Consider the following 57,671-nt stretch of genomic DNA (forward strand, 5'->3'; position numbering starts at 1 on the left):
CTGTCGCGCGAGCTGTCTCGATTATCGCCCATCGCAAATATATGGCCCTCCGGAACCACGTAAACTTGGGTATTATCCATCTCCCCATTGTCACTGTACTCAAGTATCTGGTGTTGCACCCCGTTTGGAAGCGTTTCCTGATACTCATGATAGGTGCGCACGAAGCCGTTGCCGTCGCGTCCGGCGAATTCGCCAACCAGCGTTCGCTTCACCGCTACGCCGTTCAACTGCAGGATGCCGCCGACGACCTGAACCCGATCACCCGGCACACCGACAACTCGCTTGATGAAATCGACCTGGGTGTCAGAGGGGGAACGAAAAACGACGACGTCGCCAACAGTGGGCGGGCGAGAAANAATTCGGCCCGAAAATGGGATGATGGAGAAGGGAAAAGAATACCGGCTGAATCCATATGAGTACTTGGAAACAAATAAATAGTCACCAACCAGAAGCGTTGGCATCATCGAGCCAGACGGAATACTAAATGGCTCAAATAAAAATGACCGAATGACGGCAGCAATCACCAGCGCATAGACTATAGTCTTGATAAATTCGATTGTTCCGTGTCGCTTCTGTTTCGACTCTGTTCTCATTACCATGGTACTCTGATGCAATAATTAATCCGCCGGTGACTGCCCCGGACTCTCTCGCTCCGTCGCCCCGCTTTGGCGCGCCCCATCGGGGTCCGGCACGGCAGCGATTACCACAAACGCCTGACCATAGGGAAACTCATCGCTCAACGAGACCTCGATTGAGGAACGGTGATGCGCGGGAAGCAATGATTGCAACCGCACCGCAGCCTGGCCGTACAGGCGTAGCGTCGGCTTACCGGAGGGGAGCGGCACGACTTCGATATCGCGCCAGAATACACCCCAGCGAAATCCCGTTCCCAATGCCTTGGCGCAGGCTTCCTTAGCCGCGTAGCGTAAGGCGAACCCGTTGACCGGCTGTGCCCGTCGCTCGCAATCACTGCGCTCGCGCGGGGTAAAAATCCGGGTGCGAAAGCGGTCGCCGTGACGGTGCAAGACCGCCTCGACCCGGCGAATATCGATCAGGTCGACGCCCACACCGATAATCATCCGCCAGCGCCTTTNGGTGCGCCGGGCAGCCGCGATCAGCGTGCGCATCTGGGCAATCACGCGGTCAAGGCCGCTGAACACCGCTTCGCCGACGATAAAATGGCCGATGTTGAGTTCCTCCACCTGCGGCACTGCCGCGATCGGGCCGACGTTGGCGAAGGTCAGACCGTGGCCAGCGTGACAGGCGAGGCCTAGCTCTACCGTCCGCCGTGCCGCATCGACAATCCGTCGCAGTTCTACCGCCCGTGCTTCCCCGGAACTGTCGCTGTAACGACCGGTGTGGATCTCCACTGCGTTGGCGCCGATCTCGGCCGCCGCCGCAAGTTGCGCCGGATCGGCTTCGAGAAAGAGCGTGACCGCCACGCCGGCGCACCGCAATGCCTGCGCCGCCTCGCGGAGGAAGCTCAGATTGCGGCAGGCATCCAGGCCGCCTTCGGTTGTTCGTTCTTCGCGCCGTTCGGGGACGAAGCAGACCGATTGCGGCCGAAATTGCAGCGCCAGCTCCGTCATCGCCGGCGTTGCCCCGACCTCCAGGTTGATGGGAATCGCCGCCAACGCGTGCAACCGTTCCACGTCCTCATCGATGATGTGACGCCGGTCTTCCCGCAGATGCACCGTAATCAGATCGGCGCCGGCACGAACAGCCGCCTGCGCCGCGCGAACCGGATCGGGATGATGGCCGCCGCGGGCGTTCCTGAGTGTCGCCACGTGATCGATGTTGACACCGAGCCTGACGTAGTCATGCATGCGCCAAGACGCCTTTCTCGTCGAGCCTGAAGCTTCCCCCGCTTCTACCCGACGTTGCCGATCCCGCAAAGAGGCTGTGGGTTTTCCTTTCGTCCCTACCGCAGGAGCGCCGATGTTCGACGCAACCGATTTGGCCGAAGCAGAAGCAATCCTCGAACGTTGCCGACGCCAGCGGATCAAGCTCGCCACCGCCGAATCGTGCACCGGTGGGCTGATCGGCGCGCTGCTGACCGCGATCCCCGGCTCATCCGACGTGTTCGAGCGCGGCTTCATCACCTATTCGAACGAAGCGAAGACGGCGCTGCTCGACGTCTCAGCCGAGTTGCTGCGGCGTGAGGGTGCGGTGAACGAAGCCGTCGCCCGGGCGATGGCCGAGGGCGCGCTGGCCCGGTCGCAGGCGCAACTCGTCGTCGCGGTGACCGGAATCGCCGGCCCCGGCGGTGGCAGTGCGGCACGGCCGGTGGGACTGGTCTACATGGCGGCAACGATGCGCGGCATGGACACCGTGGCTGAGCGTCACCTCTTCGCCGGCGACAGGACCGGCGTCCGCATCGCAACCGTCCGTAGCGCCTGCAAGCTGCTGCTTACGATACTGGCTCGGTCGGCGGCTTGACCGCCGCGACGGAGTCGGTCGTCAGCGTGGGCGCATAGAGCTTCGTTGCCCGGTTCTCAAAGGCGTTGACCATGCGCTGCACTGCCTCGTTGAACAACGTGCCGATCACCTTCTGCAGCGTCTTCGATTTGAACTCGAAGTCGATGTAAAAATCGATGTCGCAGCCGCCGCCCTCGCTCTCCACGAAACTCCAGTGGTTGTTCAGATAGCGAAAGGGGCCGTCCTGATAGTTCACATCGATGCGATCGGGACGATACAGCGCCACCCGCGAGGTAAACCGCTCGCGAATCATCTTGAAGCCGATAATCAGATCGGCGGTGAACACGGTCGGTGACTCACGCCGCTTGATCCGGCACGCCAGACACCAGGGGAGAAACTCCGGATAACGTTCCACGTCCGCCACCAGGTCGAAAACCCGGTCGCGGCCATAGGGAAGCCGGCGCTTTTCTGCGTGGGTGGGCATCGACCGGCGATCGCGCCCCCTAACTGCGGTTGAGCTGCTGGGCGCGCGCCGCGCGCAGCGCCACGAAATCACGATCGGCGTGATAGGACGACCGGGTCAGCGGCGACGAGGCGACCACCAGAAATCCCTTGGCCAGGGCGATCCGCTTGAACTCGTCAAACTCCGCCGGTTCCACGTAGCGATCGACGGCCACATGCTTCGGTGTCGGCTGCAGGTATTGGCCGATGGTTAGAAAGTCGACGCCAGCGCAGCGCAGATCGTCCATCACTGCCAGAATCTCATCGCGGGTCTCACCGAGCCCGACCATGATCCCGGATTTGGTAAACTGTGCCGGGTTCTGCACCTTCGCCTGATCCAACAGCCTGAGCGAGTGGTAGTAGCGGGCGCCGGGGCGGATGGTTGGATAAAGCCGCGGCACCGTCTCCAGGTTGTGGTTGAACACGTCCGGCGCCGCTGTGACCACCGCGTCCGCTGCCCCCGCCTTGCCGCGGAAATCGGGGGTAAGCACCTCGATCGTCATCTCCGGCGCCGCCAAGCGCAGTGCCTCGATGCAGCGGACGAACTGCTGCGCGCCGCCATCGGGCAGATCATCGCGATCGACGGAGGTAATCACCACATGGCGCAGGCCGAGCGCCACCGCCGACTGCGCCAGCCGCTGCGGTTCCTGCGGATCAACCGCGCCCGGGCGTCCCGTGGCCACATTGCAGAAGGCGCACGCCCGGGTGCAGATGGCGCCCAGGATCATGTAGGTGGCGTGCTTGTGCGCCCAGCACTCGCCAACGTTGGGACAGGCCGCCTCCTCGCACACCGTATGCAAACCGTGCGAGCGCAGGACGCCGTGGGTTTCCTTGAAACCGCTGGTCGCCGCCACCCGCACCCGAATCCAGTCCGGTTTGCGTGGCGAGATCTGATCGCTGCGAAGCGCTTTTTCGGGATGTCTTACGACCTGGGGAGTATCCATGACCGTTAAGTGGCTTTCTTCAGCCGCAACATCAATGCCGTGTTCGCTGCTGACGGTCCTGCGGCAATCGTCTCCGAACCGCCAGCGTCTGGCATGATGCGCGTGATGTCTCAGACGGGCGCCGCCGCCGGCGAGCACTAACTCTCGCCGGCGTTGCTCCCGCCCGGGTTACCGGACTTGCCTCAGCCGCATCCTAGATGTGGATGGCGCGGCCGAGCGAACTCAGCACCGACTCGTGCATCATCTCCGAAAGCGTCGGATGGGGGAAGACGGTATGCACCAGGTCTTCCTCCGTCGTCTCCAGCGTCTTGGCGACCCCATAGCCCTGAATCAGTTCGGTCACCTCGGCGCCTATCATGTGCGCACCAAGCAGCTCGCCCGACTTTTTATCGAAGATGGTCTTGACCATGCCTTCCGGTTCGCCAAGGGCGATCGCCTTGCCGTTGCCGATGAAGGGGAAGCGGCCGACACGGATATCATAGCCCGCCGCCTTGGCCGCCTTCTCCGTCATGCCGACGCTCGCCACCTGCGGCCGGCTGTAGGTGCAGCCGGGGATGCGCGAGGTATCGAGAGGATGAACATGCGGTAGACCGGCGATCTTCTCGACGCAGATGACACCCTCGTGACTGGCCTTGTGAGCGAGCCAGGGCGCACCGCAGACGTCGCCAATGGCATAGACACCGGGTTCGTCGGTGCGGCACCATTCGTCGATGAGGATGTGGGTTCTGTCCACCTTCACCTTGGTGTTTTCCAGCCCCAGGTCCTCGACATTGCCGACGATGCCGACAGCCAGGATCACCCGCTCGGCGGTAACCTCCCAGGTCTTACCCCCACCCTCAAGGGTCGCCGTAACTGAGTCAGCGTTCCGTTTCAGTGCCTTGACCGTCGTTCCGGTATGGACGGTCATGCCCTGCTTTTTCGAACTGCTTGCGGGCGAACGCCGAAATCTCCTCGTCTTCCACCGGCAGGATGCGATCGATGATCTCGACCACCGTCACCTCCGCCCCCAGTGACCGGTAGAAGCTGGCGAACTCGATGCCGATGGCGCCGGAGCCAATCACCAGCAGCGATTTCGGCATCTTTTCCGGGACCATCGCCTCGAAGTAGGTCCACACCAGCTTGCCGTCCGGCTCCAACCCAGGCAACGCGCGCGGCCGGGCACCGGTGGCAAGAATGATGTGCTTGGCCGTCAGATCGGCGACCGGCTTGCCGTCCTTGGTCACTGCGACCTTGCCGGGTCCGTTCAGCCGACCGCGACCGTCGAACACCTGCACCTTGTTCTTCTTCAGCAGGTGGGCGACGCCACCGCTAAGCTGCTTGGCAACGCCACGCGACCGTTCAACCACTTTCTTGATGTCAAAGCTGAAGTGCTTGACCGTCAGGCCAAAAGACCCGGCATGGCGGATGTTCTCGACAATTTCGGCGGTACGCAGCAGTGCCTTGGTGGGGATACAGCCCCAGTTCAGGCAGATGCCGCCCAAGTGCTTGCCCTCGACGACGGCCGTCTTCATGCCGAGCTGTGCGGCGCGGATGGCGGCCACGTAGCCACCGGGTCCGCTGCCGATCACCACCACATCAAAAGATGTGTCTGCCATTTTCTGCAATCCCTACAGCATCATGCGTAATGGATCTTCCACCAGTTTCTTAAGAACCTGGAGGAACTCCGCGCCCTTGGCCCCATCGACGGAGCGATGATCGATCGACAAGGTGCAGCTCATCATCGTCGCGATGGCAAGTGCATTGTCCTTGACGATCGGCCGCTTTTCGGCGGCGCCGACGGCGAGCAGACAGGATTGCGGTGGGTTGATGACGGCAGCGAAATTGGTGATGCCGTACATCCCGAGGTTGGAGATGGTGAAGCCGCCGCCCTGGTATTCCTCCGGCGTCAGCTTGCCGTCGCGGGCCCGCTTCGCCAATTGCTTCACCTCGTTGGAGATGGCAGCGAGACCCTTCATGTCGGCATTTCTGACCACCGGGGTGATCAGGCCGCTCGGCGTTGAAACGGCAACCGACACATCGACCGTCTGGTAGTAGCGGATCGCGTCTTCGGTCCACGAACAGTTGACGTCGGGAAACGCCCGCATCGCCAGCGCCACCGCACGGACGACGAAATCATTCACCGAAATCTTGAACGCGCCGTCGCCCTCCGGGGTGCGGGCATTCAGCTGTTCGCGCATCGCCATCAGTGCGTCGATGTTGCAATCGATGCTGAGATAGAAATGCGGTGCCTCCCGCTTCGACTGCGCCAACCGTTGCGCGATGACCTTGCGCATCGTGCTGTTGGGCACTTCGATATAGTTGGCGGTGGCCGGCGGCGGTGCCGCTTTTGCCGGTGCCGCCTCCTTGGCGGCGGGCTTCGCGGCCTCGGGCGCCTTCGCCTTGCCGGTGCCGGCAGCGATCGCCGCCTCGATGTCGGCCTTGATAATGCGACCGCGCGGGCCGCTGCCACTGATCGCCGTAAGATCGAGACCGGCTTCCTTGGCAAGGCGTCGCGCCAGCGGACTGGCAAAGACACGGCCACCGCTGGCAGCGGCTGGACGATTGCCGGCCGGTGCAGGCGCGGCTGCCGGTGCCGGACTCGCCGCTGGGGCGGGAGCACTGGCTGCGGTTGCCGGCTTGGCTTCCGCAGCCTTGTCCAGCGCCGAAGCGTCTTCACCTTCCTCAAGCAGAATGGCGATCGGCGTGTTGACGGGGATGCCTTCACTTCCGGCGGCAACGAGGATCTTGCCGAGGGTACCCTCCTCCACGGCCTCCACCTCCATCGTCGCTTTGTCGGTTTCGATCTCGGCCAGGACGTCGCCCGAGTGCACCTCGTCGCCTTCCTGCTTCAACCATTTGGCCAGCTTGCCCTCGGTCATCGTCGGGGACAGCGCGGGCATCAGAATATTGATCGACATCTCTCGCGTGCTCCCCGTCTCAGCGGTAGCAGACGGACTTGGCGGCGGCGACCACCTGGGCGGCCGTCGGAATCGCCAGCTTCTCCAGGTTAGCCGCATACGGCATCGGCACGTCGGCACCGGTGACCCGGAAGACCGGCGCATCGAGGTGGTCGAAGGCCTGCTCCATAACCAGCGCGGCGATTTCCGACCCCATCCCGGCAACCGGCCAGCCCTCTTCGAGGCTGACGATGCGATTGGTCTTGGTCACCGAGCGGATGATGGCGTCGGTGTCAAGCGGCCGCAGCGAGCGGAGGTTGATCACCTCGGCGTCGATCCCCTCGGCTTCGAGCGTCTTCGCCGCTTCGAGGGCGACGCCGACCATGCGCGAGAAGGCGGTGATGGTCACGTCCTTGCCCTTCCGCTCGATCTTCGCCTTGCCGATCGGAATGACGAAGTCGGGATCGGTCGGCACCTCGAAGCTCTGGCCGTAAAGGATTTCGTTTTCGAGGAAGATCACCGGGTTGGGATCGCGGATCGCCGCCTTCATCAGCCCCTTGGCGTCTTCACCGGAATAGGGAGAAACCACCTTCAGACCGGGGCAGTGGGCGTACCACGAGGCGTAGCACTGGGAGTGCTGCGCACCGACACGCGCGGCGGCGCCGTTGGGACCGCGGAAAACGATCGGCGCCCCCATCTGACCGCCGGCCATGTAAAGGGTCTTGGCGGCAGAGTTGAGGATCTGGTCGATTGCCTGCATGGCGAAATTGAAGGTCATGAACTCGACGATCGGCCGCATGCCGGCAAAGGCCGCACCGACAGCGAGACCGGCAAAGCCCATCTCGGTGATCGGCGTATCGATCACCCGCTTGGCGCTGAATTCCTCCAGCAATCCCTGGCTGACCTTGTAGGCACCCTGGAACTGGGCGACTTCCTCACCCATCAGGAAGACTTCCGGATCGCGACGCATCTCTTCGGCCATCGCGTCGCGCAGTGCTTCCCGCACCGTCTGCTTCACGGTAGGACCGCTGTAGGACGGTTCCTCCGGTTCCGGTGCCGGCGATTGTTCCAGGCTTGAGGTCGCCTTGGCGGCAGGCGCCGGCGCTTCCGCGGCAACCGGGCTGGCATCGGCAGCCGGTGCTTTCGGTGCCTTGTTGACTGCGCTTTCCAGGTCGGCCTGGCTTTCGCCTTCCTGTAGCAGCAAGGCAATCGGCGTATTGACCGCGACGCCTTCGGTGCCGGCAGCGATCAGGATCTGCCGCCGACAACGCCCTCGTCAACAACTTCGACCTCCATCGTCGCCTTATCGGTTTCGATCTCGGCGATCACATCGCCGGAGCTGACAGTGTCACCCTCGTTCTTCAACCACTTCGCCAGCTTGCCTTCGGTCATCGTCGGCGACAGCGCCGGCATGAGAATCTCGATCGGCATTTTGTTCTCCTTCAGAAGTCCCGTCGCAAAAAGTCGCAGCAGCTATGCTTCGATCAGAATATCCGTATAAAGCTCTGACGGGTCTGGTTCCGGGCTCTGTTGGGAGAACTCAGCGGCTTCGTTGACGAGTCCTTTGATTTCGCGATCAATCTCCTTGAAGGTCGCTTCATCAGCGAGGCCCTGCTCAAGGATAGTCGCCCGCAAATTGTCGATCGGATCGCTCTCTTTGCGAACCGTCGTGACCTCTTCCTTGCTACGATACTTCGCCGGGTCGGACATGGAGTGGCCACGGTAGCGATAGGTCTTCAATTCCATCACGTACGGACCCCNGTCGCCGGCGCGCACATGCTCCAGCACCTCGGCACTCGCCCGCTTGACCTCGAGGACGTCCATGCCGTTGACCTGAACGCCAGGAATGCCGAAGACTTCCCCGCGGCGATAGAATTCGGTGGTCGCGGATGCGCGCTCGACCGATGTGCCCATGCCGTAGCGGTTGTTTTCGATGACGTAGATCACCGGCAGTTTCCACAAAGAAGCCATGTTGAAGGCTTCGTAGACCTGCCCCTGGTTGGCGGCGCCGTCGCCGAAGTAGCAAAAATTGACCCCGCCGTCGCCGCGATACTTGTGCGCGAAGGCAAGTCCGGTGCCGAGCGGCACCGACGCACCGACGATGCCATGGCCGCCATAGAACTTCTTCTCGCGGCTGAACATGTGCATCGAGCCACCCTTGCCTCGCGAGTAGCCGCCAATGCGTCCGGTCAGCTCGGCCATCACGCCTTTCGGGTCCATGCCTTTCGCCAGCATGTGGCCGTGGTCGCGGTAGGTGGTGATGACCGAATCCGCGTCCGTGGCATTGGCCTGAATACCGACGACGACAGCTTCCTGGCCGATGTAGAGGTGGCAGAAGCCAGCGATCAGGCCCATCCCGTAGAGCTGCCCGGCCTTCTCCTCAAACCGCCGGATGAGCAGCATTTCGCGGTAGTAGTGAAGGAGTTGCTCGGCGTCGTTCGCCGGCTTCTCCGCCACGGCGGCTGTGGCGCCTTGCCCCGAAGCAAGTGCGGCTTTTGCGTCCGTCAATTTAACGGCCTCCTCGTTGGATGTCGTGCGAGTTGCGGTCTGGCTGGATGAGCCTTAGTGGACGCCCCCGGCGGCGCCAATATTCAGCTCATGCTATTGCGAGCGTTTCTGAAAGACAAGCTTTGCTGCGAGGTAGGTGGGATGTGTTTCGGGCCAAAACAACCAGCCACGATCAGCTGAAAAAGTGCGGCACGAAGCGGCTGCTGTCGCGGGTAATGAGGGTGTCATCCTCGCGGATGCCGATGCCGGCCGCCTGGCTTGCCACCACCCAACCGCCGATGACGGGGTAGTTGCCATCGAAGGACGGCAGCGGCGCGCAGGCCTGGAACACCCATCCCTCGTCGCCGTAGTCACCGCCCACCTCGTCGATCACCCGTCCATCGACCAGACGCTGAATGTTGGCACCCTCACGGCCGAAGATCGGCTTGCGAATGACGTCCCCGCCGGCAATGGCGTCGGCAGTAAAGGCGGTGGGAAGCAGGTTGGGATGGCCGGGCGCCATCTCCCACAGCAGCGCCAGCGCTGCCTTGTTGGACAGCACCATCTTCCAGGCCGGCTCGATCACCCGACACGCTCCGGTCAGCAGGTGCGCACCGAAGGGCTCACCCACCAGCCATTCCCATGGGTAGAGCTTGAACAGCGCTTCGATCGGCGCCTCATCCAGATCAACGAACTGCTGACCGTTCCAGCCAATGTCCTCGATGGCGATCCGCTCGGTGGCGAGCCCGCTCTGGATCGCCGTATCGCGCAGATAATCGACCGTACCGGCGTCCTCGCCATGGCCCTTCACCGCCGCGAAGTAGATCGGGGTGTCACCAAGTCCGAACTGTCGCCAGGCTTCGATCAATCTCTCGTGCAGCGAATTGAACTGATCGCGCTGCGGCCAGCGCGACTGCAACCAGTCCCACTGCACCACCGACGCCTCGAACAGCGCGGTGGGCGTATCGGCGTTGTACTCGAGCAGCTTCGGCGGCCCCTGGCCATCATAACGCAGATCGAAACGGCCATAGAGGTTCTTCTCTCCCTCCGTCCAGCTGCGCTCGATCGCCGGCCAGGCGATGGCGGGAATCCGCAGGCGCTCGTACGCCGCCTCCCCGGCCAACACCACCCGGTTGACCAGTTCAAGCGCCAGCTGCTCCAGCTCGTCGATGGCGGCTTCCAACTCGTCCACCTCGACCGCCGTCAGCGCATAGCAGGCGGTCTCGTCCCAGTAGGGTTTGCCGTCGATGGTGTGAAAGGCAAATCCCAATTCCTGCTCCACGTGCGCCTGCCAGTCGGGGCGCGGCGTGAGCGACAGCCGCTGCACCGGCTCAGCCGCCGCTCGAGGTGCTGCGGTAGGTGTTTGCCGTCGCCCCGAACCCACCGCGCTGCACCGGCGTGACCCGCCCGGGCTCGAACCGTCCCATCGCGCCGCTGCCGGCAAAACTGCCCACCTTATAGATACTGCCGCCGCGGTTGATCAGTGCGCTGTTGCCGGGCCCGCGATAGACCGGCTGGCGGAAAGCACTCCCCAGCATGTAGCCCATCATCATCGGCATGAAGAAGCTGCCGATACCGCTGCCGCCACTGGCCGTCTCGCAATTGCCGCTGCCAAACTCCGCCTCACACTCCTCCTTGCGGGAGAACCTTGGCGCCTCGGCGGCGAACTGCGCCTTACTGTCAGCAAACGCCCTCTCGCAGGTCTGCTGATCACGGACCTGCGCACATTCGCCCACGTTGGCAAAGAACTTCGCATCCGCCGGCGGCGATTGATCGCAGCCGGCAAACGCGATCCCAGCGCCACCAAGCAGCACCAGCCGAACCGCCTTAGATTTCTTCATAAAAACGCCCTCGTACCCCCTGACCCGACCCTGAAGATAGGTTGTGTATTCAGTAGCAGCAAGGCGCCCCGCGTCTTGACAGGGCCATCAGGCTTCATTCGCCGCGCAGCTTTTCGAAGCCGCGGACGAGGACGTGGTGGTAGCCCGCACGGCACTTGAGCGTGTTGAAAGGATGCTCGGCCAAGCCTGAGCGGCGGCGCGCTGCATCCGTTGCCGATGCCGTTCGATGCTGTCCTCGTGCACCCACCGAACGATGTCGCGTGTCGGTCGTCGGTCAGTGACACAGCGCCCGTGCAAAGGACAGGCATCGCAAACAGACTTGCGGCTTCCATAACGGACCTCGAATCTCGCCCCGTTTTTCTTAAGTCTTCGTGTCCTCCGCAATAACTGGGCCGCCGATTAGCTCATGCGTCAGGGAGTAGCCCTGGCCCTGGTGGTGCACCGTGTGCTGCTTGGTTCCAAACCTCTCCCGTTCTCGACACTTGCGTTTACCGGACCTAGCAGCCTGTCGGACTTGCGTCTCGGGCGTCGCCGGACCTGCGTAGGGATCGGTGCGTCGGCGCCTCTGTCAGCGCCATTTTGGGCGGTGCGGTCGCGCTGGCGCGCCTGCGGAACTGGCCGCGCAGGCTAGACGGCGCGGCTGAGGGCGAACATCCGCTTCAGGTTCCATGCCATGGTTACAAGCCTCCACTCGCCACGGGCGGCATTGAGCCCGCGCAGCAGGAACTGCCGGAACCCCAGCACGGACTTGATGATGCCAAACACTGGCTCGGGCGTCTGCTTGCGCAGGGCGTAGAGCGCGCGGCCCTGCGGCGTGCGCAGCCGATACGCCATCGCCTGAACCGGGGTGGGGTCTTCGGGCGCCGGTGGCGCCGCAGCGAAGCGCTCTTGCAGGCTGAGATGATGCGCCTCGCGACCAAGTGCGATCAGCGGTTCGATCCCGCCGGCCACACAGGCCTGCACATTCGCCTCGCTGAAGTAGCCATTGTCCGCCAACAGCATGTCCGGCCTGCCGAGCACGTCCGGCAGAGTGCCGATCTTGTCCAGCATGGGTGTAAGCTGCTGCTTGTCGTTGGGCGCCTGCACCACGTCGGCGACCACCACCAGCAGACTGCCCGCCGCCACCGCCGCCTGCGCATTGTAGCACTGCTCAAAACCGCCGCCCGCCACCGCCATGATGCGGCTTTCCTCGTCGGTCAGATTGATCTGATCCGTGGGCAGCGGCGTCGCCACCGGCGGCTTCGGCTCACGGCCCGTGGGCTTCTTGCCGGTGGCCGCTGCCTTGGCGTCCCGTGCTGCGAGTTTCGCCTGATGGTCTGCCTGCTCCCGTTCGAAGCGTTCCTTCGCGCGGGCCTCGATCTTCGCCCGGGCCTCGGCGAGCCTGGACAACCGTTCCTCACGTCGCGCCAGTTCGTCGGGGATCGACATGCCGTCAGCGATGTCCACCTGGTCCGCCGCTTCTGCCTTGGCCATGAGATCGGCCACTTCGGCCTGCAGTTGGGCCTCCAGCTTGCCCGCATGGTCATAGGACAGCGCGCTGTGCCGGCTGGCATTGGCGTGGACCTTGGTCCCGTCGAGCCCGACCGTTCCCAGCTTCAGCACGCCCATCTCGCGCGCGAGCACCAGCACCTGGACGAACAGCTTCTCGATCTGCGGCAGAAAGCGTCGGCGGAACGCGGCGATGGTGTCATGGTCCGGATGATCGTTCGCCGCGATGAAGCGGAACGCCACGCTGTCATAGGTCGCCCGCTCCAGCTTGCGGCTGGAGAACACCCCGGTGGCGTAGCCGTAGATCAGAATGCCCAGCAGAAGGCTGGGGTGGTAGGACGCTTCCCCAGAGCCACGGTAGCTGCCGGTCATCGGCCGCAGATCCAGCCCCGCGATCACCTCCACCACGAACCGCGCCAAGTGCCGCTGCGGAAGCCACTCGTCCAGACGGCGGCATCAGAAATCCGCTGTCGCGGTCGATCGGGCGGAAGTTGCTCATGCCGAAGAGGTCCGGGCCGGGGGCGTGAATCCATGCCCGGATTCTATAACCCACAGCTCCGCCTCGCGTTAAGTCCGACAGGCTGCTAGCAAACAGCGTCACCGCCGCCCGCGCGCAAACATCGGGTGCTCCACCTTGGCACCGGCGCCGATCCCCAGTCGCTCCGCCGTCCCGGCCGCCAATTCCAGCACCGCCAGCACCGGCTCCGGGGCGGGAATGATCGCATCGGAATTCGGGACCGTCCGCGCGGCAACGGCAGCGACCGTGCCGTCGCTCCGGATAAACAGCATGTCGAGGGAAACGGGGGTGTCATGCATCCACATGGACACCGGCCGCGGCTGGCCGAAGTCGAACAGCATCCCCGTCTCCGGCGGGACTGTCGTGCGACCCATCAGGCCGTGATGCTGTTCTTCCGGCGTTGTCGCCACTTCGACCATGAAGAGGAATCGGCCATTGGCGGTGACGATGGCCAGCGGCTCACGCCGCAGCACCGCCGCGTAGACATCGTGGCCGAGCGAAAGTGCCAGCAGCAGCGTCACCAAGGCGCAGGCAAAGGCCTGCCGGCGCGTCACCGCTCCTCGAAGGTCGCCGGCCGGGACTCGCCGCATCGAATGCGCTCCTTGCGCCGCCCTGCCAGCATGTCGCCACGCCAGCAAACCACGTCGAGGCTCACCTATAGTCGTTTCGGCGCCGCCACCCAAGAAGTTCTGCACAGGCATGTTGATCCTGCATGGCCGGATATCAGTCCAACCCTATCGAGTTCATTGCACTTTTCTCAACCGGCTGTAGAATGCTGCGTTTGCGAAGGCGGGAGAACCGGGTATGCGAGATATCGTTGAGACACTTGAACAAAAGCGCTCGCAAGCGCGTCTCGGCGGCGGCCAGAGGCGTATTGATGCGCAGCACAAACGCGGCAAACTGACGGCTAGAGAACGGATCGAAGTGTTGTTCGACCCCGACTCCTTCGAGGAGTGGGACATGTTCGTCGAACATCGCTGCATCGACTTCGGCATGGAGGAGACGCAGGTCCCGGGCGACGGTGTGGTGACCGGCTATGGCACGGTCAACGGGCGCCCCGTCTTCGTGTTCAGTCAGGACTTTACGGTTTTCGGTGGCAGCCTCTCCGAGGCGCACGCCGAGAAGATCTCGAAGATCATGGATGCGGCCGTAAAGATTGGGGCGCCGGTCGTCGGCCTCAATGATTCCGGCGGTGCCCGCATTCAGGAGGGCGTGGCATCGCTCGCCGGCTATGCCGACGTGTTCGCGCGCAACGTCGACGCCTCGGGCGTGATCCCGCAGATTTCGGTGATCATGGGCCCCTGCGCCGGCGGCGCCGTCTATTCACCGGCGCTCACCGACTTCATCTTCATGGTGAAGGAAGAAGCGCACATGTTCGTCACCGGGCCGGAAGTGGTGAAGACGGTGACGCACGAAGAGATCGACCACGAGGGTCTCGGTGGTGCCAGCATCCACACCGCCAAGTCCGGCGTCGCCGATCTGGCGTTCGAGAACGATGTGGAGGCGATGCTCTATGTGCGACGGCTGATCAACTTCCTGCCGTCGTCGAATCGCGAGGCGCCGCCGATTCGACCGAATTTCGATCCAATCGATCGGATCGAACCATCGCTCGACACGCTGGTGCCGGAGAACTCCAACCTCCCCTACGACATGAAGGAACTGATCTACAAGGTCGTCGACGAGGGGATGTTCTTCGAGCTGAAGCCGGATTTCGCCGGCAACCTGCTCACGGGATTCGGCCGCATCAACGGCCAGACCGTCGGTATCGTCGCCAACCAGCCGATGGTGCTGGCCGGCTGCCTCGATATTGACGCCTCGATCAAGGGCGCTCGTTTCATCCGCTTCTGCGACTGCTTCAATATTCCGATCGTCACCTTCGTCGACGTTCCGGGTTTCCTGCCGGGCGTCAACCAGGAGCACAACGGCATCATCCGTCACGGTGCCAAATTGCTGTTCGCCTACACGGAAGCGTCCGTGCCGAAGGTCACCCTGATCACCCGCAAGGCTTACGGCGGCGCCTACGACGTCATGGGCTCCAAGCACATGCGCGCCGATATCAACTTCGCCTGGCCGACGGCTGAAATTGCGGTGATGGGGCCAAAGGGTGCGGTCGAAATCATCTTCCGCAGTGAATTGGGTGATAAGCAGAAGATCGGCGAGCGTGAGGCATCCTACCGCGCCAAGTTCGCCAATCCGTTTGCCGCCGGACGTCGCGGCTTCATCGATGACGTCATCAACCCTCATTCGACTCGCCGCCGCATCTGCAAGGCACTCACGATGCTGCGTAACAAGCAGGTCGAGTTGCCGAAAAGAAAACACCCAAATCCACCTCTGTGAGCGGGAGCGACGGGAAAAATGTTTAAGAAGATCCTCATTGCCAACCGAGGCGAGATCGCCTGTCGCGTCGCCCGAACGGCACGCAAGATGGGCATCGCCACCGTCGCCGTGTACTCGGATGCGGACAAATACGGACGCCATGTCCGGATGTGTGACGAGTCGGTCCATCTCGGTGGATCGCTGGCCTCCGAAAGCTACCTCGTCGTCGACAAGGTGGTGGAGGCCTGCCTGAAGACAGGCGCGNNCGATGCCGTGCATCCGGGTTATGGCTTCCTCTCCGAACGCTCCGGCTTCGCCCGGAAGCTGGCCGAACATGGCATCACCTTCATCGGCCCGAATCCCGATGTCATCACCCTTATGGGTGACAAGATTCTCGCCAACCGGGCGGCGAAGGAAGCCGGCGTGCCGACCGTCCCCGGCCACTGGGACAGCATCCCCGACTCGGATGCGGCGGTGCTGATCGCGCAAGAGATCGGCTTCCCGGTGATGCTGAAGGCGGCAGCAGGCGGCGGCGGCAAAGGTATCCGCATCGCCCGCGACGAAGCGGAACTGAAGGACGCCTTCCGTCTCGCCACCAGCGAGGCGCGCTCGGCCNNTGGCGACGACCGGGTGTTCATCGAAAAGTTCATCGAACAACCACGCCACATCGAGATTCAGATCCTCGGCGACAAGCACGGCAACGTCGTCCATCTCAATGAACGTGAATGCTCGATTCAGCGTCGCCACCAGAAGGTGATCGAGGAAGCTCCCTCACCCTTCCTCGATTCGGCGACGCGGCAGGAAATGGGGCGGCGCGCCGTCGACCTCGCCCGGCGTTGCGGTTACGATTCCGCCGGCACCTGCGAATTCATCGTCGATCAGCGGCGCAACTTCTTCTTCCTGGAAGTGAATACCCGCCTCCAGGTGGAACACTCGGTGACCGAGTTCACCCACAACGTCGATCTGGTGGAGTGGATGATCCGGATCGCCGCCGGCGAAGAGCTGACGCTCCGGCAGGAGGAACTCGTCCCGCACGGCTGGGCGATGGAATCCCGCATCTACGCCGAAGATCCAAACCGCAAGTTCATGCCCTCCACCGGCCGGCTCATCCGCTATCGTGAGCCGAAGGAAAGCGACGAAGTGCGGGTCGACACCGGCGTCTACGAGGGCGGCGAGATCAGCATGTTCTACGACCCGATGATCGCCAAGGTCACCACCTGGGGCCGGGATCGCGATTCGTCGGTGGCTTTGATGCGCCGCGCGCTCGACGAGTTCTACATCAAGGGCGTGCACCACAACATCGCCTTCCTCACCGCGCTGATGGCCAATCCCCGCTTCCTGCAGGGGCGCCTGACCACCAACTTCATTGCCGAGGAATACCCGGACGGTTTCGCGCCGGCAGCACTCGACAAGGAAGAACTGGACCACATCATCGCCGTCGCCATGCTGATGCACCTTCGCTACATGTACCGGGCGAAGAACGTCTCTGGTCAGATGCCGGGTTATGGGCGGAAGATCAACCAGGAGTGGGTGGCGGTCATCGAAGACAGTTACTTCCCGGTCGGGGTCGAAGCGCACTCCGGTCGTGGCTCGGAGGAAGGCTTCGATATCATCCGCGACGGTCGCACCCTGTCGATCCGCAGCGACTGGGAGATCGGCGAACCGGTGCTCCGCTGCACCGTCAATGCGGTGCCGCAATCGTTCAAGGTGGAGCGACTTGGCATTGGCTACCGCCTCTACCACCTGGGCGCGGAAGTGGACGTGGTTGTCTACACCACGCGGGTTGCCGAACTGGCAGCGATGATGCCGAAGCGGCTGCCGCCCGACATGTCGAAGTTCCTGCAATCGCCGATGCCGGGCCTGCTGCAGTCGGTGGCGGTGGAGCCGGGCGAAAAGGTCGATACCGGTGACGAACTGGCGATCGTCCAGGCGATGAAAATGGAAAACATCCTGCGCGCCGCTCAGTCGGGCAAGGTGTCGAAGATCCACGCCAAGGCGGGCGATACCCTCGCCGTCGGCCAAGTCATCCTCGAGTTCGAATAGTCACGCTGCTCTTATCAAAGAGGAGCGCCGGCCCCCGCCGGCGCTCCTTTTTGTGCGCGGACTTTTCCGCGCCGACCGCAGGCCAGCATTCCCCCGGCAAAAACGACTGCCTCAACGCGACTTGTCTCATAGCAGGTCCGGGCGCACGCCCGAAGTGCGCCCCCTTTACGCCAATCCGCTATGTCTCGACACGCATCGGCCGGGGGATGTCGAGGTCGCGCAGCAGATACGGCCACTTCTGCAGCCTCTCGACCTCGCCGTCGTGGGCGTTCGCTGCCGCTTCGGCCTTCCCGTTATCGGGATCGTCCTTCTCTCAGGTCGACCCAAGCTTATCGAACTGCCCGCCCGACGGGGGCCACCTCAGTCGGAGGTGACCTCCACTCGAACGCTCATTTCCTCGGTGCCGCCACCCTTGCGGACGCCACGAATCGGCGCCGCGCCGGCATAGTCGAAGGCAACCGCGAGGCGCACATAGGCGTCGGTAGCCGACTGACCGTTGGTGGGATCGAAGGAGACCCAGCCAAGTTCCTCCACATACGCCTCCGCCCAGGCATGGCTGGCGAGGCTGCCACGGCGGCTGTCCTCCTCATTGTAGAGATAGCCGCTGACGTAGCGTGCCGGAATGTTCAGCACCCGGCAGCAGGAGATGAACAGATGGGCATGGTCCTGACAAACACCGGAGCCTTGTTCCAGCGCCTCGGCAGCGGTGCTTTCCACCGTCGTCAGTCCGGGTTTGTACTCGACGGCGTTGTGAATCGCCCACATCAGCCCGTGCAGGCCGGCGATCACCCCCTCTTCGCGCACCCGCTCGGCGAAGGGTAACGCCAGAGACTCGANTGCCCCCTCCACCTTGGTGAAGCGGGTGCAATGCAGGAACATCAGCGGCGGCAGGCCGTCTTCGGAGCCGACGACACCAAAGGTATCGAAAGTCTCCACTTCGCCGCGCACGGTCACCGGCACCTCGTCGTGCAGGCCGTTCTGCACCGAGACGTGGGCGATGTTGCCGTAGCCATCGACCCAGCGCTTGATTTNTGCCGGGGTCGAGACCTGCCAGGAATGCACCAGCTGACAGGATTCGCCACGCGGCGTCAGCCGCAGGTACTGAATGCTGTGATGCGCTGGTGCGTCGAACCGGTAATGCGTTTCGTGCTCGATGGAGAGTCTCATAGGACCAACATGAATTCCTGGCCAATCATCCCGTGNCAACTCATTGTTGCGAGCGATAAAGCCGTTAAGAAAACGCGGAAGACCGGAGCGGAGAATGCCGTCGATGCGATTGCGCTGCAGCCGCTCGTGGATCTGGATCGCCAGCCGGGTGCAGGTCGCCTGACCGCGCAGCAGACGGAGGATTTCCATCACCTCGTGGGTGCACGCCAGCAGCGAGCGCGGCATGTCGCCGCGCAGGACGAGGAGTTCGGCGACCCGGCGCGGATCGATGATGCCGGAATACACCTCCCGATACGCCTTGAAGGCGCTGAACGCACGCAGCAACGCCCNCCAGCGATAGTAATCCTCGGCGCCAAGCGGTCGGCCGGATGGCGACAGCATCTCCCACTTGATCGCAAGGAAGCGGGCGGTGTTGTCGGCGCGCTCGATGAAGGTGCCGAGACGGGAAAAGGTAAAGGCGTCGCCCCGGCGCATGGTGCCGTAGATCGCCCCTCGGAACAGATGCGAGCGCTCCTTCACCCAGTCGAAGAACTCGCGATAGCCCCGGTCCGTCAGTTCACCGAGCGACATGCCTTCGAGTTCGATGAAGGTTTCGTTGATGCCTTCCCAGACTTCCGTCGTCAGTTCCGGCCGCGTCGCCCGCGCATTCTCACGCGCCAAGCGAATGCAGGAGCGGATGCTGGCAGCGTTATCCACGTCCAGCGCCATGTAGGTGAGAACGTTGGCGGGCGTGACGTCCTGGTAACGAGCGATAAAATCCTCGCGGTCACCGGCCAGTTGCAGGGGCGCCTCCCACTGCTGCACGTTGTTGCCACTGGCCGCCGGCATCAGCGACATGTGGTAGGTACTGGCGAGGAGGCGCGCCAGATTCTCCGCCCGCTCGACGTAGCGGGCCATCCAGTAGACGTTGTTCGCGGTGCGACCCAGCATCGGTCAGGCCTCCAACACCCAGGTATCCTTCGTTCCTCCCCCTTGGGAGGAATTCACGACGAGCGACCCCTTGCGCAGCGCAACGCGGGTCAGGCCACCCGGAACCACGGTGGTTGTTTCACCGGTGAGGACGTAGGGTCGCAAATCCACGTGGCGCGGTTCAAGGCTGCCATCCACAAGCGTCGGACAGGTGGACAGGCTCAGCGTTGGCTGGGCGATGAAATTGTCCGGGTTGGAGAGGATCTTGTGGCGGAAGGCGTAACGCTCCTCCGCGGTGCTGTTCGGTCCGATCAGCATGCCGTAGCCACCCGATCCACCGACCTCCTTGACGACCAGTTCTTCCATATGATCGATGACATAGGCGCGATCATCGTCGAGCGAGCAGCGATAGGTCGGCACATTCTTCAGGATCGGCTTCTCACCGAGATAGAACTCGATCATGTCGGGAACGAAGCAGTAGATCGCCTTATCATCGGCCACACCGGTGCCGATCGCGTTGGCGAGCGCGACCCGACCGCTGCGAACCACCGACAACAGGCCCGGAACGCCAAGCAGCGAGTTGGGATCGAAGGCGAGCGGGTCGAGATATTCGTCGTCGACGCGGCGGTAGATGACATCGACTCGCCGCGGCCCGCTGGTGGTGCGCATGAAGACCGTATCGTCTTCGACGAACAGGTCGAGGCCTTCCACCAGTTCGACGCCCATCTGCATCGCCAGAAAAGCATGCTCGAAATAGGCGCTGTTGAAATGTCCCGGGGTAAGGACGACGACGGTGGGATCGATGACGCCCGNGGGTGCCGCCGCCCGCAACGTCCGCAGCAACATCTCGGGATAGTGGTTGACCGGAGCAACCGGATGCATGGCGAACAGATCGGGGAACAACCGCATCATCGTCTCGCGGTTCTCCAGCATGTAGGAGACACCGGACGGCACGCGCGCATTGTCTTCGAGGACATAAAAATCGTTGGCGGAAACCCGCACCACGTCGACGCCGGCGATGTGCACATAGGTGCGCCGCGGCAGATCGAGCCCCAACACCTCCGGGCGGAAACCAGGATTGTTGAGGACCAAATTCGGCGGGATGCGTCCTGCCTTAAGAATGTGCTGCTCGTGGTAGACGTCGTCGAGAAACGCATTGATCGCCCGCACGCGCTGGCAGACGCCGGTGCCGACGGTGTTCCACTCTTCCGCATCAAGAATGCGGGGGACGATATCGAACGGGATCAGCCGCTCGACCCCTTCCTCGCTGCCGTACACCGAAAAGGTGATACCGAGCCGGCGGAAGATGAGATCAGCCTGCTGATGTTTTTCGGTCAGCTTCGCGGACGAGGTACCGGTCAGCCATTCCTGATAGGCACGGTAGGCATTACGAATCCCGTTTTCCAATCCGTGCATTTCGTCAAAGGCTTCACCGGCCTTCATGGGCGCCCGCATCCATGGGTTTTGCACCTGTTGTTGATGGTTACTCAATCCCGCGGCCGAAACGTTAGCAATTCAGATGCCACCGATAGCCACTGCTGCCCGTTCGCGCATCAGTGGCTATCCGCCTACGTCCGACCCCGGGAGTCACCTCCCCAGCCCGTGAACCATTGGCTGACGAAGTGGAGTTAACGCACAGTTACCAGCTTATTGCAAGAAATCGCCCGCCATTTGGGCAAACTGCGGCGACAGCACCGACGACGCGCCGACAACGCCACGAGATTAATCACCAATTCCGCCTGCACCACCTGCCGCTCGCCTGCGGGCAGCGCCGTGATGCCGACGAACGATGCCGACAAATGATGCCTAAATTAGCCCGGCCAACGGTGACGACGGATCGGCGTAGCGCTTTTTCGCCATCCGCCCAGCAAGGTAGGCCAGACGCCCCGCCTCCACCGCCAGACGCATGGCACGCGCCATCCGAATCGGGTCTTTGGCCTCGGCGATAGCGGTGTTCATCAAGACGCCATCGCAGCCCAATTCCATGGCAACCGCCGCGTCAGAGGCGGTGCCAACCCNCGCATCGACCAGCACCGGAACCTTGGCCTGCTCAATGATAAGGCGGATATGCACCGGGTTCTGGACGCCGAGGCCTGAGCCGATGGGAGCCGCAAGCGGCATGATGGCAACGCAGCCCATCTCCTCGAGCCGCTTGCAGAGGATCGGATCGTCGGAACAGTAGACCATCACCTTAAACCCTTCGCCGATAAGTTGCTCGGCGGCGGCGAGGGTCTCGATCATATTGGGAAACAACGTCTTCTGATCGCCAAGCACTTCCAGCTTGACCAGATCCCAGCCGCCCGCTTCGCGCGCCAGCCGCAGCGTCCGCACCGCGTCCTGCGCCGTATAGCAACCGGCGGTGTTGGGCAGATAGGTGTAGACCTTGGGATCTACATAATCCATCAGCATCGGCTGCTGCGGATCGCTGATATTGACCCGGCGCACCGCGACGGTGACGATTTCCGCCCCCGAGGCTTCGATCGCCTGCGCCGTCTGCTCGAAGTCCTTGTATTTACCGGTGCCGACGAGCAGGCGGGACTTGTAGCTGCGCCCGGCAATGGTCAGCGGATCACTTGCAGCCACCGTGCTGTCGGGGCTGCCGCCGCCGATGAAATGAACAATCTCGATGCGGTCACCGTCGTCCACCAGGATGTGGTCGTAGCCGGACCGGGGCACGATTTCCAGATTCCGCTCGACCGCCACTTTGCGTGGGTCCAGACCACAGGTGTTCAACAACTCGGTGACCGTAACCGATGCGTCGAGCGTCTTTGTTTCGCCGTTGATGATCACGTGCATGGAAAAGCCGTCGTCCCAACTTTGTTTGTGATGTTGCGAGCGCCCCGGCGCGACGTTGCCTTCCCCGCTAAGGTAGTCGTCGCTTCGGGTTACACAAGCGCGGCCGCGTGCTATAAGCCTCAGAGACGCTGGAGTTTGTCCACCTGCCCCTGCATGCGCATTTTCATCCTCAACGGCCCCAATCTCAATCTTCTTGGCGAACGCGAGCCCGCGGTTTATGGCCATACGACGCTGGCAGACATTGAGCACGCCTGCCGGCAGCGTGCCGAGGCACTGGGCGCTTCCACCGACTTTCGCCAAAGCAACGCCGAGGGCGACCTGATCGATTGGATTCACCAGGCCCGTCGCGACGCCGATGCCTTGATCATCAACGCAGGTGCCTATACCCACACGTCCATCGCGATCATGGATGCGCTGTTGGCCCTCACTATTCCGGTTATCGAAGTGCATCTGTCCAACATTTTCCGCCGCGAGTCTTTCCGCCACCACTCCTACATTTCGCAGGCCGCAACCGGCATGATCTGCGGTCTGGGAGCAAAGGGCTATGAACTCGCCATCGAGGCTGCGGTAAGCGCGCATGGCACAGGCCATTCCAGCCGTGGCCGCTGAGGAACCGCCGATGACCCCGCCACGTAAGCCGAAAAGTGCCAGCGCCGCCCTGGTGCGCGAATTGGCCCTCCTGCTCGATGAGACCAATCTCACCGAGATCGAACTCGTCGAGGGCGAGTTGCGCATCCGCGTTGCGCGCACCGCCTTCGCGCCGATGGCGCCGGCCTCCTACCCCCACGTCGGCGATACGGCAACGGCGACGCCGCGCGAGGACGCCGCGCCGGCACCCCATCCGGGCCTGATCACCTCGCCGATGGTCGGTGTCGTCTACACCTCACCCGAACCGAGCTTGCCCGCCTTCGTCAACGTCGGCGATACGGTGGCAGAAGGCACGACTCTGCTGCTGATCGAGGCGATGAAGGTCTTTAATCCGATCACCGCACCGCGCGCCGGACGGGTCGTCAGCGTCTTTGTCACCAACGGTTCGCCGGTGGAATATGGCGAACCGCTGCTGGTAATCGAGTAGCCGCCCTGATGTGCAGGTAATCAGACGTGTTCAATAAGGTCCTCATCGCCAATCGGGGAGAGATCGCGCTGCGCATCCTCCGCGCTTGTCGCGAGATGGGGATTCGCTCCGTCGCCGTCCATTCGACCGCAGATGCGGACGCGATGCACGTACGCCTTGCCGACGAATCGATCTGCATCGGTCCGCCACCGGCGGCGCTCAGCTACCTCAATCCGGTAGCGATTCTGACCGCAGCGACGATCAGCAACGCGGAAGCGATTCATCCAGGATACGGCTTCCTCTCCGAAAATGCCGACTTCGCGACCATGGTCGAGGAGCACGGGATCACCTTCATCGGTCCATCGCCGCATCACATCCGGGAAATGGGCGATAAGGTTGCCGCCAAGCGTGCCTGCATCGCCGCCGGGATTCCGGTTGTCCCAGGGTCGGACGGAGCGGCCGCCGACGAGGACGACGCCAGGGCGATTGCCGAGCGTCTCGGTTACCCGGTGCTATTCAAGGCCACCGCCGGCGGTGGCGGCCGGGGCATGAAGGTGGTTCACGAGCCACAGGATCTGGCGGCGGCAATGGAACTGGCACGTGCGGAATCGATGGCGGCCTTCGGCAACGGAGACCTCTACCTCGAAAAATATCTCACCCGTCCCCGTCATATCGAAGTCCAGATCCTCGCCGACGCCCACGGCAATGTCGTGCATCTGGGCGAGCGCGACTGCTCGTTGCAGCGCCGGCACCAAAAGGTGATCGAGGAAGCCCCCTCGCCGGCGATCAGCGCCGCCCAGCGGGCTGAGATCGGCGGCCGCGCCGCCAACGCTGCCCGGGTCCTGGGCTATCGCAGCGTCGGCACAATGGAATTTCTCTTCGAGGATGGGCAGTTCTATTTCATCGAAATGAATACCCGGCTGCAGGTGGAGCATCCGGTCACCGAGATGATCTGCGGCCTGGATCTGGTGCGGGAGATGATGCGGGTTGCCGCCGGCGCGCCGCTCGATTTCACCCAGGAGGAGGTTCGTTTCAGCGGTCACGCCATCGAGTGTCGCATTGCCGCCGAACACCCGGAAACCTTCGCTCCCAGCCCCGGCCGCGTCAACGAGTATCATGCGCCGGGCGGTCTCGGCATCCGGACCGATTCGGCACTGTTCTCCGGCTACGTCGTGCCACCCTATTACGACAGCATGGTCGCCAAGATCATCGCCCACGCTCCCGATCGCGACACCTGCATCCGCCGGTTACGCCGCGCACTTGATGAATGCGTCGTCGACGGGATCAACACGACGATNCCGCTGCACCGTCGTCTGCTCGAAGCCGAGCGTTTCGTCAATGGCGACTACGACATTCACTGGCTGGAGCGGTACGTTCGAGGTNNGACGATTAAACGGCGGTTCGATCGCGGCGGACAACTCACGCCCGAGGTGGTGCTTCGGGCATACAGCATCGGCATTTTCCCGATGGCTAGTCATCGCAACGACCCGACGGTGCACTGGGTGGCGCCGGCGATGCGAGGCATTCTGCCGCTCACCGATTTCCATATCCCCAGGCGGCTGCGACGAACGGTGCGCAGTGATGCTTTCGAAGTCCGCGTCAACACTGCCTTCGCCTCGGTGATCGACGCCTGCGCCGAACCACGGCCCGGCCATCCCGAAACCTGGATCAATGACAATATCGCCCACGTTTTCGGCGAATTGCATCAAATGGGCATGGCTCACAGCATCGAAACCTGGCAGGGCGGTCAACTGGTGGGCGGGCTCTACGGCCTCGCCCTTGGCGGCGCCTTTTTCGGCGAGAGCATGTTCTCGTTTACCACCGATGCGAGCAAGGTCGCCCTCGTTCATCTGGTCGCGCTGTTGCATTTGGGCGGCTTCGTTCTCCTCGATGTGCAGTTCGTCACCGAACACCTGCGCCGCTTCGGCGCCATCGAGATCCCGGCAGGGCAGTATCTCTACTTGTTGGAGGACGCGTTGCCAGTCAAGGCGTCGTTCGTCGTCCCGTCCGATTCCGCCGGCTGGGATGGGGCACTTTCGACCTTGTTGACGCAGTCGAGCACCCAGATGTCATAAACCGGATGCTGCATCGCCGACAGCCCGGGGCTGGAGGCGAACATCCAGCCGCGAAATACGATAACCGGCGGCCGCCCTTCCCGCTTCTCGACGATATCAAGATAGGACGCGGCCTCCGGGCTCTCTTCCGGCGGGCGCTTATCGCAGACGTGTGCGGTGATTTCGAGCGTTCGGAACGTAACGGGCGTATCGATCGGCACCTCGAGAGTCACGCTGCGCGCCGTCACCTTATCGAGGGCACGCAGCACAACCGTCTGATATGGATCCGCCCGCGCCACGCCAGGGCAACCAATGGCGGCGACCACGATTGCGGCCACAGCGATTGCCAACCGACGCAGGCCACCGCAGGGCGGTGGTGCGCTCCTTACCAATCTGGCCAATGCCGCCGTCAACGGGGCTGTTCAGGCTTGTTGGTGGCGAGGAAAATGATCTCGCCAACCTGGTCTTCAAGGGAGCGGTAATTGCGCGTATCGCGGATCAGGCCGCCAGGAGCGATAAACTCCTTCGNCCGTCCCGGGGTCAGCGCCAGATACTTGCCGCCAAGCGGTCCTTCGCTGGCAATCGCCGCGACCGTATCCTGCGGCAGTTTGACGTCGTTGTTGACCGTCATGTTGACGATGGCTTCAAAGGTGTTGGGATCGAGATGGCGGTCGCTGACGGTACCCACCTTGATGCCATTGATCCGCACGTCGCTGCCGGTGGCCAATCCGCCGACGGCAGTGAAGATGGCGCCAACGTCGTAACCGGGCGCGGTGCGAATTTCGGCAGCGGTATAGACAAAGTAGCCGAAGAGCAGGGCGACGCCGAGAACCATTGCCCCCAGCACGGTCTCCACCAGATTACGATTCAATCACTAGCCTCCCTTGGCTGTGGCGGCACGGTTGGCCCGGCCTTCGGCAATAATCAGATCAAGCAGTTCATTGATCACCACCGCATCCTGGGTGAAAGCGATCGTGCCGCCGTCCTGCAGAACGGCGGCATCACCCCNCGGCTCCAGCAACATGAATTTGCCGCCGAAGAGCCCGTCGGTGTGGATCGCGGCGGCAGTGTCGCGCGGCAGCTGGATGTGGTCATCGATCCGCATTTTCACCCGGGCGCGGTAATCCGGCGTCAGTTCGATCACCTCCACCGCCCCCACCGGAATACCGGCGATCTGCACCGGCATCCCGGGCGCGACGCCACCAGCCCGGTTGAAGACGGCCGAAAGCTCATAGCCGGATCCGGGAATGCGGGCGCTTTCCCGATGCGCCTTATAAGAGATAATCAGAATTGCAGCCAGCAGCAGCAGCGAAGTCGCACCCACCGCGAATTCGCGAGATCTCCTCGCGTCTCAACCGCCACTCCCTTTTGCTGGCGCCGACGACCTGCGGTACGCTGTTATCGCCAGGCTCAGCTCGGTGTCCACGGCTCGTAGTCGCCGGTGGAGGGTGCCCGCTGGCCACCGCGCAGGTCGTATCCCTGCGGCCAGTATGCGTAGGGCGTGCCAGACAGGTTGGGCATGTGCTGCTTCTGCCAGGGACGCGCTTGCTTAGCCTGCTCGACCAGCGGCGTTGCCGTCATGTGGTGCAGCCAAGCGTGCCATTCCGGCGGCACCTTGCTCGCCTCCACCCGGCCATTGAATATCACCCACCGCCGCTCGCGTCCGTAGCGCGGCGCGCGCCGGTTGCGATAGTAGCGGTTGCCGAAGGCGTCGTCGCCCACATGCTCGCCGAACAGTTTGGTGTAAAGCCAGGTTCCTACATCGATCATGTCTTGGACGTCCGCCTGCACTCGCCAGTTTGCCCGCCACCGCAAAGGCCCAGAACTTGCGCCCCGAAGCCGACACGGCGGCGGCACTATGGCACCGCCGATCGACTCCGTCCAGCCGCCTCGGTGGACGCTTGTGCCACCTGGGCGTCAACTTGCCCCTACCAGAACGATTAGTCCTGCGCGGCGCGTTCGGCCGGGATGGCGCGGGTCATCAACGTTGCCAGCCGCATGGTAAACGCCAGCGGGTCGGGTAGCCGTTCGCCCTCAAGGATGAGCGCCTGATCAAGCAGCAAGTGCGCATGGTCGCGCAACTGGCTCTCCGCGTCCACGGCTGTGGTCATGCCCGCCATCTGCCGGATCAACGGGTGGCCGGGGTTGATTTCAAGAATGCGCAGCGTCGGACCGGCGCCTTCGAGACGCCGATGCTGCCGCAGCAGCCGCTCCAGGTACATGTCCATGTCGCCCTCACCTGAGACCAGACAAACGGCACTGTCCGTCAGCCGCTGCGAGATGCGCACGTCCTTGACCGCACCCTTGAGCACGTCCTTGAGAATGACCACCAGACGATCGGTACCTTCGCCGGCGGGTGGCGGCGGCGAAGCCTCGCCCTCGGCAGCTGCTATCTTGCTCAGATCGACGTCGGCGCCGGCGGCCGACCGCAAGGGCTTGTCCTTGAAGGTGCGCACCGCCGGAATCCAGAACTCGTCGATAGGGTCGGTGAGCAGCAGCACCTCCACACCCTTCGCCTTGAATCCCTCCAGCTGCGGGCTGGCGGCGATGGCCGACGCTTCGTTGCCGGCGAGAGTGAAGATCGCGTCCTGCCCCGGCTTCATCCGCTCCACATAGGCCGGCAGCGAAGTCAGTTCGGATGACGCGGTGGAGTGAAAGCGGGCAAGGTTAAGCAGACGGTCGCGATTCTCGTAGTCCTCGTAAATCCCCTCCTTGAGCACGGCGCCAAAGGCGTCCCAGAAGGTTGCGAACTCGCCCGGTACGTCTTCCGCCTTTTTCGCCAGTTCATCCAGCACCCGCTTGACCAGCCCCGAACGGATCTTGGCGACGCGCGGATCGTGCTGAAACGACTCGCGGCTGATGTTGAGCGGCAGGTCCTGGGTATCGATCACCCCGCGGACGAAGCGCAAATACGGCGGCAGCAGGCCGGCACAGTCTTCGGTGATAAAGACCCGGTTGACGTAGAGGCGGACGCCGCCCTTACGCTCGGCGTCGAACAGATCAAAGGGGGCATTGGTCGGCACGAAAAGGAGACTGGTGTAGGAGACAACACCCTCGACGGTGTTGTGCAGCGTCAGCCACGGATCATCGAAGGCGTGCGCCACGTGGTGATAGAATTCCTTATACTGCTCCGGCGTGATGTCCTTGCGCGGCCGTGTCCACAGACTGGATGCGGCATTCAAGGTCTCCGACTTGTCTACGTCGTCGAGCAGAATAGGAAAGCCGATGTGGTCAGAGTAGGTCTTGACCACGCTGCGCAAACGCGACCCATCGAGGAATTCGCTGCTGGCCTCATTGAGGTGCAGGATGACCGTGGTGCCGCGGTTGTCGCGCTCGGCCGGCTCGATGGCGAAACTCCCGGTGCCATCAGATTCCCAGCGCCAGCTTTCGCTTTCCCCGGCCCGACGGGTGATCACCTCCACATGATCGGCGACCATGAACGCCGAATAGAAGCCAACACCGAACTGACCGATCAGCGTTACATCCTTCTTCGCATCGCCGGTGAGCTGCGACAGGAACGCCTGCGTGCCGGATCGGGCGATGGTACCGAGCGTGTCGATCAGATCCTGCCGGTTCATACCGATGCCATTGTCGGCAATGCTCAGCGNACGATTGTCCTTATCGACCACAAGACGAATACGGAACTCGTGATCGTCTTCGATGAGATGTGGATCAGTAATTGCCGCATAACGCAAACGATCGCAGGCATCTGATGCGTTGGAGATCAGCTCGCGCAGAAAAATTTCTTTATGCGAATAAAGGGAATGGGCGACGAGATCCAGCAAACGCCCGACTTCTGTTTGAAATGTAAACGTTTCCTTGGACATGGGCACCGTTCCTGCGACTCCGCTGGTTGGATTTCTGGCAGATTTGGCGGTGATATGTGTGACTATCGCCCAGAGATGCAAGGCCGGAATGCGCCGCCTTGCCGCTGCGACGCATTATCTGCGGCGACGCCCTGTCTCTGGCGCCGGTCAACGATGGCACCACGCCGGCGAATGTCTAAAGACGGCGGGCTCTGCAAGCGACGCATAAATTCACCCGCTTCCGCCGGCGCGGCGCTTGCGGCGCAAATGCTCACGCGTGCCAGTGTCAGAGACGAGTGTCAGACACGAGTGTCAACGCTATGGTTAGAACCGATTAATCTAGCAAGGCGTCACGCGCGCTTCGGGTTCGGAGATTCGAAAACCAGACAAACTCTACACTGTATTGTCGCGATTCATCTATGGCTTGGAAAGCAGGAGGAGACTTGATCGTGGCCGGCCGATCCCTATCTGATACTGAGGAGGACGACCTCCCTGGCGGGTGAGCATTATAGTCGGGACGACCCGAGCACGGAGGGTACCATGCCTTGGGTCTTTCTGATTATTGCCGGTTTCCTTGAAGTTATCTGGGCGGTTGCGATGAAAGCCTCGCAAGGCTTCACGCGCTGTACGCCTACGCTAATCATGATAGGCGCGATCATTGGGTCATTTGGCCTGCTTGCACTTGCGATGCGCAGTCTGCCACTTGGTACCGCCTATATGATATGGACCGGGATTGGAGCCGTTGGCGCATTCATGGCCGGTGTCTGGTTTCTTGGTGAAACGCTTACAATTCAGCGGGCGATTGCCGCAATTCTTATCGTTTCTGGGATGGTGACGATGAAACTCTCATAACGATACTTGCGGATCGCTATGTCAGCATCATCTATATTATCTCGGTCATTCGTCTCTTCGCCAAACTCAGCGTCTGGCTGTGCAGAGCGATATTGCTGCACCCGATGCGCCAATGCCTCGCTTTTCGGCCATCTGCATCGTAGCCGTCGTCATCATTCTGGCTCTGATCCAATGAGACCTGAGCCTTGCCTCAAGCGTCAATATTCTGGCATTGGGCAGAGGCGTTGGAAGCAGTAGCGTTCGCGACTGGAGCATTGGCGGCGCTGGCAGTCGAGGAGGTAGCCGAGCAGGTGGCGACGACCACATTATCTGCCTTGTCTGTCTTTGCCATCAACGCCTCGGTACGGCGGCGACGTTCGCAGCCGACAAACCTTTCGTCCGAACACTCGGGACGCTTGCACTCGAATTCGCAAGCCGCGATATCGTCCGGGACATCCGAAACCAGTTGCATCCCCATCCAGCCACGGAGACGACCGACCATTCGTTTGGTAATAGCCGCGACCATTGTAATCATCCCTTTGTCACAATCTCCCGTTCATTGCAGGAGACCAAACTTGCTTAATAAGAGCCGAAGCCATTATCTCAACATTACCCTTCGTTAATGTAGTATAGGGATTCGTATCAGCTTTGCAAACAGCATCAGTGGCGAGCGTGCCGCAATTACCGGCCTGTGGTATGTGGCTGATGGCTGTTTGACTCGGTCCGACGCGCTGCCACACCGTGGCAGCGCATAAGGCAAGGTAGCCCGCCAATGCCGCAAACCGACACCTTCAGCGCTGCGCGGGATGCACTCTTGCGGCAGATCGCCATGGATGCCGCGGAAACTGCCAACTGGACCAACCGGCCACAGCTCTCACCCGCGGTGATCGCGGCGATNGTGCGCTGTCCCCGCCACACCTTCGTCGCCGAACGCGACCTTCTCTTCGCCTACGACAATCGTCCGCTCGCCATCGGCTTCGGCCAGACCATTTCCCAGCCCTTCATCGTTGCGCTGATGACAGACCTGCTCGATCTGCGTCCCACCGACCGGGTGCTCGAAATTGGCACCGGCTGTGGCTACCAGACGGCGGTGCTGGCGCAGCTCAGCCACATTGTTCACTCGATCGAGGTTGTTCCGGCGCTGGCAAGCGCAGCACGGGCACGGCTCGCCGCATTGGACTATACCAACGTGCAGGTGCACGACGGTGACGGCTTTCAGGGATGGCCGGAAGCGGCACCCTTCGAGGCGATCATTGTTACCGCCGCACCAAAGGCCATTCCACCAGCCCTGGTTCAACAGTTGAGCATCGGCGGACGGCTGGTGATCCCGGTGGGTCCCGCCGGCCAGACACAGATGCTGTGTCGCTGTTACAAGCGCGCCGACGGCACTCTCGTCACAGAAGAGAAGCTCCCGGTGGCCTTCGTACCCATGGTCCCGCGCTAGCACCTGAGGGCGACGATCTGCAGGCAATCCGCCACAGCACCGCCGTCGCCACGGTGAGCAGCCTTGCTTTTCCCGTCCCAGCCGCCACTATCTCGCCCATGCGAACGGACGCTGCGGCAGCGCCCTGCCGGTCACGCATCCTGGCGGTTCTGGGGCCGACCAACACGGGCAAGACGCATCTGGCAATGGAACGCATGCTGGGCTACGCGTCCGGCATGATGGGTTTCCCGTTGCGCCTCCTCGCCCGCGAAAACTATGAACGCGCGGTCAAGGTGAAGGGGCCGAAACTGGTGGCGCTGATCACCGGCGAGGAGCGGATCCTACCCGCCGACGCGCGCTACTTCCTCTGCACCGTCGAATCAATGCCACTCACCCGCAGGGTAGATTTTCTCGGCCTTGACGAAATCCAGATGTGTGCCGATCCCGACCGCGGCCACATCTTCACCGACCGGCTGCTGCATGCCCGCGGCGAGCGGGAAACCATGTTCCTCGGCGCCGATACCATCCGCCCACTGCTGCGCCGTCTGGTGCCGCAGGCAGAGTTTGATTCCCGGCCGCGCTTCTCGCGGCTAACCTACAGCGGCGCCTGCAAACTCTCTCGGCTGCCGCCGCGCAGCGCGGTTGTCGCCTTCTCGGTTGCCGACGTCTACGCCCTCGCCGAGCTGGTGCGCCGCCAGCGTGGCGGCACGGCAATCGTCCTCGGTGCGCTCAGCCCCCGTACCCGCAACGCGCAGGTGGCTCTCTATCAAGCGGGCGAAGTCGATTACCTCGTCGCTACCGATGCCATCGGCATGGGACTGAACATGCACGTGGATCACGTGGCGTTCGCGGCGACGCGCAAGTTCGATGGTCGCCACGCGCGGATGCTGGCCCCGGCGGAACTGGCCCAGATCGCCGGCCGTGCCGGGCGCTTCACCAAGGATGGCTCCTTCGGCACCACCGCTGAGGTGGGCGCTCTCGATCCGGATCTGGTGGAACGGATCGAAAATCACGCCTTTGATCCGCTGCACAACCTTTATTGGCGTGCCACCGACCTCGCCTTCACCTCTGTCGCGGCGCTGCGCGCCAGCCTCGCCCGGCCGCCGAAGCGGCCCGGCCTGATCCGGGCGCGCGAAGCCGATGACGAACTGGCACTTGGCCATCTTGCCGCCGAGAACGACATCGCCGCTCTCGCCGCTTCGCCGGAGTCCGTGCGCCTGCTGTGGGAGGTCTGTCAGATCCCCGACTTCGGCAAAGTGCACAGCGACGGACACGCACGCCTGCAGGGCCGGGTCTTCCGCTATCTGGCCGGCAGCGGTGGTCAGCGTCGCCGCCTGCCCGAGGACTGGGTGGCAAAGCAGGTGGACCGGATTAACCGCATCGATGGCGACATCGAGGCACTGATGCAGCGGATCGCCGGTATCCGCACCTGGACCTATGTCTCCCATCGCGCCGACTGGCTCGACGACGCGCCAGCCTGGCAGGAGCGAACGCGTGCCATCGAAGACAAGCTTTCGGATGCGCTGCACGAACGGCTGATCCAGCGCTTCATCGACCGACGCACCGCCTCGCTGGTGGTGCGGATGCGCGAAAGCGGTGATCTGCTCACCACCATCGGCGCCAGCGGCGAAGTCACGGTGGAAGGCCATCGGATCGGCATGCTGAAGGGATTTCGCTTCATTGGTGAGTTGATGCCCGGCGGCGTCGGCACCGCCGTCGAGGAGGCAAGGCGCGCCGTCAACGCGGCTGCCGAGCGGGCATTGCGCAGCGATATGAGCGGACGGCTGGCCAGCTTTGAAGCCGACGCCGATGAGGCCTTCCGTCTGACCGACGACGCCCAACTGCTCTGGCGGGGCGCCGTGGTCGCCGCGCTGCGCAGGAGCGACCACGTCCTCACGCCAAGGATCGAACCGTTGGCGAGCGACCTGTTGCCAAGCGACGGCCGCACCCGCATGCGTCGTCGCCTGCAGCAGTGGCTGGACGCCCACCTGCGCCACATGCTACCGTCGCTGCATCTTGCCGGTGACGCCGTCCTCTCCGGCGCCGCCCGCGGCCTGGTCTTTCAACTGGGTGAGGCGCTCGGCGCCCTGCCGCGGCATCGGGTCGAGCCGCAGATCGCCGCACTTGAGGAGCGGGACCGTAAGACCCTGCGCAGCCTCGGTCTGCGCCTTGGCCGGGAGACCATCTGGTTTGCCGATCTGCTGAAGCCAGGGCCGATGCGACTGCGCTCGCTGCTATGGTCAGTCCACGCGGAGCAGCCGCCCTGCCTTCCNCCCGCCGCCGGCACTGTGTCGCTGCCGGTGATGCTGGGCGTCTCACCCGCTTACTACACGGCCTGTGGTTACAGCGTTGTCGGGCCACGGGCGATCCGCATCGACATGCTGGAGCGGCTGGCAGCGCGTGCGGCAGGACTGGCGCGCGAGGGGCCCTTCGTACCACCCGGCGATTTTCCCACCCTGGTCGGCTGCGCCCGCAGCGAACTGCCGGCGATTCTCGCCGCTCTCGGTTACCAGGCCGAACAGACCGAGGCCGGGATCCACTTCCGTCGCGCCTGCCGCCGCCGCAGGAACCCGGACGCGTCGCCAGGACGGCGGCCAAGGCAACCCAGGCACGATCCCCACTCCCCCTTCGCCTCCCTGCGGGTGCTGAAATCCTGAGCATGAGCGACGAAACGACGCGGCTCGACAAATGGCTTTGGTTTGCGCGCTTTTTCAAGACACGCACCCGATCCACTGCTGTCTGTGAGGATGGCCATGTGCGTGTCAATGGAACCCGCGTCCAAAAAGCCCACCACCTGGTTCGTCCGGGCGACGTGCTGACCTTTGCCCAGGAGCGGCAGATCCGCGTCGTCCGTATCCTCGCCCTTGCCAATCGCCGCGGACCGGCCGCGGAAGCGCAGCAACTCTACCAGGACCTGACACCGGTAACGGCCGATGCCGAATCCGACATTTCCTGCATGGCGGCAACCGTGGCGCGGCCGCCAGGCCATGGCCGACCGACGAAAGCCGACCGGCGGGCGATCGACCGCCTGCGTGAAGGACGGTAAAGGCGGCCTGCGATCACCGCACACCGGCGATGGCAAGGCGTCATACCGACCAGCAACAATCCCTCACACAGGTTACGGTTGAGAACCGAGCGCGAGTATGCTAGCGAACAGCATGCTGGAAAGATTACTCGCCTTCCTCGGCCCTGCGCCCGAGGCCGCTGAGTTGCACGGTGTTGACCCTGTGACCTTGTCGGCCGCGGTACTGATGCTTTACGCAGCGCAGCTTGACGGCGTACTTGATGCTGAGGAAAGCGCGACGGTCCTGACGCTGCTGCAGCAGCGATTTCATCTCACTGAGCCGGCAGCGGTCGCGCTCATGGAGGATGCGACGCGGCGAGCCAAGGAGGCAGTGGATCTCTACTCACTGACGCGTGATATCAAGGATGCGGTATCCCTTGAGGAGAGAATCAGCCTCATCGAGATGTTATGGGAAGTGGCCTACGCCGACGGCGTGGTCTGCGATTATGAATCGAGTCTCGTGCGCCGCGTATCGGGACTACTTTACGTTTCCGACGTGGAGAGCGGTGCCGCACGTAAGCGGGTCGCGGAACGACTGGGACTCGCTGTCCTGCCGCCCGAATGATAACGACACCTGGCGGTAGCCGACTATCTCTGAGGAGCAAGAACAAATGACCTACGTCGTCACCGAGAACTGCATCCGCTGCAAGTTCATGGACTGCGTCGAAGTCTGCCCCGTGGATTGCTTCTACGAGGGCGAGAATATGCTTGTCATTCATCCGGATGAATGCATCGACTGCGGCGTGTGCGAGCCTGAGTGTCCTGCGGAAGCGATCGTTCCCGATACCGAGGCGGGCCATGAAAAGTGGCTGACCCTCAATGCCGACTACGCCAAGCTCTGGCCCAATATCACCCGCAAGGGCGTTCAGCCGGCCGATGCCGAAGACTGGAACGGCAAGCCCGGCAAGGAGCAGTATCTCAGCAGCAATCCCGGCACCGGGAGCTGAAACGTGGCCGCGGTGCCGGTGCGCCGGCACCGCCGAGCGATAATGGGATTTGTGTGATAACGCCTCGTCGTGTTATAAAAGAACCTTGACGCGGCGTAGGAGACACAGTGACCCCTCACTAGCGGCGTGTGCGTTGTGCGAGCAGGTCGGGGGAGCTGATCCGTATAGGGTGCTCGTCCGTCCCATTTAAACAATCACCGGCAGTCAAAGTTATACCCAGTCGTGGACTTAACACGCGACAGAGTCCCTCATTGACGCTTGAGTGGAGTGAGAACAAGAAATGCGGGAAGACCTAGTGTTCGGAACCGGAGACTATGTTGTTTACCCAACCCATGGAGTTGGCAAAGTAATTGGGCTCGAAGTCCGTGAAATTGCCGGGCTGGAGCTAGAACTCTTCGTCATTTCGTTTGATCGTGATCGCATGACGTTACGGGTGCCGATCAACAAGGCAACCCAGGCCGGCCTGCGACGACTGAGCACGCGCAAGGTCATGGACAATGCGCTTAGCAAACTGCGTGGTCGTGCCCGCGTCAAGAAGACGAGNACGTGGAGCCGCCGCGCCCAGGAGTACGAGGCCAAGATCAACTCCGGCGACCCGGTGTCCATTGCCGAAGTGGTGCGCGACCTGCATCCCAACGTCGGGCAACCGGATCAATCCTTCAGCGAGCGGCAAATCTACGAAGCCGCTTTCGATCGCTTGGCATGTGAACTGGCAGCCCTGGAATGCATCGACAAGCTGACCGCAACCGAAAAGCTGGCGGAACTGCTGAACGCCGCGTAACCGCCTTGTGGAGAGCGGCGACGGCGTGAACGAGCAGCTTGGGCCGTCCCGGTCGCGACCCGCGGCCGGCAGGACGTCGGCATCCGACGTATTTGCAATCCTGCCGGCCGGGCGGTTCACCTGGGCGATTGGCGCTATCCACGGTGAGGTGGACCGACTGGTCATCCTGCATGACCGGCTGGCAACACGGATCACCCCGTACGACAACCTTGTCTACCTCGGCAACTTCTTCGGTCGTGGTGCCCGGGTGGCGGCGACAGTGCACGAAATGCTGCTGTTTCGCCGTGCGCTCCTCGCCCGCCAACTTGACGACGAAAGCGGCAAGATCGTCTTTCTGCGCGGCAGTCAGGAAGAGATGTGGCACAAACTGCTGCAACTGCAGTTCGCGCCGAGCCCGGCCGACGTCTTCCAATGGATGCTGGCGCACGGCGTCGGCCCCACCATCGAAGCCTATGGCGGCGACATCCAGACCGGGTATCGCGTCGTCCGCCGCGGTGCAGTTGTCGTCTCGCAATGGACGAACTCGTTGCGGGCGGGAATGCGCGCGCTCGATGGCCATGACCGGCTGTTCAGCGTTCTCCGTCGCGCCGCATATACCGCTGACCGGACCCTGCTACTGGTAAGCACCGGGATTGATCCAAGCCGGCCGCTGACCCAGCAGGGCGACGCCTTCTGGTGGGGCAGCCGCGGTTTCGAGGCCATGGACGCGCCCTACGAGGATTTCGCCCACATCGTCCGCGGCTTCGATCCGCAGCATCGCGGCCTGCGCATCGGCGCCCACATGGTGTCACTCGACGGCGGTGCCGGGTTCGGCGGATCGCTGGTCGCCGCCTCCTTCGACGAGAATGGCCGTCTCGTCGATACCATCGAGGCCTGAAGCTGTGACCTGCTGGGCAAACCCTGACGCCGCGCGACGTGAGGGCCTACTGAGTAACCGTCTTCACCGGCACGCCGCTGGTAAGCGTTGCGTTGGCGTCGAGGCCGTTGAGCAGGCGGAACATATCCGCGTCGTAGCCTTCGAAGGGCATCGCGTCCGCCAGCGACTGCACCGTATCGCCATCCGCCACCGTCACCACCTTGATCTGTAGCGGCTTTATTGCCGCCGCTTGCTCCGCCGTCAGGGTGTGAAAGCTATACGCGGTCTGTTTGAACGCCATGTCATACTGCTCGGTCACCGCCGGCGGTGTCATGAACAGGAAACGATAAATGTGATCGGGAGCGGTGCGGATCGCCACCAGGCGCACATCCATGCGTCCCTGCTGCTTCCCCGAAACCTGGGCAACACCGGATGCTGCCTCCATGTCCCGGATGCGGAAGCTCTCCACCGACCGCAAGCTGATCTTCGCCCNCCAGACCTGCTTCAGATACTCTTCCATCGAGCCGGCGCGAGCGGTTGCGGTCGGTGACGCCCCGTCGAAGGCGATGACTGCCTGATGCGGCCCGATCGCCTGCACCTGATCTTCCGAATTGCGCAAGATGAAGCCGGGCGGCACCTGAAAGCCGATCCGAAGCAGCGGGTGGACGAAATTGCGGCCGTTGCGAATGCCCTGCGCCGGCGTATCACCGTAGATCATGCCGTCGATTTCGCCGAGGTAAGTCGCCTGGTCGGTGCGGTTGGCGGTTGGCGGCGCGCTGGCAGCCAGCGTCTTCGCCTGTTGCAGCCGATCCGCCGTCCGCGGATGCGAGGCCATGATGTCGAAGCGGTCGGCGGCTCCCGGGTCACCCACCATCGCCGCCTGCAACCGCGCATCGCCATCGAGCTTGCGAAAGAAACTGACCAGCGCCTGCGGGTCGTAGCCGGCGCGCGTCATATAGCGCAGCGCAAGCCGGTCCGCCTCCAACTCCTGGTCGCGCGAGTAATCCTGCAGGTAGGCCTGCGCTCCGTAGCCTGCGAGATTGGCCGCCACCGGCGGTACACCGAAAAACAGGCCGAGGACGCTGAGCGCAGAGACGCCGAGGTTGGTCGCCACCGACTGACTGTACTGCTGCGCAGGGTGTCGGGCGACCACATGCCCAAGTTCGTGCGCGAGGACGCCCGCCATCTCCGCCTCGTTGCTGGCCAGCGCCAGCAGGCCGCGCGTCACATGGACATAGCCACCCGGTAGGGCGAAGGCGTTGATCGTCTCGTCATCGAGGACCGTGAATGTATAGCTGGCGTTCGGCGCTTCCGTCTGCCGGGCCAGGGACTGGCCGACCCGATCAACGTAGGCGTTCAAGTCCTTATAGGTGTACGTGCCGCCAAATTGCTGCACTAGCTTTGGNNGATGCTGCTCGGTGCCGACCCGCTTTTCCTCCTCGGGCGACATGAACGCGGTAAAGCTCGAGCCGCCGGTCGCCGGATTGGACGTACACGCTGCGATCGGACCGACGGCGATGATAAGGCAAAGAAGAGCGGTGAGGTGGCGCATAATCACCCCAATTAGAGCGCTCATGCCGGGCGCGCAAGATCTGCGCCGGCAACACGATGATGTCTGCGTTACGCTCCCTCTGCCGGCCCGCTGACCCCCGCCTCGGCAAAGGTTGCCATGCCCAGATGACAGCACACCGCCGCCTTGACCACAGCAACCGCAAGGACAGCACCACTTGCCTCGCCCAGCCGCATGCCGAAATCAAGCAGTGGCGCCATCTGCAGACACTGCAGCAGCAGCGTATGCCCGGGTTCTGCCGACCGATGCCCCACCTGGCAATGATCGAGGGCACCCGGTGCCTGGACGGCCAGAACCGCCGCCGCCGCTGTCGCCGCGTAGCCATCGAGGATGACCGGCACTCGGCGTAGGCGCGCACCCACCACGGCGCCGGCAATCGCCGCCAACTCACGCCCGCCTAGACGGCGCAACAGATCGAGCGCATCCGTTGCCGCCGGTCGGTGCAGCGCCACCGCCCGGCCGACAACCGCAGCCTTCATCGCTAGTCTTTCGGCATCAACGCCGGTGCCCGGACCGGCCCATGCCTGCGGCAGACCGTGGAACAGGCCGTGGGCAAGCGCCGCGGCAGCGGTGGAATTGCCGATTCCCATCTCGCCAAGGCAGAGCAGGTCCAGATCACGATCGGCCGCAAGGAAGCCGACGTTGAGCGCTGCGAGCAGTTCATCCTCGCGCATCGCCGGCGCCACAGTGAAATCAGCGGTGGGCTGCTCCGGCTGCAGCGGAATGACGTCAAGATCGACGCCCTGCGCCCGGCACAGCTGATTGATCGCCGCCCAGCCCTGTCGGAAGCTGGCGATCATCTCGTGGGTGACCGCGGGTGGATAGGCCGACACCCCTTGAGCGGCGACGCCGTGGCTGCCGGCGAACACCAGGGCGCCGATGCGATCGGCGGCCGGCGGCGAGCGACCCTGCCATGCTGCCAGCCAGGCACTGAGTTCCTCAAGCCGGCCAAGGGCGCCCGGCGGCTTGAGCAATGCCGCTTCGCGCGCCTGCACTGCGGTTATTGCCGCAGTGTCCGGACCGGGAAGGCTTGCGAGAAGGCTATGAAACGCCTGAAGTGAAGGCATGGGCGTCAGGGATGTCATCCTTTGTTCCTCTTTGTGCGTTGCGCGTTTGCTTTCGCCAAGGTTTCTCCTATAACCGCCAACAATGACGAAAGTCGCCTATCGCCTGGGAAGACGTGAGTGACCATGTACATGAAGCCTGCGGAGCTCGTCAGCCCGCCGTCAGTGATCGAGCGCCTTTGGCGGGATCTCTGCGTCGCCCTCGGCTTCCTGACGGTTTTGCCACTCACCTCGCTGGCGCAGGTGCAACCGTCCCTGGATGACGAAGACAACGCGACGATGAGACTGTCACATCCTTATCGGCCGCATCCGCCGTCGGACAGGGATTTCTCGCGTCGGCCAGCGCCTTGTTTCCGCTGGTGGGTATCGGCGTCGGCACGGCGGCAGCGCTGGCGCTGCTGGCGTCCTTCCACATTGGTCTGCATCCACTTGCGTGCGCCCTCCTCGCCCTGACCACCTCGATCATCCTCACCGGAGGGCTGCATGAGGATGGCCTAGCCGACTTCTTCGACGGCATCGGCGGCGGCCGTACGCTGGAGCGTCGGCTGGAGATCATGCACGACAGTCATCTCGGCAGTTTCGGTGCGTTGGCGTTGGTCTTCGGCGTCGGTCTTCGCGCCTCGATTCTTACCGGCGTATATTCCCCCGATACCGCCGCGCTCGTGGTCATCGCCGGCGCCACCCTGTCGCGCGCCGTCCTGCCGGGCCTGATGCGCTGGCTGCCGCCCGCCCGAGCCGACGGCCTTGCCGCCGCTGCCGGCAGACCGGAGCCGGCACACATCGCCGTTGCCACTCTGATCGCCATCGTCACCGCGCTCGCCACTCTCGGCTTCTGGGCGGCAATGAGTGCCATTGCCGCGGCGATCCTGGCGGCAGTCATCGTCGGCATCGTCGCTCGTCGCATGATCGGCGGCCAGACGGGAGACGTCCTCGGCGCCGCCCAGGTGATCGTCGAAATCGCCGTCCTCGCCACCGCGGCGGCGACCGTCGGCGGCAACGGGTAGCGCCTCGGTGACCGCGGCAACCACCACTTGGTGGTGGGTTCGCCACGCGCCGGTGCCGGGTCGTCCCGGTGTCATCTACGGTCAGATGGACGTTGACTGCGATACCGCCGATACCGGCTCACTGCAGGCGCTCGCCCATGCCTTGCCCGCGGATGCGTGCTGGCTGACCACACCGCTGAAGCGCACTCAGCAGACGTATGCCGCCATCGCCGCTGTTGCGTCAATGCCGCCACCCGTTCCCGAAATCGATGCCGGCCTGGTTGAACAAACTTCGGCGCCTGGCAGGGACTCGACTGGTCAGCGATGCAAGCGCGCGACCCTGCCGGCTACGCCGCTTTCTGGACCGACCCGACACGAAATGCCGCACCTGGCGGTGAGAGCTTCGCTCAGGTGATGCAGCGGGTAGCGGCGGCGATCGACCAGCGCTCGCACGCGCAGCCAGCGCGGACGATCGTTGCCATCGCCCACGGTGGCAGCATCCGCGCCGCGGTCGCGCACGCGCTTGGGCTCACGCCGGAAGCGGCGATGGCCATCGTCATCGACAACCTCTCGATCACCCGCCTGACCCTGCTGCCGGAAGCGCTCCTTCAGCGCAAGGGCGGTCAATGGCGGGTGGAGATGGTCAACGCACCCTGCCGCTGGATTCCCCCTGCCGGTTCGTGCTAACGACTAGCTATCGTGTTGGAACAGGGAAGCTGGTGCGCGCGACCTCGCGCCAATCCGGCGCTGCCCCCGCAACTGTGAGTGGTGAGACCGCGGTCGATGATCCCTTGGCGCTGAGGCGCCGGGACTACCACTGGCGCTGAGGCGCCGGGAAGGTGGCCGCGGTCGATGATCCCGAGCCAGGAGACCTCGCCCGCACGCTGTACGGCCAACGTCCTCGGGTGGAGGAGACGCGTTTCGTGTTGGATGCAAGTATTTCGCAGCTACCGGCGGTCACCCTCGTCCTCGGCGGTGCCCGTTCGGGCAAGAGCGCCTATGCCGAGGCGCTGATCGGTCATGCGGTCGAAGCCATCTATCTCGCCACGGCCACAGCTGACGACGACGAAATGCGCGAGCGCGTTCGTCTGCACCAGTCCCGCCGCGGCAGCGCTTGGACAACGATCGAGGAACCGCTCGATCTGGCATCGACCCTCGTCCGCGCCACCGCATCCGGCCGGCCGGTGCTGGTGGACTGTCTGACGCTCTGGCTCAGCAACCTGATGGGCGAAGATCGCGCCGTCGAAGCGGAGACGGAGCAATTGATCGCCACCCTGCCCCGCCTCGCCGCTCCCGTCGTCTTCGTCGCCAATGAAGTGGGCCTCGGCATCGTCCCGGCAACACCGCTCGGCCGCGCCTTCCGCGATGCTGCCGGTCGCCTCAACCAGGCCGTTGCCCGCGCCGCCGACCGGGTGGTGTTCGTCGCTGCCGGGCTGCCCCTCGTGCTCAAGGAGCTCCGCGCATGAAGATCCCCGCCACCGTCATCACCGGCTTTCTTGGTGCCGGCAAGACGACGCTGATCCGCCACCTGATGAGCCGGGCCAAGGGGGCCCGCATCGCCATCCTGATCAACGAGTTCGGCGATCGTGGCGTTGATCGCGAGATGCTGCTGGGCTGCGGTATCGACGGCTGCAGCGACGACAATATCGTCGAACTTGCCAACGGCTGCATCTGCTGCACCGTCGCCGACGAGTTCGTACCGACGATGGAAAAGCTGCTCGCCCGCGAGCCGCTACCCGACCACATCATCATCGAGACATCCGGTCTGGCGCTGCCGAAGCCGCTGGTCCAGGCCTTCAACTGGCCGGAGATCCGCACCCGGCTGACCGTCGATGGGGTGATCGCGCTGATCGATGCGCCGGCGCTGGCCGATGGCCGCTTCGCCGACGATCCCGAGCGGCTGCAGGCGCAACGCGCCGCCGATCCGGCGCTGGCTCATCCTTCCCCTCTGGTCGAACTATTCGAGGACCAACTGGCGTGTGCCGACCTCGTGGTGCTCAACAAGTCGGATCTGGTGGATTCTCCGACTCTGGCCAGCTTGCAGGATGATCTCGCCAGCCGCGTCGGCAACGGCACCAAGGTGATTGCCACCCGCCAGGGGGCACTCGACCCGCGCGTTGCCCTCGGCCTCGCCGCCGCCGCCGAGGCGTCGATCGAGCACCGTCACTGTCATCACGACGAGGACGGCGAAGACGACCACGATCACGACGAGTTTGCCAGTTTTGTTGCCACCTTTGGCGCGGTCGGCGATCCTGCCGAGGTGGAGCAACGCATCCGCATCGTCGCTCCTGCCCACGATGTGCTGCGGGTCAAGGGCTTCCTCCATGTCACCGACAAGGCACGACGGCACGTGGTGCAGGCGGTCGGTGGCCGGATCGACCGCTACTACGATCGCGCCTGGACCACAGGCGAAGAGCGGCGCAGCGAACTGGTGGTGATCGGCAAGAAGGGCCTCGATTGCGAAGCCGTCACCGCCGTGTTGACCGCCTGACCTGACCCGACTGATCCCCCGGCACCTCCATGCACCTCCTCGCCGCCATCCCCGGTGCCGTTCCCGACGGCGTTGCCGTTGATCTGGACCAGCCACCGGGCGACATCGTCGTCCTCTCTGCGGCCGACAGTGAGCTTGCCTGCCTTGCCGCCGCGCGCGGCAACCTGGGTGACAGCTTCCCGTCGGTCCGCCTCGCCAGCCTGCTGCAGCTCAACCATCCCATGTCGGTGGATCTGCACATCGAAAAGACGCTCGCTGCGGCCAAGCTGATCGTCATCCGCCTGCTGGGCGGCCGCGGTTACTGGGCCTACGGCGTCGACGAGGTTGTGCGGCTCGGCAGCGAGCGCGGCATCGCCATAGCCTTGCTGCCGGGGGACGACCAGCCCGATGCCGAACTCGCCCGACTGTCGTCGGTGGACGCCGCCGCCTGGCACCGGCTGTGGCAATATCTGGTGCACGGCGGCGTCGGCAACGCCGGCGATTTTCTCCGTTATGCGGCAACGCTGATCGGCGGCACGGCAACTTGGCAGGAACCGCGGCGGCTGCTGCGGGCGGGACTTTACTGGCCGGGGATGGCGACGCCCGGTTTGGCACAGCTCCGCGTCGCCTGGGGGCCGAANCGACCGGTGGCGGCGCTGCTGTTCTATCGGGCACTGGTGCAGGCGGGCAACCTTGCGGCAATCGATGCTCTGATCAACGCTCTCGATCGCGTCGGCTTGAACGCATTGCCGGTCTTCGTCGCCAGCCTGAAGGACCCGGTGGCCGCCGCCACGGTGGCGACCGCCTTTGCCGACGCCCCACCGGCGGTCATTCTCAATACCACCGGCTTTGCGCTGTCGGTGCCGGGCGAGGCGATGGTCGCCGGACCACTCGCCGGAACCGATTGCCCGGTGCTGCAGGTCATCTTCGCCGGTAGCGATGCCGCCAGCTGGCGCGACGGTACGCATGGGCTCACCGCCCGCGACATCGCCATGAACGTGGCGCTACCGGAGGTGGACGGCCGCATCGTCTCTCGCGCCGTCTCCTTTAAAGACGCCGCTGTCCGCGATCCGCTCACCTGCTGTCCGGTGACCGTCTATCGCCCGGAGCCGGACCGTATCGCCTTCGTTGCCGACCTTGCCGCCCACTGGGTGCGGCTACGCCAGACACCGGCCGCCGAACGGCGGGTCGCCCTGGTGCTGGCCAACTACCCCAACCGCGATGGCCGCCTCGGCAACGGTGTCGGCCTCGATACCCCGGCGAGCGTGGTCACCATTCTCGAGACCCTCGCCGCTGCCGGCTATCGGGTAGAGGACACTCCCGGCGATGGCAACGCCCTGATCGCCCGTTTGGCTGAAGGGCCCACCAATGACCTCAAGGCGCTGCCGACGCGCATCGAGCGGGAGTGGGTCTCCTTTGCCGATTACTCGCTGTTCTATTCCACCCTGCCGGCTGCGCTGCGGCAACGCATCGAAGCCCAATGGGGCTCCGCCGAAAAAGACCCCAACTTTCGCCCCGGTCGCCTCGACTGCGGCCGCATCCTCGTTGCCGCCTTCTGCTGCGGCAACGTCGCTATCGGTCTGCAGCCAGCGCGCGGTTACCACATCGATCCGACGTCGAGCTACCACAGTCCCGACCTGCCGCCGCCGCACGCTTATCTCGCCTTCTATCTCTGGCTGCGGCAGACATTCAGGGCGCAGGCAATCGTCCACGTTGGCAAGCACGGCAACCTCGAATGGCTGCCCGGTAAGGCGTTGGCCCTATCGGCCGACTGTTTCCCCGAAGCCGCGCTCGGTCCCCTGCCCCACCTCTACCCCTTCATTGTCAATGATCCAGGCGAAGGCACCCAGGCGAAGCGCCGGGCGCAGGCGGTCATCATCGATCACCTGACGCCACCTCTGACTCGCGCCGAAAGCTACGGCCCGCTGGCCGACCTTGAGCGGCTGGTGGACGAATACTACGAAGCCGCCGGCGTCGATCCCCGCCGCCTCAAGATGCTGGGAGATGAGATCCTGTCGCTCTGCCGGGTCGGCGGCTTCGACGTCGATTGTGGCATCGCCGTCGATGACGGTCGCGAGGACGCACTCACCAAGCTCGATCGCTATCTGTGCGAACTGAAGGAACTGCAGATCCGCGATGGTCTGCACGTATTCGGCCATGCACCGACCGGAGTGCAGTTGCGCGACCTGCTGCTGGCACTGGTGCGGACGCCACGGGGAAGTGCCGCCGGCGAGGCCTCACTGCTGCGGACGCTGGCAAAGGATCTTGCCCTCGACGTCGACCCGCTCACCGCCGATCCGGCGATGCCTTGGAAGGGACCACGGCCGCCGGTGCTGGCGGAAGGACCACCCTGGCGCACCACCGGCGATACCGTCGAGCGGCTGGAGGGTCTGGCTGCGGCTCTGGTCGGCGGCGAACAGCTGCCGGCACCGGCATGGACGGCGACCGCAGCCGTGCTTAGGTCGATCGAGGATCGGCTTCGCCCCGCCGTCACCGCCTGTGGTGAGTGCGAACGAGCGGCGCTGCTGACCGGCCTCGATGGCCGGTTTGTCGCGCCGGGGCCATCCGGTGCCCCGACCCGCGGCCGGCCGGACGTCCTGCCCACCGGGCGTAACTTCTACTCTGTTGACACCCGCACCGTTCCGACGCCAGCGGCGTGGACACTTGGCTGGAAGTCGGCGGCACTGTTGCTCGAGCGCTATGCCCAGGACCATGGCGACTGGCCGCAACACCTTGCCGTCACCGCCTGGGGAACCAGCAATATGCGCACCGGCGGCGACGACATTGCCCAGGCCTTGGCGCTTATCGGNCTGCCGCCCACCTGGGACGAAGCGTCGCGGCGGGTCACCGGCTTCGAGGTGCTGCCAGCGGGCGTCCTCGGCCGGCCGCGCGTCGATGTCACCTTGCGCATTTCTGGCTTCTTTCGCGACGCTTTCCCCAACCTGATCGATCTGTTCGATGCGGCGGTGCGCGCCGTCGCCGATCTTGACGAGCCGCCGGCCGACAACCCCCTCGCCGCCCGGGTGGGCGCGGAACGACGGCGGCTGGCCGGAGACGGCATAGACGAGGCCGAAGCCGAACGGCTGGCCGGCGCGCGGGTGTTCGGCTCCAAGCCGGGCGCCTACGGGGCCGGTTTGCAGGCGCTGATCGACGAGCGCGGCTGGCAAACCGACGCCGATCTCGCCCGCGCCTATGTCGCCTGGGGCGGCTATGCCTACGGCGGCCGGCTCGCCGGGCAAGCGGCGCATGCCACCTTCGAAAGCCGGCTCAAGGACATCGAACTGGTGGTGCAGAACCAGGACAATCGCGAACACGACCTGCTCGACTCCGACGACTACTACCAGTTCGAAGGCGGAATGACGGCGGCAGTGCGAGTCCTTTCCGGCACACAGCCGGTGGTCTTCCACGCCGACCATGCGCGACCCGAGCAACCGGTGATCCGCACCCTTGAAGAAGAGGTTGCCCGCATCGTCCGCGCCCGGGTGGTCAACCCGAAGTGGATCAACGGCGTCATGCGCCATGGCTACAAGGGCGCCTTCGAGATGGCCGCAACGGTGGATTACCTGTTCGCCTTTGCCGCCACTGCCCATTGCGTCAAGGATCACCACTTCGATGCGGTCTATCGTGCCTACATCGATGACGATGCGGTGCGCGATTTCCTCGCCGCCAACAATCCCGCGGCGCTGATGGAGATGAGCGAGCGGTTGCTCGAAGCCCAGACGCGCGACCTGTGGCGGCCGAGCAGTAACGGCGCCGCCGGCGTACTGCAGCAACTGGCAAAGGGTGTGGTTGCGCCATCCGTCTGAGCCTGCGGTTTGGCCTGGAGATGCATCGAGGCAAGAGGCGCCCACGCACAGGCACTGCAGACATCTGCAGCACAGTGCTCGATCTCTGATCGGCTCCCCACCATCTCTACAGGACAACAATCGTCGGCAGGCGCCGCATCGCTAAGGAGCCGCGTCGATCGCGCGACTAGGGCTTAGCGTCGGCTACGGATCAACAGGGATGCAAGGAGAGCTCTGATGGTGCATGCGTCAACGGCCGGACAGTTCGCCGACAAGACCGTGGTGATCACCGGCGGCACAACCGGTATCGGCTTCGCTACCGCCCAACGCTTCCTGGCCGAGGGCGCCAACGTGCTCATCACCGGACAAAGCGATGCGCGCGTCGAGGCGGCGGTGCAGGAACTCGCCAACGGTGTCGTCGGCTTCCGTGCCGATGTGCGGTCGCTGCACGACCTCGATTTGCTGGCGACCTCCACCAAGGAAACGTTCGGCAGCGTCGACGTGCTGTTTGCCAACGCCGGCGTCGGCACCTTCCCNACGACGATTGATTGCGTCGATGAGGCCGATTTCGATTTTCAATTTGATATCAATGTTAAGGGACTGTTCTTCACCGTTCAGAAGCTGCTCCCGCTAATGGGAGCCGGCGGCAGCATCATCCTCAACTGCTCCGCCGTGCACAGCAAGGGACTGGCTACGGCGAGCGTTTACGCCGCAACCAAAGCCGCCGTCCGCTCGCTCTGCCGCAGTCTAGCTATGGAACTGGGACCGCAGGGGATCAGAGTCAACACCGTCAGTCCGGGACTGATCCCGACCGCTTTTCAGGCGAAGATGGGGATGACGCCCGAGGCGTTCAGCGGCTTCGAGGGCTTCGTCAAACAAGCGGCGCCGCTGGGCCGCGTCGGCACGGCCGAGGAGATTGCCGCAGCCGTCCTCTATCTTGCCGGCAGCGAGTCGAGCTACGTCACCGCCGCCGACCTCCTGGTGGACGGCGGCTACATGAGCGTCTGAGCCCAGCACCACCGCTTGCGAACACGATCAGCGAGCGCATTCATCTGTGCCGTCGCGTACTGACGAATGCCTCGCTCGAAGCGAGGAAACGGTTCAGCTGACATCGCGGCTGGTGGGCCGCTCATTCGTTGCGGTCGCGTTTACGCAGTTCGATCTCCCAATTCGCTAGACCGTTGGCCAGCACCGGGATCATTTCCGCCGTCAACCACACCAACAGGATCAAGACATTCAGCTCTGCCAACATTTCCATTCACCAATCCCCGTCGAGCCGCTGCTACGGCGTCGGATTGCATGCCCGCGTCTCACGTTGAGTTCCATGGCCGCCGACACACTTCCGATGCGCGCCCGCTGACTATGCGGAAAGAAGGGTTGCGTTTTGGTAAGCAGCCCCTCCAATCGTGGCACTGCAGCGACGGTGTTGATCGCACCTGACCGGCAAATCCTGCCGGTGGTGGTGGCGAGTCTTGCCCACCACTCCCGCCCTCTTCGATTTTTAACCTTTACAATTCAGCAAGTTAGCTCCGGTCGCGGCTGGCACGGAACTGGCACTGTCATGCCCGAGGCAGCGATCCGAGAGACAAGGCGATCTGAGAGACAGGGCAATCCGCATGGGCAAAGCACAGATGATCGGCAAGGCAGCGATGGCAGAGGAGAACGAGCGCCGCCTCACCCTGGTGATCTTCGCCCAGCGGCGGGTGATGGCGGCCATCTCCGAGGCGGTGATCAGCGCCAGTAGCGGCGCGGTAACCTACGGCAGGATCGGCGGAATGAACCGCGGCTGCAGCGGTGCCGCGCCGATGGCAGTGTCGCTCAACGGTGCGTTCTGACGGCGCGTCAGCTTGAATAGTCGTTGGTGCAGATGGCGTCGGCACGGCGCGCCATCTCGGCGCCGTAGTCGGTCCAGATGCCCTGGCCCCAGTAGCGGTAGCAGCTCGTTTCGGCCGAAAGCAGGTGGTACAACGCGTTGCGGTAGCGCGTCTCGTCAGTCTTCAGGTTAGGCCGCTTCAGCACCCGCTCGTAGAAGTCGGAACTGGCCTTGTCCATCGGCGCGAGTACGTTCTCGTAGCCCTGCACCCAGGAGATGTTGTTGGTCCAGCTGCCGCCATCCATGTTGAAGCGGCCATCCTCCTTCTTGCACGTCTCGATCACCGTGGCGAGCTTCTGCGGCCCGTCGCCCGGCTGCATCTTGTCCCAGATCCGCTTCTGGAAGATCGGCTGCACCACCGGCAGATCGGCCGGGGTAATCCCGGCGGCGAACAGGTGTTCGAGGTATTCGGTACCGTTCATCAGCGGCGTTTGCGAGTGCGAAGCCTCGCGCACGCAGTCCATGAACTTGCCCGGGAACTCGTTCATCATCACCCCACCGTTCTCGCCGTCGGCGATCTGGCTCACCAGCGGCGGCACGCTCTTGCCCGCCAACTGCCAGCGATCAAGGCTCTTCGCCTCGTAGTAGGGCTGCATCTGCGCCACCAACTTGGTGTCGGAGCCCTGCGTCTTGATCAGAGCGATGATTTCCGCCGTCTCGCCGGTCGAGCTGTGGACGACGAGGCGGTGCGGCAGGTGCTTCTGCTCCGGCCCATGGCCGTTCTCCGGCTGCTCCACCGTGTGCTCCTGCACCAGCATCCAGGTGAAGCCGCAGTCCACCAGCGTCTTGATGTAGGCGTAGGCAACGTCCGGATGGTTCGGCATCGCCATCTCTGACGGCGAGAACCCGCGGATCCGCTCCATCGCTTCCATGCCGAAGATGGCGGCGAAATGGTGCTGGAAGGCGCGGACGTGCAGGCGGAAGTCCTGGATCGGCGTCGATGGTGCCACCGCATGCCCCCAGGGGCAGCCGAGCCATTCAACGCAACGACGGTAGTCGGGGTTCATGGTGACCCCCTTCAGCGCATCGATGACGTGGTGTTCGCCCATATCGCGCAGTCCGTGCAGCAGGGTGCCCGAGTATTCGAGCATCACCCGGGGCTCCTTGCCTTCGTGCACCAGTTGCGGGACGAACTCGCCGATTCGCTTGTAGCACCAGACGAAAGGACCGGCGTTGTAGTTGTCGCCGATGCCCTGGTTGTCCATCATGTACTTGAGATTGCTGATGATCCGTGCGGTGCGAAGATCGCCGCCACCGGCCGGAATCAGCGGCTGATGCATATGCAGCGCAATGGTCGCCGCCGATTTGATCGACGCAAAATCGATCCGACTTTCCGGGCGAAAGACCTCACGATCCGCCGCTGCGGCGATTGCCGCGGCGATGTCCTCTTCGTGACCCGCCAGATTGGGAAGGCCGTCGACGTATTCCGGGAGTGCAATCATCGGGCGTTAGTCCCTGCATGGCGACTGACTTAATCAAAACGTGATTGACGAGGCGGATGAGTCGCTTTCTCCGCCCCCAATTTTGCCGACATAGAAGCAAGCCGGCAGTCTGCCATCAAGGAGATAAACGGCGATGCGCCCAGATCGCCATCCGGCGCTAGCGGGGCGCCAGCGAAACAGGGGAACCGCGCAGCCGGTCCGCCAGTGCCTGGCAAAACCGGCTGCGCGGGGCAAGAACAGCCCTATCCCCTACTGAACAACGACGAACTCGATCCGCCGGTTCTTGAATCGCCCGTCCGGCGTATCGTTGCTGGCCACTGGATGCGTGTCACCAAAGCCGTGGGTGACAATCATCGCCTCCGGCACGCCATTCTCGATCAGGATCGCCCGTACCGACTGGGCACGCTGTTCGGACAACAGCTGATTCGCCGCCGGATCGCCAGTGGAGTCGGTGTGGCCATCGATCTCGATCACCGTCGTCGGCGGCGCCGCCTTGATCGACGCAGCGATCTTCTCAAGCAGAGCCCGACCATCGGTAGCCACCGTCGCGCTGTCGGTCTCGAAGTTGATAATTGCCAGATTGAGCGCTTTCACCAGGTCGGCACCGGTGAAGCCAGCCTTCAATTGTCCCAGCGCCGCCAATGTTGCGTCACGCGCGCTGGCGATCGCCGCCATTGCCCGGTCCCCCAGGGAGCCGAAGATAAAATCCTCACCGAANNAAATTGCCCGCAGGCGGCCCTGCAATCCCGTGATCTGCCCGTCCGGCAGCCCACCGAGGAAGACTCCCTTGCCGTCGAACACCGCTTCGACGCCCGGGATCTTCAATTCGTGCAGTGCCGCCTTCAGCTTGTCGAACCACACCGCCGGGGCGAAATTCGGATCGACGGAGATGAGGCCGGAGATGTTACCCTCGCCGAACACCTCCTTCAGCGTCGCCACGATCGAATCCCGCGTCGCTTCACTGTTCACCGTTCCGCCGTAGCGGATTTGGTTGTTGGCGTTGGTGATCGACAGCTTTGCCGGAAGCTGCGCCACTGGCGACGGCGTCACGGTCGATGTCCCGGCCGTGGTCACCTTGCCGGTTGGCGTGTACCAACTGAAGTAACCGGCGATCCCGAGCAGCGCGAGCAGCCCGACGATCCACCACAGCTTATTGGAACTACCTTTTGCCGCCACCGCCGTCGCCGGCTCGGCGGTGAGCATGGCGCGCGCTTCGGCCGGCAACGCTGCCGGTACCTCGCCCTTCGGCGTCAGCAAATCCACAAGGCGGGGAATGAGAAAAGCCACCGGCGCCGCCAACGCCGACGCACTCAGGCCGATGCGGCGGCCGATCTGTTCGAGAAAGCCCGTACCGAGCACACGGTCCAATTGGCCCGGCTGCAGCGGCAGGTTCTCTCCTGTGCCGAGCCACGAAGTGACCAGGCCCCCGAGACCCGCCGCCTTGAAGCGATCGAGAAAGCCGCCGAGGCCGCCCGGCGACTCTGTAATGATCCGCAGGGTTTCACGGATCAGCGGTGCTGCCCGGCCCTCCAGGTTGAACCGCTTGCCGAGTTCGGCAATCAGCGCGTCGAACAACGCCATCTCTCTGCCTCCTCCAACGATCGACTATCTGAATGTCGGGAACGCCTGGTATCGCCGGCGTTCCAAGGTTGGCCCGTTCCGTGCTTTTTTTCTTTTTCGCTACTTTTGCGCGCACATAGGAAGACGCTTTTAGCCTTGCCGTCCGCCCATGTCAAAAGACGGATGATGCAAAGAGAACAAATTCTTTCGGTCATCGCCCTAGTATCGGCATCTGCGCGGATTTGGGATCGCTGCCCTTGCCTGCGGCGCCTCTCCCAATCTAAGCTTGGCGTGTGCAAGGTAAGGTGGCGAAATGGGCGAAGCGGGGGCGCCAGCACACGAGCGGGAGATCGATGTCTTCGTCAGTCGGGCGGGAGCGGATGCCGAGTTCGCCGCGCTGAGCGCCGCCGGCAATCCCACCTTTCGCTGGCTCAACGCCTGCTTGGCAACCTCAAGCCAGCCTGCGCGGCACCTTCCACGCCATCGCCTAAGCGAAGTGTCCTGCGTAATCAGGTGACGACTTTTTCGGGCCGTTTTTCACCTGTTCCATTTAATTTCACGGCCCTCCGGTTGTTGCCGGTAGTCGCCAGGCGCAGTGGGCAGCCGACGAGACGGACGTCACGCTTCAGGGGTTGGGCGACGCCGGTGCTGGGGCGGCTATGGCCGCGGCGCTACCGTTGTAGCCGGCTGATCGCTGTCGGTGGCGAAGCCAGCGGCGAGCTCTGCCGCCCGGACCAAGGCGCGTGCCTTGTTGACACACTCCTGGTACTCGAACGCCGGATCGCTATCGGCGACGACACCACCTCCGGCCTGAGCATAAAGCACGCCGTCCTTGATCACCGCCGTGCGCAGGGCAATGCAGGTGTCCAGTTCACCGTTGGCGCCCAGATAGCCGATACAGCCGCCGTAGATGCCGCGACGCTCCGGTTCGAGGTCGTCGATGACCTCCATCGCCCGCACCTTCGGTGCTCCGGAGACGGTTCCGGCGGGAAAGCCGGCAAACAGCGCATCGAGGGCATCGTAGCGCGGGTCCAGGTCGCCTTCCACATTGGAGACGATATGCATGACGTGCGAATAGCGCTCGATGATCATCTTCTCAGTCACCCGCACGGTCCCGAGCTGAGCGACGCGGCCCACGTCGTTACGGCCAAGGTCGAGCAGCATCAGATGCTCTGCCAGTTCCTTCGGATCGGCGATCAGGTCTTCCGCCAACCGACGATCCTCTTCGGGGGTAAGGCCGCGCGGCCGGGTACCGGCAATCGGCCGGATAGTCACCTTGCCGGCACGCACCCGAACCATGATTTCCGGACTCGAACCGACAACGCAGAAGCCAGCGAAGCGCAGGAAGAACAGAAAGGGAGAGGGGTTCAGACGTCGCAGCGCGCGATAGAAGGCAAACGCGTCGCCTGGCACCGGCATGCGGAAACGCTGCGAAGGCACCACCTGGAAGATGTCGCCGGCGAAGATGAGTTCCTTGGCGGCGGCGACAGCCCGATAATAGTCGTCCCTGGCAAAGTTGGATTGCGGCGAAAGCGTCGGCGTCGCCGGCAAGTCAATCGTCCGCCGGCCCGGCACCTGTCCTTCGAGGCGAGCGGCAACAGCGTTGAGGCGACCGGTCGCCTTTGCAAAGGCCGCATCTGCCGATGTCGCCTGCTCTGCCCAAACGGGCGTAACGATGATGATCTTGTCTTCCACGTTGTCGAAGACGGCGATCACCGTCGGCCGGAGAAACATCGCGTCAGGGACCGCGAGCACGTCAGGCTTCGTCGTCGGCAGGTTTTCGATCAGGCGGACAACTTCATATCCCAGGTAACCGAACAACCCCGCCGCCATCGGCGGCAGTTGCTGCGGCAAATCGATGCGCGAGGCGCGGAAAAGTGCCCGCAGCGACTGGATAGCGCCCGCACGTTCGCCGATCGGACAAGGATTATAGGCGTCCGCATCGATTGACGGTGACCAATTGATCTCGGCACGGTTGCCGAAGCAGCGCCAGACCACGTCCGGGTCAATGCCGATAAAGGAGTACCGGCCGCGGACAGCACCGCCCTCCACCGACTCCAGCAGGAAGCAGTTCACACCATCGCCAGCGATCTTCAGCATCGCCGAAACAGGTGTTTCAAGATCGGCAACCAGTTCCGCCCACACCACCTGCGGACGTCCAGCCGTGAGCGCCGCATCAAAGTCGGGCCGGTCAGGAAAAAAGCGCATGGTCAGGGCGCCTGATTATTGATCTCGTCGAGAACCGCTTGATTGATCCGAACCGGATGTCGAGCGCGCAGCGCTTCGAGGTATTGTGCCACCACGTCATCACGCAGTTGATCGAGGCCCTTGCTGCGCTCTTCATCGAGAACTGCCGCTGAGGCATCTCCGCTCGTGGCCGCGTTCCGCCGTGAAACGACGACGTAAATGGCCTCGTCGCTGGGAATCGACAACACGTGACCGGCCGGTGCCTCCATCGCCTGCCGGATCACCGGCACCGGCAACGTATCGGCAGGTGGAGTGCCCAGACGGCTGAAGGGCCCGGCTTTTGCCGGCTTCAGGCCAAAACTGGCGGCGGCATCGGCAAGACTGCCACTGCCGCTGCGATCGACAAGCTGTTGCGCCATCTCGCGCGCCTTTTGCATCCTTTGATCGCGCAGCCAAGCCGCCTGAACGGCATCGCGCACATCGGCGAAGGGCCGCAGCACCGATGGCTGCACGTCATCAACCCGGATCAGGAACAAGGTTTCCCGGTCTGCCTCGACGAGCGAACTCGGGATCCCCTTCGGGGAGCTGAAGACCGTCTGCACCAGCTTCGGCGGCAGCCCCCNCAGCATCTTGCCGTCGGCATCGTTGCCGAGCGAGTCGATCGCATCCAGGGTGCGCGGCTTCAATCCCAGTTCTTCCGCTGCCGCCTCCAGCGACTTACCGCGGCCGACTGCCTCTTCCAGCCGGTTGCCCAGATCGATCATCTGGTCGTTGGCCTTTTCCTCGGCCAGTTGCCGCGAAAGCTGCTCGGAGACCTCAGCCAAGGGGGCGGTGGTCCCCGGCTCAATCGTGACAACCTCGATCAGATGCCAGCCGAGGGAACTTTTGACCGGGTCGCCAGCGACCCCGCGGCGCGCCCGAANAACGGCGGCGCGCAGTTCCTCCGGCAGGCCGCTGCCACTGATCGGCCCCAGCGTCGCCAGTGCGGGTGACCCTGCCTCGGGCGATTTGGCGACCTCATCCCAATTGTGACCCGCCTTCAGTCGTTCTGCCGCCCAACGCGCCTTTGCCTCGTCGGCGAACAGCATCTGGCGGAAGGTGCGCCGTTCGGGCCGCACGAACTCGTTGATCCGCTCGTCGTAGGCCGTCTTGAGGTCTGCCGGGTCGATCTTGACCTCTTTAGCCAGATCGGCTGCAGCGATGATGATCGCCGTCGCCTTGCGAAACTCCGGTCGCCGATAATCCTCGCCGTGCGCCTCATAAAACGCCTGCAGTGCAGCATCATCAGCCGCTGCGTCAACCTTCATCGCCTCGAACTTCACCACCACGTAGTCCAGGTCGCGTTGTTCGGCGAAGTAGGACTCCAGCGTATGCACAAGTGCCTGCGGCAACACCACACCGGCTTCGACGGAAGTGACCAGGGCACGGGCCGATACTTCGGTACGCAGGTCGTTGAAGAACCCTGCCTGGGTTCGCCCAGNCCGTTGGATGAAGGCCTGCAACGCAGCGTTGTCGAACTCCCCGGTAGCAGTGCGAAAACGCCGGTCGGCCAGCAACGTCTGGCGCAGAACATCGTCGCCGGTGCGAATACCGAGCGCGTCTGCTTCTGCCTGCACCAGCGCCCGGCTGACCAACTGGTTCAGCACCGAGCGGGAGATGCCAAGCGAGCGGATCGCTGCCGCGTCCAGGCTTTCGCCAAAGGACTGCTGCAGCTGGCGCACGGTCGCACGCATTTCATTATCGAATTCCGTTCGGCCAATCTCCCGTTCACCCACCTTCGCAACCCAGCCGCCGGACGAGTGCGGACGGAACACGTCGGCGACGCCCCAGATAACAAAGCTGAGCATCAGCAGGGCGAACAGGATCTTGACGACGATTGAGTCGGCGTACTTACGAATGTCAGCGAGCATGATCTCGGAGAAAATGCGGGTTACGCTGGATCGGCGCGCCATTAATCTCAGTGGCGACCCTGGCAGCAGGATGAGCGCCGACGATGTTCTACTCGTGTAGCATGCCGCTTGGAAACCGCCAAGACCGGCGGCAGCCGGTGCATGCGGACGGCCCACCTAGCACGCTCGGTCAGCCGCCGCAATGTCGTGGGGAAAGCGGTCGATCCGGACGTATCACTGCCGTCGACCGCCGCGCCACCCCACCTGCCGCTTTGGCTACTAAGTGAACAGGAAGTCCGAGGCGTCAAGTCCAGCCAAGCTGACGCCCGCAAGGACGATCACGCCCGCACCCGCCACGTCGGCACCGAGATCGATCCATACATCACTGCCGTGCTGGGTAATGTTCAAGTCGGCGAAGGAGTTGATCGCGACGCCATAGCCATGGATTTCGATCGTATCAACGCCGTGTTCGAAGTCAAAGATCGTATCTTGGCCATTGTTGCCGCTGAAGACAAAGCGGTCGCTGCCATCACTGCCGGATAAACTGTCGTCACCGGTACCACCGAACAGCGTATCGTTGCCGCTTTACGCCATCCAGCTGATCGTTTCCGGCGCCACCATCCAGTGAGTCATTGCCGTCGAAGCCATAGAGGATATCGTCGCCATCGTTGCCGGCGAGCGTATCGTTGCCGGTCCAGCCGTCGAGATAGTCCATGCCACTGCCACCGGCGAGGCTGTCGTTGCCGGTATCACCGCTAACAACATCGTCGCCGGCGCCACCCTGCAGCGTATCGTTGCCACTCCCACCGAACAAGGCGTCGTCGCCGCTCCCACCGTCGAGCGAGTCGTTGCCGTTGTCGCCGTTCAGTTCGTCGTCATCGTTGCCTCCGGCGAGGGAATCGGCGCTGTCATTGCCGTATAAGGTGTCGCTGCCATCGCCGCCGAAGAGGGAGTCCGCACCAATCCCGCCGTCGAGAAAATCAAGGCCGGCGCCACCGTCCAACGTATCGTTGCCTACTTGGCCATAGAGGTTGTCATTACCGACGTTGCCATAGAGGCTGTCGTTACCGTCACCGCCTTGCAGCAGGTCGTTGCCGCTACCGCCATCAAGGGTGTCGTCACCGGTTGCACCAAAGAGACTGTCCTTGCCGCTGTCGCCCTGGATCAGATTATCCGCGCTGCTGCCCGTCAGGTAGTCATTGAAGGTAGAACCGATCAGGTTCTCGACGTTAAGAAACGTATCGGTGCCCGCACCCACGGTGTTCTGCGCCCCGGTGATGGCAAGCGAGACGGTAACGCCACTGCTCGCTGAGAGATAGCTGACGGCATCGCTGCCGGCACCGCCATCGAGGGTGTCATTGCCGGCGCCGCCATCGAGAATGTTGGCGCCGTCATCGCCGATGAGCCAATCGTTGAACGCCGAACCCAGCAGGTTTTCCATACCGAGGAGCAGATCGATACCGCCGCCGCCGGTATTCTGCGCGTCAGCGAGGGCGAGCGAAACGTTGACCGCTGCCGTTGCACTGGCGAAGCTTGCGGTATCACTGCCGCTGCCGCCATCGAGGGTGTCATTGCCGCCGCCGCCATCGAGAACGTCATCGCCGGTGCCACCGAACAGCGAATTCGCCCCACCGTCGCCTGTGAGGTTATCGGCGAAATCCGAGCCGATCAGGTGTTCGAAGCCGGCGATCTGCATGATGCCGGCACCGTGGGTATCCTGCAGATCGGT

48 protein-coding genes, 5 pseudogenes and 1 riboswitch (2 of these 54 cut by a window edge) are annotated in these 57,671 nt (G+C 63.5%); of the genes and pseudogenes, 23 read left to right on the forward strand and 30 right to left on the reverse strand.

From position 1 onward, the window contains the following. Both lepB and HQ394_RS21420 read right to left on the reverse strand, forming a co-directional pair. Positions 1-599 carry the 5' portion of a signal peptidase I gene (lepB, locus tag HQ394_RS01325; protein ID WP_317628978.1) on the reverse strand. It extends 151 nt beyond the left edge of the window, so 599 of the gene's 750 nt are visible here — the first part of the coding sequence; its start codon is at positions 597-599; the stop codon falls past the left edge of the window. Positions 600-617: 18 nt separating this feature from the next. Next, entirely contained in the window at positions 618-1,826 is a 1,209-nt protein-coding gene (locus HQ394_RS21420) for a pyridoxine 5'-phosphate synthase (protein WP_190261697.1), read from the reverse strand. Between the two features lie 112 nt (positions 1,827-1,938). On the opposite strand from HQ394_RS21420, the gene HQ394_RS01335 reads away from it, so the two are divergent. Beyond that, positions 1,939-2,439: a CinA family protein gene (locus tag HQ394_RS01335; RefSeq protein ID WP_190261698.1), complete on the forward strand. Its 501-nt coding sequence runs from the start codon at positions 1,939-1,941 to the stop codon at positions 2,437-2,439. Here HQ394_RS01335 and HQ394_RS01340 read toward each other — a convergent pair. The 10 genes and pseudogenes from HQ394_RS01340 to HQ394_RS01385 form a co-directional block, all read right to left on the reverse strand. Then, positions 2,411-2,902, reverse strand: a complete 492-nt coding sequence (locus HQ394_RS01340; protein ID WP_190261699.1) for a type II toxin-antitoxin system RatA family toxin — start codon at positions 2,900-2,902, stop codon at positions 2,411-2,413. The genes HQ394_RS01335 and HQ394_RS01340 overlap by 29 nt on opposite strands. A gap of 19 nt (positions 2,903-2,921) precedes the next feature. Next, on the reverse strand, positions 2,922-3,863 hold the full coding sequence (gene lipA, locus HQ394_RS01345; protein WP_190261700.1) for a lipoyl synthase: 942 nt from the start codon (positions 3,861-3,863) through the stop codon (positions 2,922-2,924). Positions 3,864-4,056: 193 nt separating this feature from the next. Then, positions 4,057-5,458, reverse strand: a pseudogene (lpdA, locus tag HQ394_RS01350) (dihydrolipoyl dehydrogenase). A gap of 12 nt (positions 5,459-5,470) precedes the next feature. Continuing rightward, positions 5,471-6,760 (reverse strand): pyruvate dehydrogenase complex dihydrolipoamide acetyltransferase, encoded by a 1,290-nt coding sequence (locus tag HQ394_RS01355; protein WP_190261701.1) that lies wholly within the window; start codon positions 6,758-6,760, stop codon positions 5,471-5,473. 19 nt (positions 6,761-6,779) lie between these two features. After that, a pseudogene (locus tag HQ394_RS01360) lies at positions 6,780-8,170 on the reverse strand (pyruvate dehydrogenase complex E1 component subunit beta). Positions 8,171-8,212: 42 nt separating this feature from the next. After that, positions 8,213-9,196: a pyruvate dehydrogenase (acetyl-transferring) E1 component subunit alpha gene (gene pdhA, locus HQ394_RS01365; protein ID WP_263053783.1), complete on the reverse strand. Its 984-nt coding sequence runs from the start codon at positions 9,194-9,196 to the stop codon at positions 8,213-8,215. Between the two features lie 223 nt (positions 9,197-9,419). Further along, entirely contained in the window at positions 9,420-10,553 is a 1,134-nt protein-coding gene (locus HQ394_RS01370; RefSeq protein ID WP_190261703.1) for a glutathionylspermidine synthase family protein, read from the reverse strand. Between the two features lie 4 nt (positions 10,554-10,557). After that, the gene (locus HQ394_RS01375; RefSeq protein WP_190261704.1) at positions 10,558-11,067 is read right to left on the reverse strand and encodes a DUF1190 domain-containing protein; all 510 of its coding nucleotides are present in this window, start codon (positions 11,065-11,067) and stop codon (positions 10,558-10,560) included. Positions 11,068-11,694: 627 nt separating this feature from the next. Beyond that, a pseudogene (locus HQ394_RS01380) lies at positions 11,695-13,054 on the reverse strand (transposase). 98 nt (positions 13,055-13,152) lie between these two features. Next, a complete protein-coding gene (locus tag HQ394_RS01385; protein WP_190261705.1) occupies positions 13,153-13,662 on the reverse strand; it encodes a DUF192 domain-containing protein in 510 nt (169 codons plus the stop codon). A gap of 214 nt (positions 13,663-13,876) precedes the next feature. Between HQ394_RS01385 and HQ394_RS01390 the strand changes: the two genes are divergently transcribed. Continuing rightward, complete coding sequence (locus HQ394_RS01390) at positions 13,877-15,409, forward strand: acyl-CoA carboxylase subunit beta (protein WP_190261706.1); 1,533 nt, start codon at positions 13,877-13,879, stop codon at positions 15,407-15,409. An 18-nt stretch (positions 15,410-15,427) separates the two neighbouring features. After that, positions 15,428-17,431, forward strand: coding sequence for an acetyl-CoA carboxylase biotin carboxylase subunit (locus HQ394_RS01395; RefSeq protein ID WP_190261707.1), 2,004 nt, complete (start codon positions 15,428-15,430; stop codon positions 17,429-17,431). Between the two features lie 360 nt (positions 17,432-17,791). On the opposite strand, the gene HQ394_RS01400 is transcribed toward HQ394_RS01395, so the two are convergent. From HQ394_RS01400 to thiS, 3 genes are all read right to left on the reverse strand, one after another. Beyond that, positions 17,792-19,528, reverse strand: coding sequence for an alpha-E domain-containing protein (locus HQ394_RS01400; protein WP_190261708.1), 1,737 nt, complete (start codon positions 19,526-19,528; stop codon positions 17,792-17,794). A gap of 3 nt (positions 19,529-19,531) precedes the next feature. Then, the gene (locus HQ394_RS01405; RefSeq protein ID WP_456151470.1) at positions 19,532-20,962 is read right to left on the reverse strand and encodes a circularly permuted type 2 ATP-grasp protein; all 1,431 of its coding nucleotides are present in this window, start codon (positions 20,960-20,962) and stop codon (positions 19,532-19,534) included. Positions 20,963-21,313: 351 nt separating this feature from the next. Beyond that, positions 21,314-22,303, reverse strand: a complete 990-nt coding sequence (gene thiS, locus HQ394_RS01410; protein WP_190261710.1) for a sulfur carrier protein ThiS — start codon at positions 22,301-22,303, stop codon at positions 21,314-21,316. A gap of 153 nt (positions 22,304-22,456) precedes the next feature. On the opposite strand from thiS, the gene aroQ reads away from it, so the two are divergent. From aroQ to aat, 4 genes and pseudogenes are all read left to right on the forward strand, one after another. After that, positions 22,457-22,912: a type II 3-dehydroquinate dehydratase gene (gene aroQ, locus HQ394_RS01415; RefSeq protein WP_190263061.1), complete on the forward strand. Its 456-nt coding sequence runs from the start codon at positions 22,457-22,459 to the stop codon at positions 22,910-22,912. A gap of 10 nt (positions 22,913-22,922) precedes the next feature. Further along, positions 22,923-23,378 carry an acetyl-CoA carboxylase biotin carboxyl carrier protein gene (locus tag HQ394_RS01420; protein ID WP_190261711.1) on the forward strand — a complete coding sequence of 152 codons (456 nt, stop codon included), beginning with the start codon at positions 22,923-22,925 and terminating at the stop codon, positions 23,376-23,378. Positions 23,379-23,404: 26 nt separating this feature from the next. Continuing rightward, positions 23,405-24,733, forward strand: a pseudogene (gene accC / locus HQ394_RS01425) (acetyl-CoA carboxylase biotin carboxylase subunit); the annotation flags it as partial. Positions 24,734-24,790: 57 nt separating this feature from the next. After that, positions 24,791-25,432: a leucyl/phenylalanyl-tRNA--protein transferase gene (aat, locus tag HQ394_RS19370; RefSeq protein ID WP_223292000.1), complete on the forward strand. Its 642-nt coding sequence runs from the start codon at positions 24,791-24,793 to the stop codon at positions 25,430-25,432. Here the strand turns inward: aat and HQ394_RS01430 are convergent. The 5 genes from HQ394_RS01430 to htpG form a co-directional block, all read right to left on the reverse strand. Next, positions 25,315-25,761 (reverse strand): DUF2155 domain-containing protein, encoded by a 447-nt coding sequence (locus HQ394_RS01430; protein WP_223291770.1) that lies wholly within the window; start codon positions 25,759-25,761, stop codon positions 25,315-25,317. The genes aat and HQ394_RS01430 overlap by 118 nt on opposite strands. Before the next feature lie 59 nt (positions 25,762-25,820). Continuing rightward, entirely contained in the window at positions 25,821-26,246 is a 426-nt protein-coding gene (locus HQ394_RS01435; protein ID WP_456151514.1) for an MlaD family protein, read from the reverse strand. 39 nt (positions 26,247-26,285) lie between these two features. After that, a complete protein-coding gene (locus tag HQ394_RS01440) occupies positions 26,286-26,735 on the reverse strand; it encodes an MlaD family protein (RefSeq protein WP_190261714.1) in 450 nt (149 codons plus the stop codon). Between the two features lie 86 nt (positions 26,736-26,821). Beyond that, a complete protein-coding gene (locus HQ394_RS01445) occupies positions 26,822-27,181 on the reverse strand; it encodes an NADH:ubiquinone oxidoreductase subunit NDUFA12 (protein ID WP_190261715.1) in 360 nt (119 codons plus the stop codon). 170 nt (positions 27,182-27,351) lie between these two features. Continuing rightward, positions 27,352-29,238 carry a molecular chaperone HtpG gene (gene htpG, locus HQ394_RS01450; protein WP_190261716.1) on the reverse strand — a complete coding sequence of 629 codons (1,887 nt, stop codon included), beginning with the start codon at positions 29,236-29,238 and terminating at the stop codon, positions 27,352-27,354. Between the two features lie 519 nt (positions 29,239-29,757). On the opposite strand from htpG, the gene HQ394_RS01455 reads away from it, so the two are divergent. Continuing rightward, the gene (locus tag HQ394_RS01455; RefSeq protein WP_190261717.1) at positions 29,758-30,069 is read left to right on the forward strand and encodes a DMT family transporter; all 312 of its coding nucleotides are present in this window, start codon (positions 29,758-29,760) and stop codon (positions 30,067-30,069) included. 190 nt (positions 30,070-30,259) lie between these two features. Here HQ394_RS01455 and HQ394_RS01460 read toward each other — a convergent pair whose 3' ends face one another. Next, positions 30,260-30,574 carry a hypothetical protein gene (locus HQ394_RS01460; RefSeq protein WP_223291771.1) on the reverse strand — a complete coding sequence of 105 codons (315 nt, stop codon included), beginning with the start codon at positions 30,572-30,574 and terminating at the stop codon, positions 30,260-30,262. Positions 30,575-30,877: 303 nt separating this feature from the next. On the opposite strand from HQ394_RS01460, the gene HQ394_RS01465 reads away from it, so the two are divergent. From HQ394_RS01465 to HQ394_RS01495, 7 genes are all read left to right on the forward strand, one after another. Further along, entirely contained in the window at positions 30,878-31,492 is a 615-nt protein-coding gene (locus tag HQ394_RS01465) for a protein-L-isoaspartate(D-aspartate) O-methyltransferase (RefSeq protein WP_223292001.1), read from the forward strand. A 98-nt stretch (positions 31,493-31,590) separates the two neighbouring features. Further along, a complete protein-coding gene (locus HQ394_RS01470; RefSeq protein ID WP_190261720.1) occupies positions 31,591-34,128 on the forward strand; it encodes a helicase-related protein in 2,538 nt (845 codons plus the stop codon). Positions 34,129-34,130: 2 nt separating this feature from the next. Then, a complete protein-coding gene (locus tag HQ394_RS01475; RefSeq protein ID WP_190261721.1) occupies positions 34,131-34,517 on the forward strand; it encodes an RNA-binding S4 domain-containing protein in 387 nt (128 codons plus the stop codon). A 97-nt stretch (positions 34,518-34,614) separates the two neighbouring features. Then, positions 34,615-35,100, forward strand: a complete 486-nt coding sequence (locus HQ394_RS01480; protein ID WP_223291772.1) for a tellurite resistance TerB family protein — start codon at positions 34,615-34,617, stop codon at positions 35,098-35,100. 46 nt (positions 35,101-35,146) lie between these two features. Further along, complete coding sequence (gene fdxA, locus HQ394_RS01485; protein ID WP_190261723.1) at positions 35,147-35,482, forward strand: ferredoxin FdxA; 336 nt, start codon at positions 35,147-35,149, stop codon at positions 35,480-35,482. Between the two features lie 280 nt (positions 35,483-35,762). Further along, positions 35,763-36,263: a CarD family transcriptional regulator gene (locus tag HQ394_RS01490; protein ID WP_190261724.1), complete on the forward strand. Its 501-nt coding sequence runs from the start codon at positions 35,763-35,765 to the stop codon at positions 36,261-36,263. A gap of 25 nt (positions 36,264-36,288) precedes the next feature. Beyond that, positions 36,289-37,140 carry a hypothetical protein gene (locus HQ394_RS01495; protein ID WP_223291773.1) on the forward strand — a complete coding sequence of 284 codons (852 nt, stop codon included), beginning with the start codon at positions 36,289-36,291 and terminating at the stop codon, positions 37,138-37,140. Between the two features lie 46 nt (positions 37,141-37,186). On the opposite strand, the gene HQ394_RS01500 is transcribed toward HQ394_RS01495, so the two are convergent. Next, on the reverse strand, positions 37,187-38,695 hold the full coding sequence (locus HQ394_RS01500; RefSeq protein WP_190261725.1) for a M48 family metalloprotease: 1,509 nt from the start codon (positions 38,693-38,695) through the stop codon (positions 37,187-37,189). A 44-nt stretch (positions 38,696-38,739) separates the two neighbouring features. Next, positions 38,740-39,774 carry a nicotinate-nucleotide--dimethylbenzimidazole phosphoribosyltransferase gene (cobT, locus tag HQ394_RS01505; protein WP_190261726.1) on the reverse strand — a complete coding sequence of 345 codons (1,035 nt, stop codon included), beginning with the start codon at positions 39,772-39,774 and terminating at the stop codon, positions 38,740-38,742. Between the two features lie 323 nt (positions 39,775-40,097). Between cobT and HQ394_RS01510 the strand changes: the two are divergent. The 7 genes and pseudogenes from HQ394_RS01510 to HQ394_RS01540 form a co-directional block, all read left to right on the forward strand. Further along, positions 40,098-40,757, forward strand: a pseudogene (locus tag HQ394_RS01510) (adenosylcobinamide-GDP ribazoletransferase); the annotation flags it as partial. Positions 40,758-40,764: 7 nt separating this feature from the next. Next, positions 40,765-41,151, forward strand: a complete 387-nt coding sequence (locus HQ394_RS01515; protein WP_190263429.1) for a histidine phosphatase family protein — start codon at positions 40,765-40,767, stop codon at positions 41,149-41,151. Beyond that, positions 41,061-41,423, forward strand: coding sequence for a histidine phosphatase family protein (locus tag HQ394_RS01520; protein ID WP_190261728.1), 363 nt, complete (start codon positions 41,061-41,063; stop codon positions 41,421-41,423). The genes HQ394_RS01515 and HQ394_RS01520 overlap by 91 nt, the downstream gene beginning before the upstream one ends. Continuing rightward, a riboswitch (cobalamin riboswitch) is annotated at positions 41,422-41,610 on the forward strand. Its footprint overlaps the gene before it by 2 nt. Beyond that, positions 41,576-42,202: a bifunctional adenosylcobinamide kinase/adenosylcobinamide-phosphate guanylyltransferase gene (gene cobU / locus HQ394_RS01525; protein ID WP_456151471.1), complete on the forward strand. Its 627-nt coding sequence runs from the start codon at positions 41,576-41,578 to the stop codon at positions 42,200-42,202. (Overlaps the previous riboswitch by 35 nt.) After that, positions 42,199-43,227, forward strand: coding sequence for a cobalamin biosynthesis protein CobW (gene cobW, locus HQ394_RS01530; RefSeq protein WP_190261729.1), 1,029 nt, complete (start codon positions 42,199-42,201; stop codon positions 43,225-43,227). The genes cobU and cobW overlap by 4 nt, the downstream gene beginning before the upstream one ends. Positions 43,228-43,256: 29 nt before the next feature. Then, positions 43,257-47,012 carry a cobaltochelatase subunit CobN gene (cobN, locus tag HQ394_RS01535; RefSeq protein ID WP_190261730.1) on the forward strand — a complete coding sequence of 1,252 codons (3,756 nt, stop codon included), beginning with the start codon at positions 43,257-43,259 and terminating at the stop codon, positions 47,010-47,012. A gap of 216 nt (positions 47,013-47,228) precedes the next feature. Beyond that, entirely contained in the window at positions 47,229-47,999 is a 771-nt protein-coding gene (locus HQ394_RS01540; RefSeq protein ID WP_190261731.1) for an SDR family oxidoreductase, read from the forward strand. Positions 48,000-48,120: 121 nt separating this feature from the next. Here HQ394_RS01540 and HQ394_RS20345 read toward each other — a convergent pair whose 3' ends face one another. Continuing rightward, entirely contained in the window at positions 48,121-48,249 is a 129-nt protein-coding gene (locus HQ394_RS20345) for a hypothetical protein (RefSeq protein ID WP_263053759.1), read from the reverse strand. A 358-nt stretch (positions 48,250-48,607) separates the two neighbouring features. On the opposite strand from HQ394_RS20345, the gene HQ394_RS01545 reads away from it, so the two are divergent. Next, entirely contained in the window at positions 48,608-48,826 is a 219-nt protein-coding gene (locus tag HQ394_RS01545) for a hypothetical protein (protein WP_190261732.1), read from the forward strand. A gap of 7 nt (positions 48,827-48,833) precedes the next feature. Here the strand turns inward: HQ394_RS01545 and HQ394_RS01550 are convergent, their stop codons facing one another. The 6 genes from HQ394_RS01550 to HQ394_RS01580 all read right to left on the reverse strand — a co-directional run. Then, positions 48,834-50,306: a polysaccharide deacetylase family protein gene (locus tag HQ394_RS01550; protein ID WP_190261733.1), complete on the reverse strand. Its 1,473-nt coding sequence runs from the start codon at positions 50,304-50,306 to the stop codon at positions 48,834-48,836. A 249-nt stretch (positions 50,307-50,555) separates the two neighbouring features. Next, positions 50,556-51,887 (reverse strand): OmpA family protein, encoded by a 1,332-nt coding sequence (locus HQ394_RS01555; RefSeq protein ID WP_190261734.1) that lies wholly within the window; start codon positions 51,885-51,887, stop codon positions 50,556-50,558. A gap of 636 nt (positions 51,888-52,523) precedes the next feature. Next, positions 52,524-54,074 (reverse strand): anthranilate synthase component I, encoded by a 1,551-nt coding sequence (trpE, locus tag HQ394_RS01565; RefSeq protein WP_190261736.1) that lies wholly within the window; start codon positions 54,072-54,074, stop codon positions 52,524-52,526. A 2-nt stretch (positions 54,075-54,076) separates the two neighbouring features. Next, complete coding sequence (locus tag HQ394_RS01570) at positions 54,077-56,005, reverse strand: SurA N-terminal domain-containing protein (protein ID WP_190261737.1); 1,929 nt, start codon at positions 56,003-56,005, stop codon at positions 54,077-54,079. A gap of 216 nt (positions 56,006-56,221) precedes the next feature. Beyond that, entirely contained in the window at positions 56,222-56,512 is a 291-nt protein-coding gene (locus tag HQ394_RS20965) for a calcium-binding protein (protein WP_190263065.1), read from the reverse strand. After that, on the reverse strand, positions 56,493-57,671 hold the 3' portion of the coding sequence (locus tag HQ394_RS01580; RefSeq protein WP_190261738.1) for a beta strand repeat-containing protein. 3,942 nt of this gene lie beyond the right edge of the window; 1,179 of the gene's 5,121 nt are visible here — the last part of the coding sequence; the start codon falls outside the window, past its right edge — the gene reads right to left on this strand; it ends in the stop codon at positions 56,493-56,495. Before HQ394_RS01580 ends, HQ394_RS20965 begins: the two co-directional genes overlap by 20 nt.

The organism is Defluviicoccus vanus, from assembly GCF_014672695.1.
GTDB classification, from domain to species: Bacteria; Pseudomonadota; Alphaproteobacteria; order Rhodospirillales; family Defluviicoccaceae; genus Defluviicoccus; species Defluviicoccus vanus.

What these genes read in the sequence shown, in the direction of transcription:
- HQ394_RS01420 (WP_190261711.1), top strand. Translation starts at nt 22,923, where the DNA reads ATGACCCCGCCACGTAAGCCGAAAAGTGCCAGCGCCGCCCTGGTGCGC.
- cobT (WP_190261726.1), bottom strand. Translation starts at nt 39,774, where the DNA reads ATGACATCCCTGACGCCCATGCCTTCACTTCAGGCGTTTCATAGCCTT.
- HQ394_RS20345 (WP_263053759.1), bottom strand. Translation starts at nt 48,249, where the DNA reads ATGGAAATGTTGGCAGAGCTGAATGTCTTGATCCTGTTGGTGTGGTTG.
- HQ394_RS01460 (WP_223291771.1), bottom strand. Translation starts at nt 30,574, where the DNA reads ATGGTCGCGGCTATTACCAAACGAATGGTCGGTCGTCTCCGTGGCTGG.
- trpE (WP_190261736.1), bottom strand. Translation starts at nt 54,074, where the DNA reads ATGCGCTTTTTTCCTGACCGGCCCGACTTTGATGCGGCGCTCACGGCT.
- HQ394_RS01335 (WP_190261698.1), top strand. Translation starts at nt 1,939, where the DNA reads ATGTTCGACGCAACCGATTTGGCCGAAGCAGAAGCAATCCTCGAACGT.
- HQ394_RS01340 (WP_190261699.1), bottom strand. Translation starts at nt 2,902, where the DNA reads ATGCCCACCCACGCAGAAAAGCGCCGGCTTCCCTATGGCCGCGACCGG.
- aroQ (WP_190263061.1), top strand. Translation starts at nt 22,457, where the DNA reads ATGCGCATTTTCATCCTCAACGGCCCCAATCTCAATCTTCTTGGCGAA.
- HQ394_RS01520 (WP_190261728.1), top strand. Translation starts at nt 41,061, where the DNA reads ATGCAAGCGCGCGACCCTGCCGGCTACGCCGCTTTCTGGACCGACCCG.
- HQ394_RS01385 (WP_190261705.1), bottom strand. Translation starts at nt 13,662, where the DNA reads ATGCGGCGAGTCCCGGCCGGCGACCTTCGAGGAGCGGTGACGCGCCGG.
- fdxA (WP_190261723.1), top strand. Translation starts at nt 35,147, where the DNA reads ATGACCTACGTCGTCACCGAGAACTGCATCCGCTGCAAGTTCATGGAC.
- HQ394_RS01480 (WP_223291772.1), top strand. Translation starts at nt 34,615, where the DNA reads ATGCTAGCGAACAGCATGCTGGAAAGATTACTCGCCTTCCTCGGCCCT.
- HQ394_RS01375 (WP_190261704.1), bottom strand. Translation starts at nt 11,067, where the DNA reads ATGAAGAAATCTAAGGCGGTTCGGCTGGTGCTGCTTGGTGGCGCTGGG.
- lipA (WP_190261700.1), bottom strand. Translation starts at nt 3,863, where the DNA reads ATGGATACTCCCCAGGTCGTAAGACATCCCGAAAAAGCGCTTCGCAGC.
- HQ394_RS01455 (WP_190261717.1), top strand. Translation starts at nt 29,758, where the DNA reads ATGCCTTGGGTCTTTCTGATTATTGCCGGTTTCCTTGAAGTTATCTGG.
- HQ394_RS01445 (WP_190261715.1), bottom strand. Translation starts at nt 27,181, where the DNA reads ATGATCGATGTAGGAACCTGGCTTTACACCAAACTGTTCGGCGAGCAT.
- HQ394_RS01550 (WP_190261733.1), bottom strand. Translation starts at nt 50,306, where the DNA reads ATGATTGCACTCCCGGAATACGTCGACGGCCTTCCCAATCTGGCGGGT.
- HQ394_RS01390 (WP_190261706.1), top strand. Translation starts at nt 13,877, where the DNA reads ATGCGAGATATCGTTGAGACACTTGAACAAAAGCGCTCGCAAGCGCGT.
- HQ394_RS01545 (WP_190261732.1), top strand. Translation starts at nt 48,608, where the DNA reads ATGGGCAAAGCACAGATGATCGGCAAGGCAGCGATGGCAGAGGAGAAC.
- cobW (WP_190261729.1), top strand. Translation starts at nt 42,199, where the DNA reads ATGAAGATCCCCGCCACCGTCATCACCGGCTTTCTTGGTGCCGGCAAG.
- HQ394_RS01475 (WP_190261721.1), top strand. Translation starts at nt 34,131, where the DNA reads ATGAGCGACGAAACGACGCGGCTCGACAAATGGCTTTGGTTTGCGCGC.
- HQ394_RS01355 (WP_190261701.1), bottom strand. Translation starts at nt 6,760, where the DNA reads ATGTCGATCAATATTCTGATGCCCGCGCTGTCCCCGACGATGACCGAG.